Source organism: Alteromonas sp. BZK5 (assembly GCF_014349115.1).
GTDB classification, from domain to species: Bacteria; Pseudomonadota; Gammaproteobacteria; order Enterobacterales; family Alteromonadaceae; genus Alteromonas; species Alteromonas macleodii.
In genome coordinates this window covers 1-45629 of record NZ_JACSOE010000035.1, presented here as the reverse complement: position 1 = coordinate 45629, position 45629 = coordinate 1, and the positions used below count along the sequence as shown (strand labels likewise).

The 45629-nt window shown below is 44.1% G+C and carries 32 protein-coding genes and 2 pseudogenes; 24 read left to right on the top strand and 10 right to left on the bottom strand.

The genetic code is table 11. The annotated features are described in order from the left end of the window. Window positions 1–94: 94 nt before the first annotated feature. Together BIZ39_RS11780 and BIZ39_RS11775 are read left to right on the top strand one after the other, a co-directional pair. Window positions 95–619, top strand: a pseudogene (locus tag BIZ39_RS11780) (TonB-dependent receptor domain-containing protein); the annotation flags it as partial. A gap of 131 nt (window positions 620–750) precedes the next feature. Beyond that, the gene (locus BIZ39_RS11775; protein ID WP_049588837.1) at window positions 751–1887 is read left to right on the top strand and encodes a purine nucleoside permease; all 1137 of its coding nucleotides are present in this window, start codon (window positions 751–753) and stop codon (window positions 1885–1887) included. 14 nt (window positions 1888–1901) lie between these two features. Here BIZ39_RS11775 and BIZ39_RS11770 read toward each other — a convergent pair whose 3' ends face one another. The 3 genes from BIZ39_RS11770 to BIZ39_RS11760 form a co-directional block, all read right to left on the bottom strand. Then, a complete protein-coding gene (locus BIZ39_RS11770; protein ID WP_187447049.1) occupies window positions 1902–3905 on the bottom strand; it encodes an ATP-binding protein in 2004 nt (667 codons plus the stop codon). A gap of 159 nt (window positions 3906–4064) precedes the next feature. Continuing rightward, entirely contained in the window at window positions 4065–4985 is a 921-nt protein-coding gene (locus tag BIZ39_RS11765) for a diguanylate cyclase (protein ID WP_187447048.1), read from the bottom strand. A 222-nt stretch (window positions 4986–5207) separates the two neighbouring features. Beyond that, window positions 5208–7313, bottom strand: a complete 2106-nt coding sequence (locus BIZ39_RS11760) for an EAL domain-containing protein (RefSeq protein ID WP_187447047.1) — start codon at window positions 7311–7313, stop codon at window positions 5208–5210. Window positions 7314–7498: 185 nt separating this feature from the next. On the opposite strand from BIZ39_RS11760, the gene BIZ39_RS11755 reads away from it, so the two are divergent. Then, the gene (locus tag BIZ39_RS11755) at window positions 7499–7861 is read left to right on the top strand and encodes an Hpt domain-containing protein (protein WP_187447046.1); all 363 of its coding nucleotides are present in this window, start codon (window positions 7499–7501) and stop codon (window positions 7859–7861) included. A 65-nt stretch (window positions 7862–7926) separates the two neighbouring features. Here BIZ39_RS11755 and BIZ39_RS11750 read toward each other — a convergent pair whose 3' ends face one another. Continuing rightward, the gene (locus BIZ39_RS11750) at window positions 7927–8925 is read right to left on the bottom strand and encodes an adenosine deaminase (RefSeq protein ID WP_187447045.1); all 999 of its coding nucleotides are present in this window, start codon (window positions 8923–8925) and stop codon (window positions 7927–7929) included. Window positions 8926–9247: 322 nt separating this feature from the next. Between BIZ39_RS11750 and BIZ39_RS11745 the strand changes: the two genes are divergently transcribed. Then, window positions 9248–10579 carry an NCS2 family permease gene (locus BIZ39_RS11745; protein ID WP_187447044.1) on the top strand — a complete coding sequence of 444 codons (1332 nt, stop codon included), beginning with the start codon at window positions 9248–9250 and terminating at the stop codon, window positions 10577–10579. Between the two features lie 139 nt (window positions 10580–10718). On the opposite strand, the gene puuE is transcribed toward BIZ39_RS11745, so the two are convergent. Together puuE and BIZ39_RS11735 are read right to left on the bottom strand one after the other, a co-directional pair. Next, window positions 10719–11648: an allantoinase PuuE gene (gene puuE / locus BIZ39_RS11740; RefSeq protein ID WP_187447043.1), complete on the bottom strand. Its 930-nt coding sequence runs from the start codon at window positions 11646–11648 to the stop codon at window positions 10719–10721. 1 nt (window position 11649) lies between these two features. Continuing rightward, complete coding sequence (locus BIZ39_RS11735) at window positions 11650–12294, bottom strand: TetR/AcrR family transcriptional regulator (protein ID WP_014949073.1); 645 nt, start codon at window positions 12292–12294, stop codon at window positions 11650–11652. A gap of 408 nt (window positions 12295–12702) precedes the next feature. Between BIZ39_RS11735 and xdhA the strand changes: the two genes are divergently transcribed. Genes xdhA through BIZ39_RS11700 form a run of 7 tightly spaced genes read left to right on the top strand, consistent with a single transcriptional unit; the run spans window position 12703 to window position 20886 of the window. Further along, the gene (xdhA, locus tag BIZ39_RS11730; RefSeq protein ID WP_187447042.1) at window positions 12703–14148 is read left to right on the top strand and encodes a xanthine dehydrogenase small subunit; all 1446 of its coding nucleotides are present in this window, start codon (window positions 12703–12705) and stop codon (window positions 14146–14148) included. Then, the gene (gene xdhB, locus BIZ39_RS11725; protein WP_187447041.1) at window positions 14141–16507 is read left to right on the top strand and encodes a xanthine dehydrogenase molybdopterin binding subunit; all 2367 of its coding nucleotides are present in this window, start codon (window positions 14141–14143) and stop codon (window positions 16505–16507) included. Before xdhA ends, xdhB begins: the two co-directional genes overlap by 8 nt. Beyond that, window positions 16504–17403: a xanthine dehydrogenase accessory protein XdhC gene (xdhC, locus tag BIZ39_RS11720; protein ID WP_187447040.1), complete on the top strand. Its 900-nt coding sequence runs from the start codon at window positions 16504–16506 to the stop codon at window positions 17401–17403. The genes xdhB and xdhC overlap by 4 nt, the downstream gene beginning before the upstream one ends. After that, window positions 17393–17896, top strand: coding sequence for a 2-oxo-4-hydroxy-4-carboxy-5-ureidoimidazoline decarboxylase (uraD, locus tag BIZ39_RS11715; RefSeq protein ID WP_187447039.1), 504 nt, complete (start codon window positions 17393–17395; stop codon window positions 17894–17896). The genes xdhC and uraD overlap by 11 nt, the downstream gene beginning before the upstream one ends. 58 nt (window positions 17897–17954) lie before the next feature. After that, the gene (gene uraH, locus BIZ39_RS11710) at window positions 17955–18281 is read left to right on the top strand and encodes a hydroxyisourate hydrolase (protein ID WP_039230148.1); all 327 of its coding nucleotides are present in this window, start codon (window positions 17955–17957) and stop codon (window positions 18279–18281) included. Window positions 18282–18286: 5 nt separating this feature from the next. After that, a complete protein-coding gene (gene guaD / locus BIZ39_RS11705; protein WP_187447038.1) occupies window positions 18287–19579 on the top strand; it encodes a guanine deaminase in 1293 nt (430 codons plus the stop codon). A 47-nt stretch (window positions 19580–19626) separates the two neighbouring features. Beyond that, window positions 19627–20886: a urate hydroxylase PuuD gene (locus BIZ39_RS11700; protein WP_061094737.1), complete on the top strand. Its 1260-nt coding sequence runs from the start codon at window positions 19627–19629 to the stop codon at window positions 20884–20886. A 43-nt stretch (window positions 20887–20929) separates the two neighbouring features. On the opposite strand, the gene BIZ39_RS11695 is transcribed toward BIZ39_RS11700, so the two are convergent. Beyond that, window positions 20930–22207: a diguanylate cyclase gene (locus tag BIZ39_RS11695; protein ID WP_061094736.1), complete on the bottom strand. Its 1278-nt coding sequence runs from the start codon at window positions 22205–22207 to the stop codon at window positions 20930–20932. 293 nt (window positions 22208–22500) lie between these two features. Here BIZ39_RS11695 and BIZ39_RS11690 point away from each other — a divergent pair, with 293 nt between their 5' ends. Then, window positions 22501–22776 carry a putative quinol monooxygenase gene (locus tag BIZ39_RS11690; protein ID WP_014949064.1) on the top strand — a complete coding sequence of 92 codons (276 nt, stop codon included), beginning with the start codon at window positions 22501–22503 and terminating at the stop codon, window positions 22774–22776. Window positions 22777–22825: 49 nt separating this feature from the next. Here the strand turns inward: BIZ39_RS11690 and BIZ39_RS11685 are convergent, their stop codons facing one another. Together BIZ39_RS11685 and BIZ39_RS11680 are read right to left on the bottom strand one after the other, a co-directional pair. Continuing rightward, window positions 22826–23185 carry a winged helix-turn-helix transcriptional regulator gene (locus tag BIZ39_RS11685; protein ID WP_014949063.1) on the bottom strand — a complete coding sequence of 120 codons (360 nt, stop codon included), beginning with the start codon at window positions 23183–23185 and terminating at the stop codon, window positions 22826–22828. 202 nt (window positions 23186–23387) lie between these two features. Next, entirely contained in the window at window positions 23388–23882 is a 495-nt protein-coding gene (locus BIZ39_RS11680; RefSeq protein WP_101564083.1) for an acyloxyacyl hydrolase, read from the bottom strand. 553 nt (window positions 23883–24435) lie between these two features. Here BIZ39_RS11680 and BIZ39_RS11675 point away from each other — a divergent pair. The 6 genes from BIZ39_RS11675 to BIZ39_RS11650 all read left to right on the top strand — a co-directional run bounded on the left by BIZ39_RS11675 (window position 24436) and on the right by BIZ39_RS11650 (window position 34921). Continuing rightward, window positions 24436–25086, top strand: coding sequence for an NAD(P)H-dependent oxidoreductase (locus tag BIZ39_RS11675; RefSeq protein WP_061094732.1), 651 nt, complete (start codon window positions 24436–24438; stop codon window positions 25084–25086). Window position 25087: 1 nt separating this feature from the next. Beyond that, complete coding sequence (locus tag BIZ39_RS11670; RefSeq protein ID WP_187447037.1) at window positions 25088–27025, top strand: monovalent cation:proton antiporter-2 (CPA2) family protein; 1938 nt, start codon at window positions 25088–25090, stop codon at window positions 27023–27025. Between the two features lie 266 nt (window positions 27026–27291). After that, window positions 27292–28425 carry an efflux RND transporter periplasmic adaptor subunit gene (locus BIZ39_RS11665; protein ID WP_061094730.1) on the top strand — a complete coding sequence of 378 codons (1134 nt, stop codon included), beginning with the start codon at window positions 27292–27294 and terminating at the stop codon, window positions 28423–28425. A gap of 3 nt (window positions 28426–28428) precedes the next feature. Further along, window positions 28429–31476 carry an efflux RND transporter permease subunit gene (locus tag BIZ39_RS11660; protein ID WP_187447036.1) on the top strand — a complete coding sequence of 1016 codons (3048 nt, stop codon included), beginning with the start codon at window positions 28429–28431 and terminating at the stop codon, window positions 31474–31476. Between the two features lie 247 nt (window positions 31477–31723). Next, complete coding sequence (locus tag BIZ39_RS11655; protein WP_187447035.1) at window positions 31724–32791, top strand: MBL fold metallo-hydrolase; 1068 nt, start codon at window positions 31724–31726, stop codon at window positions 32789–32791. Between the two features lie 195 nt (window positions 32792–32986). Further along, window positions 32987–34921 (top strand): EAL domain-containing protein, encoded by a 1935-nt coding sequence (locus tag BIZ39_RS11650; protein ID WP_187447034.1) that lies wholly within the window; start codon window positions 32987–32989, stop codon window positions 34919–34921. Window positions 34922–35080: 159 nt separating this feature from the next. On the opposite strand, the gene BIZ39_RS11645 is transcribed toward BIZ39_RS11650, so the two are convergent. Beyond that, window positions 35081–36799: an EAL domain-containing protein gene (locus tag BIZ39_RS11645; protein ID WP_187447033.1), complete on the bottom strand. Its 1719-nt coding sequence runs from the start codon at window positions 36797–36799 to the stop codon at window positions 35081–35083. Between the two features lie 490 nt (window positions 36800–37289). Between BIZ39_RS11645 and BIZ39_RS11640 the strand changes: the two genes are divergently transcribed. The 6 genes and pseudogenes from BIZ39_RS11640 to tnpC all read left to right on the top strand — a co-directional run. Next, a complete protein-coding gene (locus tag BIZ39_RS11640; protein ID WP_222936563.1) occupies window positions 37290–37883 on the top strand; it encodes a hypothetical protein in 594 nt (197 codons plus the stop codon). Then, window positions 37876–40434, top strand: a complete 2559-nt coding sequence (locus BIZ39_RS11635) for a hypothetical protein (protein WP_187447032.1) — start codon at window positions 37876–37878, stop codon at window positions 40432–40434. Before BIZ39_RS11640 ends, BIZ39_RS11635 begins: the two co-directional genes overlap by 8 nt. Window position 40435: 1 nt before the next feature. Further along, window positions 40436–43582, top strand: a complete 3147-nt coding sequence (locus BIZ39_RS11630; protein ID WP_187447031.1) for a hypothetical protein — start codon at window positions 40436–40438, stop codon at window positions 43580–43582. A 256-nt stretch (window positions 43583–43838) separates the two neighbouring features. Continuing rightward, the gene (gene tnpA / locus BIZ39_RS22615) at window positions 43839–43979 is read left to right on the top strand and encodes an IS66 family insertion sequence element accessory protein TnpA (protein WP_410369562.1); all 141 of its coding nucleotides are present in this window, start codon (window positions 43839–43841) and stop codon (window positions 43977–43979) included. Window positions 43980–44151: 172 nt separating this feature from the next. Beyond that, complete coding sequence (gene tnpB, locus BIZ39_RS11625; protein ID WP_187447030.1) at window positions 44152–44502, top strand: IS66 family insertion sequence element accessory protein TnpB; 351 nt, start codon at window positions 44152–44154, stop codon at window positions 44500–44502. Between the two features lie 86 nt (window positions 44503–44588). Beyond that, a pseudogene (gene tnpC, locus BIZ39_RS22270) lies at window positions 44589–45533 on the top strand (IS66 family transposase); the annotation flags it as partial. Window positions 45534–45629 lie beyond the last annotated feature (96 nt).

Sequence of the window (45629 nt, the reverse complement as noted above, 5' to 3'; positions counted from 1 at the left end):
ATTCTTTCGTATACCGCTTTCTTCCGGCCATTTACTTTCTCCAGCTAAAGTTCAATTATATCCTTAACTGGACTGGTCAACTCAATTAAACCACCTCAGTTGGGTAGTCAATGAGAACCTTGTTGTTTCTGCTGGCTATACAAATGTAGAAGTTATTAACTTAACTGCACTTGCCAATGGAAACCAATTTGGATTCTTAGGTGCTGACGATTTAGTTGCTCTTGATGATCCTTCGTTAATTTTTGGCGGGAACGTAGTAGGTCTTAACCTTGTTGGTGAAGGAGAAACAAACTCTGACGGACGAAAGGCCGGTATTCCTGAAAATATTTACACGCTGACAGCAACCTATGACTTCCAAAATGGTTATGCTGCCAACGTGAGTATTGTGGATGTGGATGAGGTCGCGTCTGGCTACTCAGCTGCAGTGACACTTCCAGCCTACACGTTAGTCAATGCTGGCTTGTCATATCAGGCGGAAGATTGGTCGTTAAACTTAACCGTTAAAAACTTAACTGACGAGCGTTATTTCCGCTCTAACTTCCCTGATCTATTTGGTAGTCAAATTGTACTACCTGAACTACCGCGTCACTGGAATGCTAAATTTACTTACTCATTCTAAGTTCGCATACTCTTTGAGCGTGGTCGTGCTTCATGTATAGATTGAACGTTCGACACACGCTCTCAGGCCTGTAAGTTTTTTCGATAAGAAGCCCAGTTTGATTATGCTGGGCTCTTTTTTAGGAGTACTAAATGCATCTTTCTTTTTATCCACTGCTTAAACAAAAACGGTCTGCCTTTTTCAACGCTTTGCTTATTTTGGCTATGTTTTTGGGTTTCTGTAGCAGTAGTTATTCTGCCAATGTTAAAGCCAATGACGCTAAGCCGCCAATGAAAGTGAAGGTTGTTGTAGTAAGTATGTTCGAAATTGGCAACGACGAAGGCGACGCGCCTGGTGAATTTCAATTGTGGAAGGCTCGCCAGAAACTCACAACCCAATACCCTTTGCCTCATGGCTTTCACGATATTTACGCCAATCCTGATACAGGTGTAATCGGTATGGTTACGGGAATGGGCATTGCGCGCGCTTCAGCAGCAATAATGGCACTAGGTCTTGATCCTCGCTTTGATTTATCCCAAGCCTATTGGTTGGTCGCTGGGATCGCGGGAGTCGACCCAGCGGATAACACCATTGGAAGTGCAATTTGGACCGATTATGTAGTCGATGGCGACCTAGCACATCAAATTGACGCTAGAGAAATTCCGTCTCAGTGGAGTACGGGTTATTTCCCCCTCTTCACTCATGCGCCCTTTGAAAACGCTGACGCTGTAGACGTAAACAACAGCCCAAATGGCGAGGTGTACGCGCTGAACTTACCGTTAGCAAAGTGGGCCTATTCGTTGACAAAAGACACCAAGCTTTTAAACAACGAAGCGATGGATGCACTGAGAGCAAAGTACACCAACTCAGCTAGTGCTAAAGCACTTCCAAATGTGTCGATGGGTGCGCATTTATCTGCTTCTACCTTTTGGCATGGCGAAAAACTAAATGCGTGGGCAAACGATTGGGTAGCATACTGGACGCAGGGCAAAGGAAATTTTGTTACCTCGGGCATGGAAGACTCAGCAACACTTCAAAGCTTGAGCTACTTGGACAATGCAGGGGTAGTCAACAAAGACCGCTTACTTATTCTTAGAACAGCGAGCAATTTTACCATGCAGCCACCATCGTTGAGCGCTGCGGAGAACTTAAAGTTAGAGAGTTCTGGCGATGGATATGCAGCAATGGGAGCCGCTATAGAAGCCGCCTATAATGTCGGCTCGCAGGTTACAGACTATATTGTAACGCATTGGGAAACCGTAAAAGATACGCCCCCTTCAGCGGAATAAACACACATTAAACTCTACGCTGTCACTGATTTAGCCTTTAGTGCATGGCGCACCTGAAGGGTAACGTCATTTTGTACCACGGGCTTGGCAAGAAAATCGGCCATGCCCGCATTGCTACAATCAGTTTTATCTTCAGGTGTGGTATTTGCCGTTACAGCCACAATGCGGCCGTGCTTAGGCAATAAGTTTTCTTGAACAATAATCTTAGTCGCACTTACCCCATCGAGCACTGGCATAGCGCAATCCATAAATATAATGTCGTATTTTTTAGCTCGGGCCATTTGAACGGCCACTTCGCCATTTTCGGCTTCATCTGGAAGATAATTAAACTTCTCTAGCATGGATGCGAGCACGAAACGGTTTATATCGTTGTCATCAACAACCAAAACGTTAAGAGGAATGCTAAGCAGGTCTGAAGAGAGGACAACGTCACTCTGCTTTTCTTTATTTAAAACTGCCATTTCTACAGGTATAGCAATATCGAAACAGGAGCCTTTCCCTGCGCTTGACCGCACTTCAAGCTCGCCATCCATTTTGCCAACAAGTTGATTGACGATAGACAACCCTAAACCGTTTCCATTTAACTCTTCAGAGGCACTGGCGGTATCGTTTTGAAATGGTCTAAAAATACGTGACAATATTTCATCACTCATGCCCACCCCAGTGTCTTCAATTGACGCAAGTAAGATAGGCACATCGCCTTGATGCTTTAACGTAACTTGCACCGAAATATACCCTTTCGGTGTAAATTTAACCGCGTTCGATAACAAATTTGTAATGACTTGACTGATTCGGGCGGCATCTCCGTGAACATAAGTGTTTTCGTCAAAAGACAGCACTGCGTAAAGCCTTACGCCTTTCTCTACGCATTTTGTTTTAAATACATCCAGGATATCTTCAATTAACGAACGTGCACAAAAGTCGCTATATTTTAGTGAGAATTCGCCGTTAATGATGGAGGTGTAATCCAAAACATCGTTTATAAGAGACAATAAACGGTCTGCGCTATGAAGCGCCACATCCGCTTTGCGCATTCGTACATTTTCTTTATTTTCGAACTTAATCGCCTGCAACATGCCGGTTATGCCATTGAGCGGCGTCTTTAACTCGTGGCTTATACGAGATAACAATATGCCACGTTCTTTAGACGCAGCTTCGGCTTCTCTTCTTCTCTCTTCCAATTCGAGTCTAAGTTGCACCGATTTGTTAACGTTTTGGCAAGTTCCAAACAAACGAACACACTTTCCGTGCTTCATCTCAGCCATGCCGTGGGTTTCTATCCAAACCGAATTACCTTTGGCGGAGACAAGTTCAAGCGTTGCACTCCACGGTTCACCCGTAGCCACCGCGTGGGAGACAATGCGGTTAATCTCATCCCTATCAAACCCCTCTTTATAGAAGTTGATAGCTGTTTCTAATGTGGGTTCAAAGTCCTCTGAGACTTCGTGAATACGCCGAGTTTGTGAAGACCAGCTAAGTGCATTAGTGGTCAAATCAACTTCCCATGTGCCTATGTTCGCTACACTTTGTAACTTTTCGTACAACGTGTTTTGATTGGTCTCTGCTTTTTCGAGATGAAACTTATTCAACATCACGCTCAGCCAATCGTCTAACAGCGACAGCTTGTCGAGGTTAACCGGCTGTTCCGGGCACGCATTAATAAAGACCAAGCACACTTGGCTTCCATCCAGGGTATGAACACGGCCTCGGATGTACTTTTCGGCATTAAAATAAGTAAAAAACCATTGTTTAAATGCAGTAGAACACTTAGCGCTGTTTACAGGAAAGCAGTTGTCTACAGGTACACAGGTAGAGAAAGAAGGGACCGACTTAAAGTTGGGTGCATACGCCGACGAAGCTTTAACCAATATATTAACTGTCTCTTCGTCCAACTGTAGAAGTAAACCTTGAAACACGCCAAACGAATCACAGCCTCGCTGTACCAAACTGGTTAGCGATGCCTTCAACTGGTGTTCCAGTTTCACATTCAAACTCGATTGTTCGTCAAAATAAACCATGGTTCGCTACCCAAGCGTAAAGACCACAAGATTCTTGCCGCCTTGCTCGATTCATGCATAGCGGCCCCGCATTTATAAAGATAGCTTGGAATTTGAATACGCGATATTAAACAATAGGCTAGAAATTCTATTTTTATGATGGGATATTGGGCGGTGGCCTCAGCCCTTGGCTTGGTTTCGCCCTAATTCTTTTGCTTCAAACAGTGAAATGTCAGCGTCTTCTATAAGCGCAGCCACATCGTCTTCAACCACATCCGTAGCTTTCCAAACTGCAAAGCCTGCACTTATTGATACGCGGTTTTCTATCCCTTTACCATGTGGAATTCTTGCATTGGCGACAGCCTGAACAAGCTGATGTGCCACTAGCTTTGTGCCCTGATGGTCGATATAGGGGAGGACGACTAAAAACTCTTCGCCGCCAAAGCGAATAACGGCATCTTTCGGCCGTTTAACCGTATCCGATACAATTTGCGCCACTTTTTGAAGACAAATATCGCCTTCGAGATGCCCATACGTATCGTTGAAAAGCTTAAAATAATCGATGTCGATCATTATTGCTCCAACCGTACCTTTGTCTCTCGCAACTTGCTTAATGAGTAACGGAATTTCGTTGGTTAAGTACATACGATTGTACAAACCCGTTAGCTGATCGTGAAATGTCATCATTTCAAGGAATTCAGTGCGAAGCTTATTTTGCAGATGTGTTTTGATGCGATGCGTTAACGTAGAAGCGTTAACCGGTTTCATGACAAAGTCTGACGCCCCTACTTCCCAGCACGCATTTTCACTCTCAATATCCATTGTAGATGTAACGAAAATCACAGGGATATGATTCGTTTCAGGCGAGGCCTTCAAGGCTGTGCAAACATCTAAACCATCAATATCTGGCATGTTCATGTCAAGCAGGACTAGGTCAGGAAGGTTTGCCTCGCAGTAAGATATGGCTTCTTCTCCCGACTCGACTGTAGCACAGGTAAACACCGACTCTAGAATGGATTCAAGCAGCATACGACTCATCGGCTCATCGTCCACAATAAGTACGTTACACTCTGCGTAGGGTTTTATTTCTTTTTGATTCATCGGGTACATTTATTGTTACTACATCAAGGTGACCATTCTCGCTTGCGTTGTTTCTGCTTTTACAATATCAAAGTAATAACAACGTTTTACGCAAGTCTACCACCTTACATCCAAATTTGTATCGAAAAGTCAGCTAGTTTGCTTCTAAGTAAGTATGGTTTGAACGACAAGGTTATAAAGAAGAGACTATCGATTAGCACTCTACTCAGCGTCCAGTGAACCTTACGCAACTTGGCAATCATCGATGAACTTTGTGAAAAAATCCGCCATCGCCATGGGACGACACATAAAATAACCCTGCCCTAAGTGACACCCAAGAGCTTTGAGCGCGGCAAAGTGAGATTGGGTCTCTATACCTTCGGCAACAATAGTTAACTCTAAGCTTAATGCTAAATGCACTATTGCCGTTACGATGTCGTGTGCCTGCTGCTCTTTATTCATATCAATAACGAAAGAGCGATCTATCTTAAGCACATTCAATGGGAACTGACGCAAATAAGAGAGACTTGAATAGCCCGTACCAAAATCATCCAACGCAATAGTAACGCCCAATGAAGCCAAGTCGTTCAGGATATCTCTGGTTTGTTCAAAGTCGTGCATTAGGGCTGATTCTGTTACCTCCAATTCTATAGACGACGCGGCGATACCCGCTTCGTTGATAATTTCAGCAACTTCTTTTGCGAAGCCTGGGTTTGAAAGCTGTTTAGCAGCTACGTTTACCGCCACTTTGAAGTCTTGCCCCAATTCGTTGCATTTAGCGACAAACTCACAGCTTTTTTGCAACACTTGCTTTCCTAGCTGATGTATTAGCCCAGTCTCTTCTGCCAGTGGGATAAACTCATCAGGTCCAATAACTTTACCATTTTCGTCGAACATTCTGACTAAGCTTTCCGCACTTAATACTGTGCTATCGTCAAAGTTATATTTTGGCTGTAGATAAATGGCTAGACTGTCGTTCTCTATGGCATTTCTAAGCTTTATCTCCATCTCCACACGATGATGCATGGCATGCTGCAGGTCTTTTGAAAAGAAACTGAAAGTGTCTTTGCCTTTTGATTTAGAGCGGTACATGGCTGAGTCTGCATGGCGCATCATCTCTTCCGCATTAACAGCATCTTGGGGATAAAGGCTAATTCCAATGCTTAAGCTAAGTTGATGGGCCTTACCGTCTATATCAATGGGCTCTCTACCCGCCTGCAAACACGCCATAGCAATACTGTCTGCACTGTAGCCTGAACCAATTTCAGTAAGTAAGCAGGCAAACTCATCGCCACCCACGCGGGCGAGCGTAGCGCTTTCTCCAACAACCTTTGCAAGGCGCTTTGCAATAGACACAATAATATAGTCGCCGACTTGATGCCCAAGGCTGTCATTAAGGTATTTGAAATTATCGATATCGATTAACAGTAACGCTATGCTTTGCTTAGAGGTAAAACAACGAGTGATAGCCTGAACAACTCTATCGTGCAGCAGCACTCGGTTTGGCAAACCCGTGAGCTGATCATGATTGGTTAAATGTGTCATCTTTACTGCCATTTCAATGGTTTCTGACACATCTTGGAAAACGATAACCGCGCCAGAAAGCTGGCCATCCTCATCAATGATGGGCGACGCTGTATCTTCTATCCTGAATACTTGATTGTGTCGGCTTACCAGCGTGGCGTTATAAGACATAGCTACCGGGCGCATCACTTCTAGTGCGTATAGAGCGGGGTTTAAAAGACGCTCATTTGTCGAGGCATCTCTTAAATTCATAACCTCATTGATAGGTTTGCCAAGAGCTTCCGTTTCACTATAACCGGTTAACCTTTGCGCTACTGGGTTAATAAACGTTACATCCCCCGCTGCGTTAATTGAAATAACGCCGTCAGCTATAGATTTGAGAGTAATAGCAAGCTGCTTTTTCTCTGCTTCTAATTCGTGATTAACACAAGCAAGCTTCGTTTTTTGGTCCTGGATAGTGAGATGATTTCTCACTCGCATCTGGCACAACCCAATATCAATGGGCTTGGAAATGAAGTCGATGGCTCCCAGTGATAACGCAATATGCTCATTTTCAGAATCATTATGCGAGGTTGCAAATATAACAGGGATAGCTGAAGTTTCTGGGCAAGCTTTTAATTGCTTGCAGACCTCAAAGCCAGATAGCTCAGGCATGCTTATATCTAGAACAACCAAATCAGGAAGTTGTGCTTTTACCACCGAAAATGCATTCGAGCTTTGCGAGACCGTAACAACCTTTGCTAGTGATTCTACTGCACTTTCCAATAACAAGAGTGTTGTTGGTTCATCGTCAATGATAACTACTTTCTGTGTCTCATTATCCATGAGAAATACCACACTGTGAAACTAATGACAGAATAAGTATTGCCTGAGATACGTAAAAAAATATTAGTCTTTCGTCTAGGTTTTGCCGATTTATGAACCGTTGTTTGCTAAGCGGCTGAACTTGCTGTTTTTTGTTTAGAACATTTATTGTACACTGGTATAACGCTTCAATTACGGTGGCACATATGGACACATCTAACTCAAACGATACGCCCACTCGAGAACAATTATGGAACCGCGATGCCGCAATAAGCAGGCTGGGTGGAAATGAGGGGTTATTGAACCGTATTGTTGAAATGTTCCTAGCGCAAATAGAACAAAAACAACAAGCACTTCAAAGTGCAGCGACCGCATTAGATATTGAAGCCGTTAGATTCAACAGTCATGCTATGAAAGGTGTGTCGGGCGATGTAGGTGCCGATGCCATTCGGGAAAAGGCATCGTCTATTGAAAACAAAGCCAAGCAAGACGATTTAAGCGAAATCGTTCAAGATATCACAGAATTAGACAGTTTGATTAAGCAAACTATTGCAGTCATGAAATCGTAAAATCACATTAGCTCCTCGCATTAATCGCCAGAAGCTAACTCGACTATCATCCACTCCTCGCCTTGCTAGGCTGAAAGAACCTTTTCAACAAACTGGTTTTTCTGCTCCTGCGGTAAAAAACTTGCCTTGAAACTATTTGCTACCAACGTACGAATTGTTTTTTCTTCAATACCCAGCGACTGGTGCAACGCTTCAAAATTGTCATTTAAGAAACCACCAAAATACGTAGGATCATCAGAGTTAACCGTGACCAGAAGCCCAGCATCAAGAAGCTGGACAATATTGTGGTCTTTCATGTCATCAATTACGCAAAGCTTGAGATTGCTCAACGGGCAAACAGTAAGTGGAATTTGTCTTTCTTTCAAGAGGTCCATAAGCGCCTCGTCTTCTTGGCAGCGCACACCGTGATCAATACGATCAACGTCCAATAGCTCGATGGCTTCCCAAATGTAAGATGCCGGTCCTTCTTCTCCAGCATGGGCGACAATTTTAAATCCCAGCGCTTTGGCTTTTTTGAAAACACGTTCGAACTTTGATGGCGGATGGCCAAGTTCGGAGCTGTCTAACCCTACCGCCGTGATGTGCTCGTAGTAGGGCTCTGCTGCAGAAAGCGTATCGAAAGCAGCATCTTCAGGCAAATGACGAAGAAAAGACATGATTAAATAGCTACTGATACCGTATTCATCTTTTGCTTTTTCCATCGCCTTCAAAAAGCCTGGCATGAAAATATCGAAACCTATGTCACGCTCTGTATGGGTTTGCGGATCAAACATAATTTCTGTGTGGACGATATTGTCCTCATGACACCGCGTTAAGTATTCCCACATTAAAGCAAAGAAATCATCCTCATCGCGAAGCACGCCCGCCCCTGCATAATATAAGTCAAGGAAGCTTTGTAGATCTTCAAAGTTATACGCCGCTTCTATCTCTTCCACGCTAACATAAGGAAGTGATACACTGTGCTTTTCAGCTAGGCGCCACATAAGTTCAGGCGTTAAGCTACCTTCTATATGCAGATGCAGTTCGGCCTTTGGAATGTTTTTAATTATTGATGACAGCGACATGGCCCCTCACTTATTTGCACCACAACAATGCAATGGCATTTAATTGGTGCGTAATAGTTTATCTTTAATGCTATCTGTAAACGAGTTCTATTGCTCATTTAGGTTTTGTTTGCGGTTTTTTTGACTTCATCTATGTTGATTACTAACCGTTTGGCTGGCTTTGTGCTGCCTGGCTAGTGACCTTGAGTCACGCAATGGCTATTAATTAGTCATTGTACTGAAAAGTAAGTTAGCACAAAACACACCAACAAGTTGACTAATTGGTCAGTTTATTGCTTTCAACGCACAAAACACACAATGAAATACTAACAGAGAACTCTTGATGTCCAACAACGTAATCGAACGGCTATTTAAGCTGCAGGAACACGGAACAACAGTAAGAACAGAGATCATTGCAGGACTTACTACGTTCGCAGCCATGTCTTATATACTCGTGGTGAACCCAGGTATTCTTGGGTTAAGTGGCATGCCCGTAGAGGGCCTAATTACAGTGACAGCAATAGCGGCGTGTATTGGCACTTTAATGATGGCGCTAATGACTAACTACCCTATTGCGTTGGCACCAGGTATGGGCTTGAACGCCTTTTTCGCGTTTACCATTTGTCTTGGTCGTGAAATTCCATGGGAAGCAGCGCTTGGTATTGTATTCTGGAACGGCATTCTCTTTTTACTCCTTTCTCTCACCGGAGTTCGAACCAAAATAGCCGAGTCTATACCGCCTTCTCTTAAAATCGGCGTGCAGTGTGGCATAGGTTTGTTCATTGCCTTTATCGGCCTTAAAAATGCGGGGCTGATTGTTGATAATCCCGCAACCTTCGTACAGCTTGGCGACCTTTCTGAGCCAGCAGTAATGTTAGCGCTCATCGGCATTATTTTTACTATCGTTTTGATGGTGAAACGCGTTACAGGCGCTATCTTAATCTCTATCATAACACTCACCTTAATTGGTGCTTTTATCCCCACTGAAAACGGTACCTTAACTGCAACGCCTTCTGCTGTAGTTGGCATGCCAGAATCCATTTCAAACACTTTTATGGCAATGGACTTTTGGTACCCAATCGATCACCTTGCTGAAACGTGGGACCTCATTTTCGCACTTATGTTTGTGAACATGTTCGATACCATTGGCACCTTAATCGGCGTATCTCGAAAAGCCAATCTACTTACTCCCGAAGGCAAGCTACCGAAAATTGGCTCAGCAATGACAGCCGATGCATCAGCGAGTATTGCTGGCGCATTAGTAGGTACATCTCCAGTAACTAGCTATGTGGAGTCCGCTACGGGCGTATCGGCGGGCGGCAGAACCGGGCTTACCGCAGTAGTGGTTTCAGTCTGCTTCTTACTCTCGCTATTTTTAACACCGCTAATGAAAGTTATCCCACTGATGGCCACTACGCCAGCGCTATTGATGGTAGGTATTTTAATGATGGAATCGATTCGACAGGTTGATTTCGACGACTTAGGTGCGTTAGCCACTGCTTCTGTTGCACTTATCGCCATGCCGCTCACATTCAGCATTAGCGAAGGCATTGCCCTTGGTTTTATTACTTATGTTGGCATTAAGGTAGGTACGGGAAAATTTAAAGAAGTAACACCGCTCACTTATGCACTGGCGATTGTTTTCTTATTACGATACTTATTGGATTTAAAATAATTCAACGGCGCTTATTGCGTGCCTGTAAGTTAACGCTTTAGATACAAAAAAGGTGGCTTTCAACGCCACCTTTCTTATTAAACTAGGCAAGTGAAAAAGGTATACGTTTACTTCAAATATAGTAGGCGTACTGTAAACGCTACGTACGCGGCTTGTCCCCACCATCTTTAGGATGAAGCTCCAACCAGTGACGGGCAATTTGCTCTCGTGTCGCTAGCCATACTTTATCATGAGACTTAACGTACTCGATAAAGCGCTTAAGTGCGGCGAGTCGAGCAGGCCGTCCTATTATGCGATTATGAAGGCCGATAGATAGCATCTTAGGCGCTTCTTCTCCTTCTTCATACAACACGTCAAACGCATCTTTTAAGTAGGTGAAAAACTGTTCCCCACTGTTGAAGCCCTGAGGCGTGGCAAAGCGCATATCATTGGTGTCTAATGTGTACGGCACCATCAATAACGGCTTGCTGTAATGGCTGTCGTAGTAAGGTAAGTCGTCAGCATATGAATCGGCGCAATATAAGATATCGTCGCGCTCTGCAATCAACTTCAGCGTATTCGGACTCGTTCTTCCTGTATACCAACCTACAGGTTTACTGCCCGTTATCTGCTCATGAAGAATAATCGCCTCATCAATTTGTTTACGCTCTTGCTCTTCGTCCATGTCTTGATAATGCACCCAGCGCATGGCGTGGCTGGCGATTTCCCAACCTGAATCCATCATGGCTTTTACGGCGTCAGGGTGTCGTTGCATAGCCATAGTGACGCCAAACACAGTAACGGGAATGTCGTATTTATTAAGCAAACGGTGTAAACGCCAAAACCCTGCACGACTGCCGTATTCGTAAATAGACTCCATGCTGAGGTGGCGATCTTTATACGCTTGTGCGCCGATAATTTCCGATAGGAATATTTCTGACGCCTCGTCACCATGAAGCACGCAATTTTCGCCACCTTCCTCGTAATTTAATACGAACTGAATCGCGATTTTTGCGTCGCCCGGCCACTTTGCGTGAGGTACATGTTGACCGTAACCAACCAGATCACGAGGGTAAACAGACTCTGTCATGCTACACCTCGAAGTTTTCTGGCACAGATAACCCACAGCCACCGAGCACGAGTTTTACCACTTGTTTTGTAGCGTCTTCAAAATCTGATTTTGTCATCTTTTTACCGCGTAGACGGGTTATTTGCGCAGAGAAGTCAGCATAGTGCTGGGTACTAGCCCAAATAGTGTAAAGCAAATATTCACCTTCAACAGGTGGCAGTTTGCCGGCCTTTACCCATGCATCAATAACCGCAAGTCGCCCTTTCATCCAAAGCGCATGCTCTTCATCAAAGTAGCCACTTAAGTTTTGTGCACCATTGATAATTTCCATCGCAAAGATCTTTGAGGCCATTGGATGCGTTCGCGACACTTCCATTTTCTCGGCGATATAATTGGCGAGTACCTCGGCTGGGTCGTCTTCTACTGTGGCTTTATCAAAACGTGAGTTCCACAGCGAGAGGGTTTCTTCTAGTACCGCTACGTAGAGCTCTTGTTTTGTTTTGAAATAATACAAAACGTTAGTCTTAGGAAGTCCTGCTTCATCAGCAATTTTTTGTACTGCTGTGCCTTTGAAGCCAAACTGTGCAAAACATTTTTCAGCGGCTTGGAGTATTTTTCTTCTGTTCATAGCGCCAACGCCAGCGTCAGCACTTTTTACCTTCATCATTATTATTAAAATTCCTTTGCAATCTACTTTGCAAGCGCACGGGCAGTATAAATGCTGCATGCCTTTTCGATAGGTTAGCATTTATTGCCGACGAGTTGCTATGCTCTTATAGATCATACATACCCTATGCAGGGAGTGTTAACCATACTAAAACACGAATTACGCGAATAGTTCAAAACCTTGCACGAATCTTGCCTTATTCTTCATTAACAAATCGACGTAGTGCTTAGCAAAAGAAAAATAGAAAGGTATCACTTCTTTTTTTCCAATCAAATTTGCGCAAAATCATGGCCTTTTAGAACTCGGCCTTTTTTTATAAGCAATAAATTGACCAAATGGTCTACTTTTATTGAAAAAATACAGCTATATTAATGAATACAAGAATGAATATAACAAGAAGGTGTGAGTATGATTCGCTTTCTAATAAATAACGATGTCGTTGAATTAAATGAAGCGCGGGCCGACCTCACCCTTCTACAATTTATTCGCGAACATCGCAAAAAAACAGGCACAAAAGAAGGCTGTGCAGCAGGAGACTGTGGTGCATGTACCGTAGTACTTGTGGAACCAGCCTCTTCAAATAGCGCTGCAGAACTTAATTATCGAACGGTGAATAGCTGTATCACGCTAATGAGTGCAGTTCATGGGAAGCAGCTTTTATTTGTTGAGCATTTAAACGATGGTAAACACTTACACCCCGTACAGCAGGCGTTAGTTGATCACCATGGTTCTCAGTGTGGCTTTTGCACGCCTGGGTTTATTATGTCGATGTTTGCTTTGTATCACAGCAATACAAAGCCAAATCGCGACGATGTGCTACACGCCTTATCAGGCAACTTGTGTCGCTGTACAGGCTACCGCCCCATTATCGACGCTACATTGGCGGTATGCGAGCAAACACCTGATGATCAGTTCACTGCACGCCAAGCTGCCACCCTTTCTACTTTGCTATCATTATCAGGTGAGAAGCCTACTGGTACGGGCAATATCCATACACCAACGTCTCGCGAAGAACTGAAGACCCTGATTCAAGCGCATCCAACTGCACAGCTAGTCGCTGGCAGCACGGATTTAAGCCTTCAGTTCACGCAACAGCTAAAAGATGTAGAAACGCTTATCAGTGTTACGCATATTGATGCACTAAAACAATGCACCAAAAGCGAGCATTCTCTTATTCTTGGTGCAGCTGTACCGCTAAACGATGCGGCACCTTTATTACTAAATGCATTTCCGCAAGTGGCTGAGCTTGTTACCCGATTTGCCTCGTTGCCTATCCGCAATCAGGCTACCATTGGCGGTAACGTGGCTAACGCTTCCCCTATTGGTGATATGCCGCCGTTATTACTCGCATTGAATGCCATACTGCATTTAGATAACGGCGAGAGCGTTCGTATGATCCCAATTAGCACATTCTTCACAGGCTATCGCGAGACCATGCTGGCGAAAGATGAATGGATAAGTGCTATAGAAATACCATTGAAACAGTCCAATCAAGCATTAGCTTCATATAAAATATCGAAACGATTTGAAGATGATATTTCAGCAGTATGCGCCGTATTTAATGTCACACTCGACAACGGCAAGGTAGAAGCCATTAGCAGTGGCTTTGGTGGCGTAGCAGCAGTTCCGTCAACCTGCAATGCGTTAGAAAACGTTTTGAAAGGTAAGCAGTTCGCTAGCAACGAATGTTTAACGTTGGGCAAACAAGTCTTATTCGATGCATTTTCACCTATCGATGATGTGCGCGCTACAGCCCAATACCGTAAAACTGTTTTAGCTAACCTGTGGCATCGCTTCTGGTTAGAGAACCAAACAGCAAACCAAATTGAAACACGGGTGGTGCAGCATGCGTAAGTTAATTGATGCCCCTAATCCACTGCAACAAAACGACAAGCAAAGTGTCGTTCACGTATCTAAAAAGCACGAGAGCGCAACACGCCAAGTACAGGGCAGCGCCAACTATGTTGACGATGTTATTGAACCTCAAGGCACTCTTTATGCTGCAGTTGGTGTAAGCCAATGCGCAAAAGGTACGATTAACTCGATAAATCTTGACGCTGTTCGCCAAAGTGAAGGCGTTGTAGATGTGGTTACGATTGACGACGTGCCTGGCCATAAAGATATTGGACCTGTATTCGAAGGCGATCCGTTACTTGCTAATGGCGAAATCAAATTCTTCGGTCAGCCTGTATTTGCAGTACTTGCCACTTCGATAAACCTTGCCCGACAAGCTGCGCTAAAAGGGAGAGTAGAGGTGAGTGAAGCCAAACCTATACTTAGTGCCGAAGCTGCCCACCAGCAGCAAACGTTTGTGCGTCCCCTACATCGGTTTGGCCAACACACTGACCGCGTTGAAAGTACATTTGAAAAAGCGATCCACCAAGCACATGGCACGCTCAGTATTGGTGGACAGGAACATATGTACTTAGAAGGACAAGTGAGCCTTGCGATCCCTGATGAAGAAGATCGCATGAAAATCTATACGTCTAGTCAACATCCCAGTGAGGTACAAAAACTCGTTGCCGAAGTGCTAGATGTAAAATTGCACCGTGTAATGGTAGACATGCGACGTATGGGCGGCGGCTTTGGCGGAAAAGAAACGCAAGCCGCGCAATGGGCCTGTATAGCGGCTTTACTGGCATCGCGCAATCAATGTGCGGTTAAGCTTCGCTTACCACGCTTCACCGATATGCATGTTACTGGCAAACGTCACCCGTTCGAAAACGAGTTCGACGTGGCCTTTGACGAGACAGGTAAAATTGAAGCCACCCGCATGACAATCAATGGTATTTGTGGGCACTCGCCTGATTTATCTGACGCCATTGTCGATAGAGCCATGTTCCATGCGGACAACGGTTATTTCTTAGGTGATAGCGACATTGTTGGCCACAGATTGCAAACCAATATGGTATCGCACACCGCTTATCGAGGTTTTGGCGGACCGCAAGGTATGATTATGGCTGAAGCCATGATTGATAAAATTGCCCGTGCTATTGGCAGCGACCCCCTATCGGTAAGAAAACGTAATTTATACGGCCCCACGACAGGTAGTTTTACCCCCTACGGAATGAAGGTAGAACATAACCTTCTGCCCGATATGATTGCCGAGCTAGAAGAAACCGCTCAGTATTGGAAGCGCCGTGAAGCTATTGCAGCGTTTAACCGCGAAAGCCCAGTGATTAAGAAAGGTTTAGCGCTAACGCCTGTTAAGTTTGGCATTTCATTTACCGCGAAGCATTTAAACCAAGCTGGCGCTTTAGTGCACATTTATACTGATGGTAGTATTCAGGTGAACCATGGTGGTACTGAAATGGGCCAAGGGCTTCACACCAAAATAGGCCAAATTGCAGCCAATGAATTTGGACTAGATTTGGATATGATTGAAGTCACTGCAACACGCACTGACAAAGTACCTAACACTTCACCAACAGCAGCTTCAAGCGGCACTGACTTAAACGGAAAAGCCGTACAAAATGCGTGTATTACGCTAAAAGCCCGTTTGGCCGAGTGCTTTGCTAAAAGCTTAGGTCTAGAGGGCCGCGCTAGCGACGTGCTGTTCATTAATGAGCACGTGGTATTGGATGAGCACAAAATTACCTTTACCGAGCTTGTGCAGCAAGCATATTTTGCTCGTGTATCTTTGTCTTCAAGCGGTTTCTACAAAACCCCAAAATTACAGTATAACCGCGACACCGGTGAAGGCCGTCCGTTTTTCTACTTTGCCTATGGCGTCTCAATGAGCGAAGTCTCTGTCGACACACTTACTGGTGAATATACGGTAGATAAAGTTAACGTGCTCCACGATGTTGGCAACAGTCTTAACCCTGCCATTGATATTGGCCAAATAGAAGGCGCGTTTATTCAAGGTATGGGCTGGCTTACCACAGAAGACCTTAAATGGAATGAAACGGGTAAGCTGATAAGTGAAAATATGGCGACCTATAAAATTCCAGCCATTGGCGATACGCCAAAAGAGTTTAATGTGAAGCTGTTTGGTAGAAAGAACGCTGAAGACAGCATTTACCACTCAAAAGCCGTGGGTGAGCCACCGTTTATGCTGGCTATTTCAGTATGGTGCGCCCTTAAAGACGCCATATCTAGCCTATCTGGCTACACGGTTGATCCGCAACTAGATACACCAGCCACACCAGAACGGGTGTTAAATGCAGTAAGTGCTATGCAGCATTCTTCCAGTCGAGGCGGTGTTTTATGACACTCACGGCAGCAAAATCATCTCGCGCGCCCCAATCATTTCGTGCAACAAACTGGCATGAGGGAATAGCCGAATGCCAAATGCGCAATGAAGGCTACGTGCTTGTGACTGTGGTTGGCACTGCAGGCTCTACGCCTCGTGAACCCGGTAGTAAAATGGTAGTTACCGCTTCACAGAGCATCGATACCATTGGCGGCGGGCACCTTGAGTTTGATGCCATTGCCCGCGCACGAGAGTACCTTGCAAAAGGCGAAGCATGCACTGAACTTCACAGCTACCCGTTAAGCAGTTCTTTAGGACAGTGCTGCGGCGGCGCGGTAAAGGTGCTATTTGACGTGTGTAACCTTCATCAGCAGCACATCGCCATTTTTGGTGCAGGCCATGTTGCAAAAGCACTGGTGCCTATTTTGGCTCAATTGCCTGTACGCATTTCGTGGATAGACAGTCGCGAGGAACTGTTTCCATCGTCTTTGCCAGCCAACGTGCACAAAGTCGTGGAAGAAGTACCAGAGAGCGAAGTTAGACACCTTGATGAGAACAGTTGGCTGATTATACTCACCCACGATCATCAATTGGATTATCGCATTACAGAGCAGGCGTTAAAGCAACCTTCCCTCCCCTTTGTTGGGTTAATTGGTTCAGACACCAAAGCAAAGCGCTTTATTACCAAGCTGACTCAGCGTGGGTTTGACGACAACGCGCTGGCAAGGCTATTTACGCCAATAGGTAACCGAGATATTCCTGGCAAGCAACCAATTGAAGTTGCCGTTTCTATATCTGCGCAAATTATCGAGCGTCTTCATGAAAAAGAAGTAACGGCGGGCAACAGTAGCAAAGACAGTGAGAAACCCGCTACAGCGTTTCACAAAGAAAAGGACACCACCAGTGACACTTAAAGAATTAAATACGCTAAGCGCTGAAGAGGCGTCTTCTTGGTTTGAGCAATGCTGCGCGGCGAAAACCTGGGTTTATCAAATGGTAAAAGCACGCCCTTACAGCGACAAGAATGCACTTGTTAATCAAGCGAAGAGCGCGTGGGCCAAATGCAGTGATGACGACTACCTTGAAGCTTTTACGGCACACCCCATGATTGGTGACGTTGATTCGTTGCGCAAAAAGTTTGCAAATACCAAAGCCATTGCTGCGGGCGAGCAGTCGGGTACAGCCAGCGCGTCCGAGGCCGTTTTACACCAGTTAAAAGAAGCCAATCACGCCTATTTAGACAAGCACGGGTTTATCTTTATTATTTGTGCCACCGGTCTTTCTGCGCAGACTATGTTACAAGCATTACAAGCTAGGCTACCCAATACCACACAGCAAGAGATTACCAATGCTGCTGCAGAGCAAATAAAGATAACCCTATTGCGTATTAACAAAGCGCTGGATTAACCCCCGTATTTTCAAAAATATGGTCAATACGCATTGAATAGTTTTTAAGGAAAACAGTATGAATACGCTTTCTAGCCACGTACTCGACACTACATTAGGTAAGCCAGCACAAGGCATTGCCCTTACACTTACACTACCTGACGGTAGCACCCTTTCGGGTGAAACGGATAATGACGGGCGTTTTAACAACTGGGGCGTTGAAGACGGTTTTGCCGCAGGCGTTTATACCCTGCGCTTTCACTGCAAGCCTTACCTTGTAGAAACGCATGGCAATAGTTTCTACCCACACATTGATATTACATTTGAACTTGATGAGAATGGCGGCCATTATCATGTGCCACTTCTCATCTCTCCATTCGGTTTCAGCAGCTACAGGGGCAGCTAACAAACATGCAGCTTTTTCGTGCAAGCATTGCGTACTTTCCTAACCAAACTACACAGTTCGATAATGACATCGCTATATTCAAAGACGGTGGTTTGTTAGTAGACAATAAAGAAATAAAAGACATTGGCACATTTGAAGAGATAGCAAAGCGCTACCCTGCTGCCACTGTGACAGATTTTTCAGGCAAGTGGATTTTGCCAGGTTTAATAGACAGCCACCTGCATTATCCGCAAACACAGAGCATAGCTCATTATGGCGAACAGCTGTTGAGCTGGCTTGAAAACTATACGTTTCCCACAGAAATGCAGTTTGCTGACAGTGAACACGCTAAAACCATTGCTAACGTATTTTTGCGCCAATTGCTAAAGAACGGTACTACCACAGGTTTTGTTTTTACTACGGTTCATAAAAGCAGTAGCCACGCATTATTTAGTGCAGCAAGCGAAATTGATATGGCAATTGTGGCCGGTAAAGTATGTATGGACAGGAATTGCCCTAGTGCGCTTAATGACTGCGCCGACACAGCACAAGCTGACAGTGCAGAATTAATCGAAGCTTGGCATAACAAGGGCCGCAACCGCTATGCGCTAACGCCCCGTTTTGCCCCAACCAGTACTGAAGCTCAGCTTGCTGCATTAGGGGAACTTGCCAAGCAGTATCCCGACGTTTTCATTCAAACACACTTGTCTGAAAACTTAGACGAGATTGCATGGGTGAAGAGTTTATTCCCTAAAGCGGACGGCTATTTAGATGTATATGACACCTACAACCTTGTGCGTGAACGTGCGGTGTTTGGCCACGGCATTCATCTTACGCCTAATGAATGGGCGCGCTTAGGCGAAAGCGGCGCTACGGTGGCCTTCTGTCCCACATCTAATCTGTTTTTAGGCAGTGGCCTTTTTGATATGACCGCTGCGCGCGCTAACAGGGTTCATGTGGCTATGGCCACCGATGTGGGTGCAGGCACTACGTTTAACATGTTTAAAACCTACGGCGATGCGTACAAGGTCAGTCAATTGCGCAGCGAGCCCATCAGTCCGTTAGAAGGCTTTTATCTTATGACCCAAGGCGCGGCGGTAGCTCATGCGCTTGATCATGAAATAGGCAACTTAAACCCGGGCACAACAGCTGACTTTATCGTTGTTGAGCCTAGGTTTGACGAATTGACACAATTGAGAATAAAAGAAGACGCGGACTTTGACGATGTGTTTTTTGCCTTGAGTATTTTAGGTGATGACCGCGCCATCGACCAAACGTGGATAAGCGGCACCTGCCGTTATAAAAAAGAACAACATTAATAACAGGCTGCTGTAGGGCCTTTTGGCCCTGAATAAGGAGAACAATAATGCCGTGGCTAGATTGGATAAGTTTATTTGTACGTTGGTTCCACGTTGTAGCGGGTGTAGCGTGGATTGGCGCGTCGTTTTACTTCATTTGGTTGGATAACAATCTACGCACGCCACCTAAATGGAAGCAGGACAAAGGTATCAAAGGCGACTTATGGGCTATTCACGGTGGCGGTTTTTATGAGGTTGCCAAATACGCCTATGGCCCAGAGAAAATGCCAGAAACACTGCACTGGTTTAAGTGGGAAGCCTATACCACGTGGTTATCGGGCTTCGCACTACTCATAATTGTTTATTACTTTGGTGCTAGCGCTTATCTTATCGACCCTTCGGTAAACGCCATGTCACCGACCACAGCAATATCTTTAGGTTTAGGGTTAATCTTTGGCGGACTAGCCTTATACGAATTTGCTTGTCGTAGCCCATTGGCAAAATATCCACTCGCCTTCGGTATTGGATTAGTCGCGCTTGTTTGTATTGTTAGCTACCTTTCTACCCAGTGGTTTAGCGGTCGCGGTGCCTATATTCACGTTGGCGCGCTTATTGGCACTATCATGGCGGGGAATGTGTTTTTCAACATCATGCCGAACCAGCGCAAAATGGTAGCAGCTGTAGCCGATAAGAAAGATATCGATCCTAATTGGGGGGCGAGCGCTAAATTGCGTTCGGTACACAATAACTACTTTACGCTGCCACTGCTGTTTATCATGATTTCAAATCATTACCCCATGACGTATCAACACCCGCAAAATTGGCTGATACTCATTGCGATAATGGCCGCTGCCGCTTGGATACGTCATTTCTTTAACTTGCGTCATGTGGGCACCACTAAACCTGGTATTTTAGTGTCTGGCGCAGTCGCCATGCTAGCAATCGCCCTATGGGTGTCATGGCCACAGTCGCCATCACATACATCGAATGAAGGACATGAAGATGTGAGCCTTGTCGATGAAATAGGTAAAAAAGTAACAGCTAACAATGCAGTCGCTCAAGCGAGTTCTGAAGTAAGCAATGAGCGCGTAGTACGCTTAATTACAACCCATTGTGTGGGCTGCCACTCGCGCACGCCAACCGACGATATCTTTAAAGTCGCGCCTTTAGGCGTAGTATTAGATACATGGGAAGATATTGAAAGGTTTGCGCCACAAGTGGTTCGAAGAACCTCTGTGACCAAAGACATGCCATTTTTAAATAAGACAAAAATGACAGACGAAGAGCGTCAGGAAATAGCGCGCTGGTTCGCTCAAAGGGAAAGATAAAATGGCGAAAGCGGTGTAGATATCGAGTCTCAGGAATAGCTGTCTACATCGCTTTATCAATCGCGGTTAAAACTTGCTGATAACGCTTTTTTCCGTACATTACCTCGTCGGCCTTATCTAGCCACTCCTGCACAGTTTCAATGCCTTCGCTCCACTCAACCCAGCCAGCACTGAAGCCAATTGGTACTACCTTATTGCCATCTACATTAACTTCAAAGTCGCTTTGGGCAACCCGATTGAAAAAAACTTCGGTCTCTTTTTCATTGGTTCCATACAGCAAGATCACAAATTCATCGCCACCAATACGACCGAATCTATCACTATCACGCAGCAAACCACTCATTCTTTCAGAGAACTTAACAAGCGCCTTGTCTCCTACATTGTGACCGTATTTATCGTTAATTTCTTTGAATTTGTTTAAGTCTATATAAACGAGCGTTGACGTTTGTTGGCCACGACCCATACGAGAAATTTCGTCGCTTAACTGGCTAAATATCTCTCTCCTATTTGCAAGTCCAGTGAGCGAGTCGGTTTTCGACAGGTGCTCTAATTTAGTGACGGCGCTCAACAAAGCTTGCTGCTGCGTTTTCTCTCTTGTTATATCGTCGGCTGTGCCTAAAATAAGCGACTGCATTTCACGGTCGTCAAATATCAAGCTTCCGCGATCGTGAAGGTACTTAACTTCGCCTTTCGAGTCGTTTATACGATATTGAATATCCCAATTCTGCAAAGGGCGTTGACTGAACAGTTTTAACACCCGTGCTTTATCATCTTCATGTACATGATCAATAAAGCTCATAGGGTTACAGTAAAGTTCGTACTCGCTGCGACCGAATATGTTTGAATAGCCATCGTTAACGTATTGCAGTTTAGACAAGTCTGGCGTCGCCACCCATATAAACGTTCTATCAGAAAATGCGCTAACAATTTTGCTAAACAAGGCATCAACTTGAAAGAGCTCAGACTGGATGCGCTTTTTCTCATCGATATCTTCCACAATAGAAATAAAATAGTCTGGGTTGCCGCGCTGATCTCTTACTAAAGACACTGTTAACTTCGCCCAAACTTGCTCGCCATCGCGCCTTACATATCGCTTTTCAATCGCATAGTCATCGATATCACCTGCCATCAGGCGCTCTAAGTAACTTAGATCTTCATCAAGATAATCTGGCGCAGTTAATTCTTGAAAGGTTAACGTCGTTAGTTCTTCATCAGAATATCCTAAAAAATCACACAGTCGCTTATTTACACGTATAAAGCTTCCATCCACGCTTATGTGAGCGAGCCCAACAGGACAAAAGTGAAAAGTTTTTTCAAACATAGGGCATCGCCCCGTTCGGTAATTGCATTCCATCGCCTCAAGAGGTGGCACTCAAAGGATAATGAGCACCCTTTTATACTTTAGTATAAGTCATTATAGATTAATTTTTTTCATTCGCTAAAAAATGCATCTAAGAAAAAGGCTTAGATAGCATCTAACTGCGGCATGGCGGTAAAAGGCATTTGATGGTGGAGATTGCTTTTCACCTGAAAAAAGTTGCTAGTCAGCTTTAACCGCTAACCATTACTCCTTTAGTTGCCTATGTTAGCGTTTTTTCTCAATAGGACAGTAAAATGATCGAGTTTTCAGTCGTAATCTATTCTCAACCAAACCAACAAGATGCACTTTTAGACGCATTGTTACCCTTGGTTAAATCAAGCCGAGAAGAAGTCGGCGCAGTGATGTATGACCTACATGCAAGTGAAGAGGGTGTGTTTGTTATTACGGAGAAATGGCAATCTCAGGATGCCCTTGATGCTCATGAAGCTACTGAACACTTTGTTGGTTTCCAAGAAAAAGCCGGAGAGCTTGTTGAAAAAGTACTTCGATTACCGCTAGTGTCGGTCTAGCTCTTTATAAAGCAAATGCGGTGAGATAAATGCTCACCGCTAGCGGTATTTAATCATTCGTGTGGTTTTCAGACCAGACTCTTAGCTGTTCAAGAATATCTAGCGCTGAGCGCCCAAACTCGGTGAGACTATAAGCAACCGCAATTGGACGAGAGTCGATAACGTTGCGGATCACCATACCGTTGTTTTCCAGCTCTTTAAGGCGCTGATCGACCATCTTCCGGCTGGCGCCGCCAAGCATTCTACACAGGTCGTTAAATCTAACAGGCTCATCTTTGAGATGATAAATAATAGAACCCGTCCACTTTCCACCAATTAGGCGCATTCCACGCTCTATAGCACAAGGCTCTGTGCACGTATTTAGAACGGTTTTTCTACCCTTAGCGTCTGTTTTTATTTCACTTTCCATCTATTTTCCTAAAAAAGCCACCTAGTTACTAAAAGTATACTAATTGTTTGTTTGAACAAGGTAACTAAAATAGACCACATAAGCAAGTTTGGCCTCTAGTATACCTTTAGTTAATTAGTCTAACTCCAATTCGAAAGGTTCACGGCTATCTCTGAGAATTAGGTAGAGCACTAGGCGCCAATCAAGCAACTAATGCATACCATTAGAAATGGTAGTGAGCGCTCAATACAAACGATTCTGAACCAGGGTTCGTGTCCCCTAGCCCGCCGTTAGAAATGTGGCCAATTTCAGCTTCTAGCGAAAATGATTCAGAAAAATTGTAGAGTCCGGAAAGTGATGAATAGAATTCAATGGTGTCGCCTAAATTTTCAGATTCATCAACAATGCCCGCGTGAAAGGCAACGCGTACTGAAAAGTCATTGTATTTGTAGACATCTTTTGCCAAACCCGCTGCGAAGTAATGTTGGCCTTGGTCCGCATTAACCAGAAGTACGGTAGGTCGTAAACCGTAAAACGAGTCCAGCGGTTTATGAATGTAGGCGACGTGCAATGCGTAACGGTCTGCGTCATCAAACAAGTTCCATACCGCAGCCCCAGCTTTAAGCTCACTTCCTTGCGGCAGGGCTTGAGTAGAAAGAGAAACAAGGGGAGAAAGTAAAGATAATGCAAGTGCGAGTGTTTTTACTGGTGTTTTCATGTTTATACTGTCCTAGGGCCTGCTGACCTTTGCTGTACAATTTTGCAGCGGTCTGTGTGCCATCTAGACAAGACGAATGTTTGACGGTCTAGTGGTTCTAAATCGAAAACAATCAACGCAGTATAGGTGGCACACAGGCGCTGCCCAAAGGGGTCGTCATGGAAGCCTTTTACTCTTTGTTACAGTCCTTTAACTTAGCCCACTAGGCTTGCAGGACTGTTTCGCGATTAAAAGGCTTCTATCTAGACCAAAATTTGTACATCAAAGGTCAACAGGCCCTAATCAAAAGTTAAAAATAGTGTTCCGTCGACGCTTCTGTTCGAAGCTGTTTTTATACGTGAGTACATAATGGTAATCAGGTTACTTTTTTCAACCTAATAAATATTAGTAACCTTATAACTTTGAGGAAAAACACATTCTTATTTGCTCTAAACGTACAGATTGAATTAATGAATAACCTAGGGTCTTTTGACCTTTGCCGTGTTTTGCACATCAACAATCAACGGCTCCTTATCGCTCAACGAGAGCTGGCTGTAGCACTGAGTAGAAATGTATGACTGACGAGAACATCATTGAAAGCAATGTAGAGAGCGCTAAGAAAAGTAAGAAAGTACTGGTTCTCTTTGCCCACCCCGCGCAAACCCGTTCAGAAGTAAATGTGCCGCTTTTTCACGAAGCAAAAATGAATAAACACGTTACTGCTGTTGACTTGTATGCAGAGTATCCAGATTTCAATATTGATATTGAACGGGAGCAGCAGCGTTTAATCGATCACGATGTCGTTGTTTTTCTGTTTCCACTTTACTGGTATTCCACACCTTCAATCTTAAAAGAATGGCAAGATTTAGTGTTGGAATATGGTTTTGCCTATGGGCATGAAGGCACTGCACTTAAAGATAAATTATTTCTTTGCGCATTAAGTGCAGGCGGTAAGGAAGAAGCCTATCAAACTGATGGCTTTAATCATTACACCATCAGGCAACTGCTCCAGCCTTTAGAGCAAATGGCTCAGATCACGCACATGACCTACATTGCTCCTTTTGCGATCTTTGGCTCTCGTACTGCGCGAGAAGAGCATCGCGTTGCTGAACATAGAGGCAAGTGGACAACCTTGCTAAACAAATTGACCACTAACACCCTGAATCTAGAAAAAGCAAAGCACATCGAGAATCTCGCAGACCTTTGTACATCGCAAGGAGAGTAACGTGACTGGCTATTTCTTATATGCATTTATCTATCTGGTCGCCGCCGTAATTGCAGTGCCCATTGCGAAGCGTCTTGGATTAGGGTCTGTACTAGGCTATTTAATAGCAGGGCTAGTGATTGGCCCGATATTTGGCCTTGTTGGTGACGAAACTGTTGCCATTCAACATTTTGCTGAATTCGGTGTAGTCATGATGCTGTTTTTGGTTGGGCTAGAACTAGAGCCTCGCTCGCTGTGGGCGATGAAGTCAAAACTAATGGGATTGGGCGGCCTTCAGTTAGCGTTAACCACCGCCCTTATCACAGGCGTAGCCATATTGCTTGCTCAGCCTTTTAGCATTGCCCTTACAATAGGCCTTATATTCGCCCTTTCTTCAACCGCCATTGTTTTACAAACGTTGCAAGAAAAAGGGCTGCAAAAAACGGAAGGAGGCAAAAGCGCTTTTTCTGTACTGCTGTTTCAGGATATCGCGGTTATTCCCATGCTTGCGCTTATCCCCCTCCTTGCCATACCAGAACTGGTCGAAGCAGGAAATGCACATGGCGGCGATACAGGGTCACACGATAGCTTTAATTTAGTTGAAGGGCTTGCCCCTTGGGCTTCAGGTCTCGTGATCATTAGCTCAATTGCCTTTTTAACCATCGGAGGACACTACTTAAGTCGCCCCTTATTTAAGTTTGTTGCTGCGTCGGGTTTACGGGAAATTTTTACCGCCACTGCGCTCATGCTCATTATAGGAATTGCAGCACTAATGGGACTTGTAGGTCTCTCTCCCGCCCTTGGTGCATTCTTGGCTGGTGTAGTTTTGGCAAACAGTGAATTCAGACATGAACTTGAAGCTAATATCGAGCCGTTTAAAGGCTTATTGTTAGGCCTCTTTTTTATTACGGTAGGCGCTGGCATTAACTTCTCTGTAATTAGTGAGAGCCCAATGCTAATAGCAGGGCTAACCGTAGCTGTTATGCTTGTGAAAGCCATTGTGCTGTTTATCATCGCCTTAATTTTTAAAATAAAAGGCACTAACAAATGGCTGTTCACACTAAGCCTTGCTCAGGCGGGTGAATTTGGCTTTGTGCTATTAAGTTTTGCCTCGCAAAACTATGTGCTTCCTAGCGACATTATTTCTGTTCTCTCGCTTGTTGTTGCCATTTCAATGTTCCTAACGCCAGGACTTTTTATTCTTTTCGACAAGGCCATCATTCCTCGCTACAAAAACGCGAAATCACAGCGAGCTGAAGATGAGATTGACGAGAAAGGCACAGTAGTTATTGCTGGAATTGGGCGCTTTGGACAAATCATTAACCGTCTTTTAGTAGCCAACGGTGTTAATACCGATGTGCTTGATATTCGCTCTGAGCAAATAGACCTTATCAGACGGATTGGCACCAAAGCCTATTTTGGCGATGCATCCAAACCAGACATTTTGCATACTGCTGGCGCCCATGAAGCATCGTTACTAGTTATTGCTATAGACGATAAAGAAACCGCTGCCGAAATGGTGAAATACGCCAAGCACGCCTTTCCTAATATTAAAGTGCTTGCGCGTGCCTTTGACCGCGGCCATGGGTATCGCTTGCGTCAGTTGGGCGCAGATTTTGTGGTATCTGAAACGTACCACAGCGCTCTTGAGATGGGCGCAGAGGCACTTCGCTCACTCAATATTCACCCTTTCCAAGTTGAGCGACAAAAAATGGCGTATAAAAATATTGAGGCTCAGCAAAACGATGTGCTGTATCACGCGTGGGCAGTTGAGGCCAGAGGAGAACGAGTAGACAATAATTATCTAAAACTCTTTATTGAACTTGAGTCGCTAATCGAAAATGCGCTAAAAGCAGATTTACACGACAAGCATTCGAAAATGCGTGGCTGGACGCCACCACCGAAAGGCTATGCTGAAATACTCGCGCCCGATGAGAAACCTGATAAGGGTGAATTGTGAGCTAGCCAACGGCATTTCGAGAGGGTAATTGTCTTATAGTGACCGGACACCCACGAATGTTCATGGGCGATAGCGTACTATCGCCTTGTAAAAATAAACAAAAAGATGATCGAAAAGAGAAAAAAGCACTATAACCTGTATGTATATCAAACTTGTCGTATATTGGCTTTTTATCTTTCACGTTCAGAAGTTGACACGCGCCTTGTACAAGATAACCCATTGCCTTAGTGGGAATAAAAAGTGGTCTATTTAAATGGAGAGTTACCATGTTGTCTGAAAAAAGTCTCATTCACAGCTTAGCCCTGCGCACTGTGATGGTATTTACTGCACTCGCTGGGTTAAGTGCATGTGAAGAAGCCCCCACGCCTCCCAAAGCAGTCTCATCAACACCGGTAACGCTTTACAAAGTGCAGCACTCAGACGAAACCATCGCTAAATTCCCGGGGCAAGTGGAAGCGGCTGAGTATTCAAACCTTTCGTTTCGCATTGGCGGCAAACTCCAAGAACTCAAAGTAAAAGCGGGTGAAGAAGTTAAAGAGAACCAGCTTATCGCTAGACTTGATGATAGAGACGCGAAAGCACAGTTAGCCACTGCCCAGTCTCAGTTTGACGTGTCATCGGCTATGTTTGAACGCATGGAGGCTTCCGTTGAAAAAGGCGCGGTAAGCCGCTCTACGTTTGATGAAGCGAAAGCCAATTTTTTAGCCGCTAAAGCCAGTCTGACCAACGCCCAGGATCAACTAAGCTATACGGAGCTTCGCGCACCGTTTGCGGGGCTTATTGCGTCTGTTCCTGTTGAAAATTACCAAGTCATTGTGCCTCAGCAGACCATTGCCGAGCTTCATATGCCGGGCGCTATCGACGTTACGTTTCAATTGCCAGAGCAAAAAATGCGCATGATTGATCGCTCACGAGCCCGTGAAAACCGTACATCTGAAATGGCATGGGTCAGCTTTTCAGGTATGCCAGACAAGCGTTACGCGGCCATGTATAAGGATCACGAAAGCACCACGCGACAAGGCGAACTTAGCTATGAGGTAACAATTACTCTGCCAGAACCAGACGACATCAATGTTCTAGCGGGCATGAGCGCCACCGTATTACTTGATATGTCGAAACTCATTGAGTCTAACGCGAAGCTTTGGCTAGTACCTTTTGGTGCGGTGGTTACTGACAATGCAGATCCAGACAAAGCAATTGTATGGCGTTTTAAGCCAAGTGATAGCGACGCGACGAAGGGCACTGTAGAAGCAGTAGAAGTGATGATTACGCGCGGTATTTCCAACGGTCTGTTAGTTGAAGGCCCGCTAAACGACGATGATAAAATCGTTGCTGCTGGAGCTCATCTTGTAAAAGAAGGCCAAGCTGTTACGGAGTGGACGAAAGAAGGGGGCCTATAAGCCATGGTCGAGTATTTTTTTCGTCAAAAAGTAATTAGCTTGATGGTCGCCATCATCTTGGGTGTTGGCGGCATTGTGACTTTTCTTGGCTTAGGTCAGCTAGAGTTTCCCGAATTCACCATTAGAAATGCTCTGGTTATTACTCAATACCCAGGGGCAACGCCTGAGCAAGTTGAGGAAGAAGTTACGCTGCAGCTTGAAAAGGCGATTCAGCGTATACCCAACGTAAAACGAATCAGCTCAGTAAACATGGTTGGGCTATCGCAAATTACTGTTGAGCTTAAAAGTAGTGTCCAGGCCAAGGACCTAGAGCAATACTGGGACAACTTGCGTCGTAAAGTGGGCGATGCACAAGCATCACTGCCACCTGGTACCAGCACCTCGATTGTAAATGATGACTTTGGTGACGTATTTGGCCTGCTGCTTACTCTTAAAAGCGAAGACTACTCCCTTAAGCAAATGGAAGACTTTGCAGATTTAATGCAGCGAGAGATCCAGCTTGTTGACGGTGTAAAAAAGGTGTCGATTGCCGGTACCGTTAATGAACAAATTATTGTGTCGTTAGATCACGATAAAATGAAAACCCTAAATGTTTCTGCAGAATCCATTGCAGGCCTTTTAACCGCGCAGAATGTAGTGGGCAACGCGGGTTCGATCAAGGTTCAAGGCAAACGCCTGTCCATACAGCCCACTGGCGAATTTGATAACCTAGAGGCGTTAGGTCAGGTGGTAATTGGCTCACCTGCAAGCGGCCTTATTCGCTTAACAGATATCGCAACTATTGAGCGCAAGCTTAACGATACCCCTTCAATCCTTTATCACAGTTCTGGCACGCCGGCCCTGTCAATTGGTGTATCGTTCGCGTCGGCGGTAAATGTAGTTGATGTAGGTAAACGACTTGATAGCAAAATTGCCGAGCTAGAGCAGCGTATGCCCCTGGGTATGACGCTAAATACCGTTTACAACCAGCCCACAGTGGTCGACGATTCTGTAACTGGCTTTCTTATCAACCTTGTTGAAGCCGTGGCCATCGTTATTTTCGTGCTGCTACTTTTCATGGGCTGGCGCAGTGGCGTTCTGATGGGGCTCATTCTTGTGCTTACCATTCTTGGCACTTTTATATTGATGTCGGTAAAAGGCATTGAGTTGCAAAAAATCTCCTTGGGTGCGCTTATTATTGCTCTTGGCATGTTGGTCGACAACGCCATCGTGGTAACCGAAGGCATGTTGATTGGTGTGAGAAAAGGACAAACCAAGCTTCAGGCGGCAAAAGACGTGGTATCGCAAAATGGGTTGCCGCTGCTTGGCGCGACTGTGATTGCCATTACCGCTTTTGCGCCAATTGGTCTATCGCCAGATGCCACAGGTGAATTCGTCGGCTCCCTCTTCTGGGTACTTTGCTTTTCGCTTTTCTTAAGTTGGATCACCGCACTTACCATTACCCCCTTCTTTTTCGACTTACTGTTTAAAACTGAAAAAGAGCGCGGTGCTAATGACGAAGATGACGACCCATATAAGGGCATTATTTTTACGGTATACAAGCGTGTGCTTACTGCTGCTATCAATCATCGTTACGTGACAATTGTACTGGTACTTGTTGCATTAGTAGGCAGCATGGCGTCAGGTAAATTCGTAAAAAATGCATTTTTCCCAGATTCATCCACACCGCTGTTTTTCGTCGATTTGTGGTTGCCTGAAGGTAGCGACATCTTAACCACCGAGCAGTCTATTCGTCGCTTAGAAGACAACGTGTTAGGCATGGAGAATATTGCCAACGTAACAAGCGTTATTGGCGGTGGAGCACAGCGCCTTACCCTCACCTATGCGCCAGAAGACAGATACGCCAGTTATGGTCAGCTTATCGTTGAAACTGATACGGTTGAGTCTCGTGATGCTCGTATGCGAGAAATTATCGAGCTGGTGCGAGAAGACTTCCCTAATGTGCAATACAAGGTAAAAGCACTTCAAGTAGGCCCTTCTGCAAAAGCGGCAATTGAAGCGAGAATCTACGGACCAGAGCCTGAAGTTTTGCGTGAGATAAGCAGCGACATTGAAGCGATATTTCAAGCAGAGAAAACCATGGACAGCGTTCGCTTGTCGTGGAGCAACAAAGTCCCATTTGTTGAACCTGTGTTTCTGGAAGAACAAGCCAGGCGTATCGGCGTAACGCGAGATGCCGTTCACACCGCATTTTTACTGAACAATGAAGGTGAGACTGTGGGCCTTTACCGCGAAGGTAGCGATTTAATACCTATTGTCATGCGCAACGATCCAAACCAGCGCTATGACATAGATAACCTCGCCTCACTCAACGTATGGAGCCAAGAGCAAGGTAAATATATAAGCATGGCTGATGTTATCAGCAATGTGGATGTATCGCTTGATAACCCTATCATCAAACGCCGCAACCGGGTGCGGATGCTGGCGGTTTATGCAGAGCCCATGCCTTTATCCGGTGAGACGGCTGCGAGCGTGCAAGCTAAAGTTCGCCCTCTTGTAGAAGAGCTTCAACTGCCTGATGGCTACCATATTGAATGGGGCGGCGAATACGAGACCTCAACAGACGCGCAAAGCGCACTATTTGCAAGTATGCCTATTGGTATATTAGGTATGTTCATTATCACCGTTTTGCTGTTTGGCAAGCTTCGTCAGGCGTTAGCGATATGGGGCGTAATTCCACTCACCACTATCGGCATTATTGGCGGGTTGGTGCTAGTTGGTGCACCCTTTACGTTCATGGCGCTGCTCGGCAGCTTAAGCCTTATTGGTATGGTGCTTAAAAACGGAATCGTATTAATGGAAGAAATAAACGTACAGGCAAAGGGTAACAGTGGCGCATTCGATGCCGTAGTAGCCGCGTCAGTATCTCGTGTACGTCCCGTTTCAATGGCAGCCATCACCACCATACTGGGTATGATCCCGCTGTTTTCTGATGCGTTCTTCGCGTCAATGGCAGTTGTTATTGTATTTGGTCTGACCGTTGCCACCGTACTTACACTGCTCATATTGCCTGTGCTGCACTGTACGTTCCACGGTATAAAGTCAGAATAAAAAGTACGCACTACAAATTCAATTAGTTGTGCGCTAGTTCGTGTAGGTAGCGCAAAAACGGTGCGGACCTAATATTGTTAACAGCCAGCATGAGGAGAGTCTACTCATGCTGGCTGCATACTATCGCTTAGCTGCAATCTATCCTTCTCAACAAAAACTACACCCACCAGTTTACTTTTAACAAAATTAGTTTATTATGGGTAAACTACACTGTGCAGTATACTTTTTTTTTATTTAAGGTGAGAGCATGCCCGTTTTTAATCGCACACGCTTTCTTGTTGGAGTTTTATTTATGACATCTTTCTGTGGTTCTTCAAACACCCTTGCTGCAAGCGCGCCGCAACCTGAAAAATTCACTAATACTCATATTGAATATAAAACGACGTGGCGAGACATGTGGAAAGTCACCAAAGCGTATTTTCGTGACAATAGAGATGCTGCAACGCCAACGTTTGACATACCCGTGTCGGCACTTACACCACAAATGCTTGACGCAGTTGCAGAAGACAGCGTGATAAAGCTGGGCCACTCTACTACCCTATTGAAACTCGCCGAGCGTTATATATTGATCGATCCGGTCTTTAGTGAGCGTGCTTCTCCCGTCCAATGGATGGGACCCAAGCGTTTCCACCAAGCGCCAATTTCACTGGAAGACTTGCCTAAATTAGATGCCGTTATCATAAGTCACGATCATTACGACCATTTAGATAAGGGCAGTATTGAAATACTGAAAAACAAAGTCGACGTGTTTATTACACCGCTAAAAGTAGGCAATCATTTACGTGACTGGGGTGTGGATGCAAATAAAGTTGTTGAGCTAAATTGGTGGCAAAGTACAAAGCTGAGCGACATTGAAATAGTGGCCACACCGTCTCAGCATTTCTCAGGGCGAGGTTTATTTGATAGAGACGAAACTCTTTGGGCAAGTTGGGTTATCAAATCTGCAAATACCAACATCTTTTACAGCGGTGACTCGGGCTATTTTGACGGATTTAAAGCTATTGGTGAAAAGTACGGTCCGTTTGATTTATCGATGATTGAAACCGGCGCATATAACGAGCTATGGTCTGACATTCACATGCTGCCTGAAGAGAGCTTGCAAGCCCATATTGATATTCAAGCGAGTGTCATGATGCCTGTGCACAACAGTACCTTTGATTTAGCACTACATAATTGGAATGAGCCTTTAATAAAAATCACAGACCTTGCTGGTACTAAGGGTGTTCCCACCAGTATTCCTATCTTTGGCGAAGTTGTTCCGGTTAAGGGTGCAGGCGAAGCTCCGAACAAAACCTGGTGGTTAGACGAAAGGTGAGTAGCTAATAAACAGCGCTTGCTTCATTATTCTGGGCTTTTAATTGCTCGCTTAACTCTATGTTTTGCAGTACATTTATTATTCGCCGCTTAGGCACTATTGGCGGGTATAACAAAAGCCTCAATCAAAGTGATAGCACTCGATTTGGTTGAGGCGAATAATAAATTTCTCAGTTAAAGGAGCTAACTGCTAGCAATGAAGCTGTCTAGTCAAATTAATTTGGGCGTTTTTGCCCTTATGCTTTTAGCATTTACGGTGTTGTCGAGTATTGAGCTAAGCGAAATAAAATCTCGCACTTCAGTGTCAATCGAGCAAGAAGCTGAAGAAGCACGGCTGCGTTACGAAACAACCGTCTTACAAACCTCTGCCTTGTCTTCTCAGTCGAAGCAATCAGTGATTGATGCCATGCTTCGTCAAATGGTATTGCAGCCGTTTTTATCTGCAGCCAAAGTCATTGATGTCGAAGGAAATGTGTTTGCGAAGTACGAGCGCTCGCCTAACACTATTGTTCCTAATTGGTACTTACAGCTGGACTCCGCACCTGCCGTTAACAAGAAAATTCCTTTTTCGAACAATGATGGTTATTTGTTAGTTACGTCAGACACGTCTTATATTTACACTGAAATCACCGCTATTCTCATCAAAAATGCTGTTATCTTTTGTGGGCTATTTTTCGCCCTCGCGCTATATATCGTCACGGTAACCAAATTTGCTAGGCGCCCCATTGCCAACACCATTAAGAAGCTTAATGAGATAAATAGCCACGACTTCACCCCCTCGCAGGTAAATGCGTTTACAACAGATTACCGCCAACTTACCAGCACAGTGAACACTCTAACCACGTCGTTAGCATCAAAATTTAATGACATTGCTCAGCAATCTGAGCGATTCAAAACAGAAGCCAATAAAGATACATTGACGAAGTTGTCGAACCGCAGTGCATTCGAGCGACACACTCGCGCGCTGTTGTCTGACACGTCTAATTTCCAGGAAAAAGAGCTGATTCTCATCAGGCTCGCTCAACTTACCACTATTAATACAAAGTTGGGCATGTTGGCTGGTGACAATTATGTAAAATCTATCGCGGACTTTCTTGTGCATGAGGCGAAGCACAGTTGCAAAAGTGGCTTTGTATTTCGGTTATCAGGCGGAGATTTCGCCTTGATAAGTGAAATTATGGGGCGGGACGAACGGGATTTGATGTTAGAAAATATGTCGAAGCAGTTTGCAAACGCCACGCCACTTCGAGATGGAAGCAAAGCAACGTGGATGGGCGTAACACGTTTTTCTAGCCAAATGTCGTTACAGCAGGTAATGGAAAGTGCTGACTGTGCGTTGATGGCGGCCATGAAAACGCAAAAAGGATGGCAGTTTTCTTCAGAGGTGTCTCAGGTTCATAGCAATACAAAATGGCGTGAGCGCCTCAATTACATCGTGTCGCAGCAATATGCCGATATTCTCATTCAACCCGTGATGAATGTAGAGCGAAACACACCTGCATATTACGAAACGTTCGCTCGATTTAAAGACAAAGACACCAATGATGTTATACCCATGGCACAACTTATCCCCGCATCGGAGCGATTGGACCTTATTCCTCAAGTCGACAAGTTGGTTGCAGGCATTGTATTTAAAAAACTAACGGTAACGTCTCATCAGGTTGCTATAAATATTAGTAACGCCTCAGTTGCCAACGGCGAGTTTAGAAAATGGTTAATTGAAGAGCTTCGAACCCGGGAAACGCTATGCCCAAGACTTATTTTTGAAGTCGAAGATGCAGCGCTTATTCACCATCGAGAAGTAGCCGAGAACTTTTGCCGTCAACTCATACAGCTGGGCTGTAGAATTACCATAGAGCACTTTGGCGATAACTTTGCCTCGCTTGCGGGTTTAAGGGCAATTCAGCCTCAATTCGTTAAGCTTTCGGGACGGCTAACCCAGGGAATTCATACCAACAAAGATAATCAGTTATTTGTCTCTAGCCTTATCAATATTGCGAAAGGCCTTAATATCCATGTTATTGCGGAAATGGTAGAAAACGAGGCTGAGTTTGTTGCACTGAGCAAACTAGACGTTGAACACCAACAAGGCTATTACTTTTCTAAACCCTCACTTTGGACAATGTACTAAGTGTAAGCTCGCTGGTCTGAGGCACTGAACGTCAGAATAAGTATTGACGCTTTATGTGAGACCTCGCGCTTTATACGACTTAATTGTGCGTCGATTTAATGAAACGTTTAAGGCGGTGTTGTGAAAATCTCTTTCATATACACCTCCTTTTAACCGCATTTACTGTTCGTTAAGCAGCTTTATAATGGCGTCAGAGCTAATGGGTTTTGAATACAGAAAGCCTTGCACATATTCAACGTTAAGAGACTTACAGTAGTTCGATTGATTTTGAGTTTCCACGCCTTCAACAACAATGTTTAAATCGAGTTTGTGACCAACATTCACGATAGCCTCCATTAGCGCGCTATCGTAGGCATTTTCCGGTGCACCTCTTAAAAATGAACGATCTATTTTTAAGTGGCTAACGGGAAACTGTTTTAAATAACTAAGCGAAGAATAACCCGTACCAAAGTCGTCAATCGATATTTCAACGCCCTGGTCGCGTTGCGCTCTCAAATTCTCTAAAATCGTATTGTCAGACTTAATAAGCACATTTTCGGTAAGCTCTAACCCAATATCTTTAGGCATTAAACCGTGCCGCTCTCGACACTCCCTTAGGCGTTCGAAATAAGCATTCTGCTCTAACTCTTTTCCTGAAACATTGATATCAACGCGAATATCAATGCCTTGCTCTTTCCATAGCTGTGCCTGTTTGCACGCCTTTTCTAACACCCAATTTCCGATATGAACAATTAACTCACTGCGCTCAGCGATGGGGATGAAGATATTGGGTGGAACAGTCCTATCCTCATCTTTAGGACGCCACCTTAACAGCGCTTCACACGATGCCACTTTTCCAGTGAGCAAATCGATTTGAGGTTGATACAAGAGTTCAAACTCATCGTTAACCAAAGACTCATAGAGATAAGCTGCGATACTTCGCTGTTGTCGAACTTTCTGACTTAAAGCGTGGGTGAAAAAATGAAAACGGTTTCGGCCTTCAGCTTTCGCCTGATACATTGCGACGTCTGCATTTTTCAGAAGATCATCAATCTCACTTCCGTCTTTAGGGTACATACTAATACCGATACTTGAAGTGATATGCACGTTTTCAGTGCTAAGTGCGAAGCTCTGCTTGAAACACTCAGTAAGTTTCTTAGCAATGTCAGCACTTTCATTTTCAGAAGTCACTTGTGTGGCGACAAAAACAAATTCGTCTCCACCAAACCGAGCCAGTAAGCCTCGTTCGCTTAGACAATCTGACAGCCGCTTAGAAACAGAGCGCAGTAATTCATCACCCCAGGTATGCCCAAGCGTGTCATTAACTTCTTTAAACATATCTAAGTCAATGAAAAACAAAGCGAAGCCAGACTCATTGCGCGACGCATCCTCAATAGACGACGTCAAAAACTGCTCTAACAGGCGTCGATTAGGCAACTCGGTTAACAAATCTGTGGATGCCATTCGCTCAAGTTCTTGCCTGATGTTGTGCTGCTCACTCAGGTCAATATCCACACAATACATTTCGGGTGAATCTGTGCCTTCTTTCAGCATGACGTGAGATGAGAAAACATGGATAGGCTCGCCACTTTTCTTCTCAAGCACGAGTTCGTCTGAAGGAATTGCCTCACCGTAATCTATCCATCGCTGATGTAGCTTTATCACTTCACTTTTCATGAACGAGGGAATGATGAGATCTTCAAGTTTTTGACCTAGTGCTTCGCACTCACGAAAGCCATACATGTCTTCACTTGATTTATTCCAGTAGATAACTTTTCGGTGCTTGTCATAACCTTGCACCGATACCTTTGGCAAGGCACTAATAAGCTGAAGGAACCGCCTTTCAGCCGAACCATGCTGTTCAAATAACGGGGGCTCTTGGTATTTCTGTAAGCTCATCGTACTCCCGCGAGTGCTAAATTGTTAAATAGCAAAAATATAAAAACGGCCACCATTCTTTTAGTGTAGTCCAAATCATACAGACCACCCGACATTAAAAAGTTAAATTGCTCGTGAATATCGCTAAATAAAGAAAAGGGTAACAGTGCGTGTTGCGCAGAACTTGGGTAAATAAAAGATGAAATTAAATCGTAAGATGGTGCGTCTACCCTGATTCGAACAGGGGACCTCTACCATGTCAAGACATATATCAACACTTACCCCACCCTCCGCAAAACCATAGAAAACATATAACACATTTATAATTCGATAATTATTCTGACCCTATGACCTTTACTTTAACACTTTTTGGTTGATTTTCACTCTATATTTGGTCACAATTCAGTCACAGATAAAAGTACTTAAAACGCAGTTTAATTTAGCTATTTTTCAGGCTCGTTTTAGTTTCATCTTGGTATTGCAAGAGGTTGGTATTTTAGCGAGTGGAATAATGAACGAATTGGAAAAAGAACTAGCTAAGTTTGACAGCAATTTGTATGACAAAAGTGAATTGGTAGAAGTAAAACTAAATAGACTCTCTCCGGACAGTATTATGTCCGCAATGACCAAAAATGCTAACCCGTTTAGCGCCGTTAGAACCGCGAAAGAAACCTACGAACAAACCTCACCTTTTTTAAATTTACTCTCACTTCACTCCCCTATTATCTGTTATCAAGCTAGAGGGTATTACTACGTAGTGTCAGGTTTTTTTACCTTCTTAGCATTCCAAAGATACGCTGCGCAATATCAAACGGCTTCAGAGAGAATCATAAGAGTTTTCCTGTTAGGTAAAACACCGCCAAAGTCACTGAGGCGGTCCATCATATTGCACTCACTGAGTACAGATTTACTTTCAAAGTGCTTTATCGCAGACACAAAAAAAATAAGCTTTTATCTTCGCACTTGGTTTAATCACGACCCTGGCAAACGAAGCATTTTTCAATCTCAAGAATGGCTATCGCTTTTCCCTAACCTTAATTCAATTGAAAAAGTTGCTGAGTACTTATCAGTATCAAAAACAGAATTGAGTCGCAGTAGTGATTAATATAGAAACCCCAACACGTGAACAAATAATCGACTTTTTCGGAAGCGATGTCGTCAACGTCGAGGAGGTAGAGATATTCCTAGAGCAAATTGAGTGCCCTATTGATTTTCGCGGTTTAGGGTTTGTTTTTGGAATCCTTGATTATGTTAGAGGAATTTCAGGACAAAGGTGGCTCAAACTTCTTGAAATTGAGCTAAGCACTTTCGATTCACTACAACAAAAAATTGTACAGACCCCAACTGCTAAACAACAAATCTTATACAATAAAACAAAGGCGAAAGGCTGGTTAAGCCTCCGACCAATATATTCATTACTGTTTATATTTTATGATTATCAAGACGATAAAATGGCGTCTGCTTTACTTTCATTTCTCAGTCACTATTTTAATAATGAGATTGAGATTAAACGCAATCGTAGAGTAGAGGAAGCGGCAAGAGCATTCCGACTATCATATACCGATCCGGACGTAGCTTATCATTTGAGAACATCAGGTTCACCAGATGCACTGGCTATCAGTGCAGCTCATGCTCGAGAGAGCATCAAAGCGTTGAATCCAAGTAATCAGAATCCTTCAAGCTTGACATACCTTTATAGCCTTGAACATTTTTATCGCTTAAATTGGACCACGCGAGTGAGACAATCCCGCGACTCGCCCTCAAAAACACGTTCTTATTTTCAAAGAACAAAGCTAGTAAGACTTCCAGGTTCCGGAAACCTTTTGACTGCATCTCTTAAAGCAAAATACTTATCGAATGATAAAACGGAGGATCCCTCTGCATGCTTGAGCGAGGACTACCCGAGTGTGACTATCGTACAAATTAACGAGGCGGGTGAAAGTAAAGATAAGCATGAGCGCCCTGATACAGCTGTTATCAAAGATGAATACAAAATTGAGAAAATACGAAGACAAATCACTCGAGACGTTAGGCGCAGTCACAACCTACTACCGACAGACCGTGCAATTCTTCAACCTCATGAACTTCAATTGCTGTGGCATGAGTTAACATCATCATCAAGCAGTACATACAGTGGATTACCAGCAAGCTACATTCAAAGCCTAATATGTCTAATTTGGTTCCTAGGTAAAGAATTAGACGAACTCCTCAACATTCCTGTGCATCTAAATCAAAACCATCATGAGCCAGGCCTTCATGTCACCGATACATCAACAAGTTTGATTGTCGCTCCATCTCCAACTACGAAGAGCTCTCTTTCGCATAGAAGAGACTTACTCAGAGTAGGTTCCACCGTAAAGCTCTTTCTGCCTGCGTTTATACGCGACAAAATAGTAGCTGCAGATATACTCAAGCACGAGACTATTGGCTGCACTTACAGATTGAACACAATAAAAAATGCAGTCGATGGTTTCCTTAAGGTCATAAATCATCGCAACCACAGTCAGATAGGTGTTACGAGGGTTGAATGCTTTCTTCAGAATTTCCTAGTTGCTCAAGAACTACACGATCCCGTTATTCTAGAAATTTTATCAGGCAAAATATCGTACTACACAAGAGCGCCGAGGCACTATGCCTGGTACAGCGAGAGGGAAATCAATGCCCGCATTCATTCCATTTGGCAGGATGTATTAAAACAAGTGATGCTTTTTGATCCTAATTTTAAACCACCAGAGCTCATGCCGTCAGTTAATACCAATAACGACGTCGAGAATGAAAGCGGTATCGAACAACATATTGGAGTGGGTTCATGTTTTACGCCAACGAAAATTGCATTGCAGACTTGGATTTCAACTACTGCAGCACACCTAAAAACTCATTTCCAATCTAGACAAATTACGAGGCAAATAGAAAGCCTCATTGAATATCATAATGCTTATACAATCTACACGCTTGGGATGCTTCTGAGCGGAACAGGATACCGCGCCGTATGTAACCCCCTGCCCTCCTTGAGTCTAATCTTTCCAGAAAGAAATACGTTATGTATTTCGGACAAAGACTCAACAAAGACCTTCTCACATATGCGCGTTATAGTGTGTGCAAGACTATTGCGCCAGCAACTTCAATTCTATCAAGTACATATAAATACTATGGCGAACCTTCTCAGTATGGTAGAGCCTTTGCTCGCTAGACACCTATTTTCCCAACTTTCTCCTACAAATTACGTTCATTTGCAAGGTAAAAGCGAGCGACTCGATCATTTTATCACTATCAGAAATTCCGCAACTCAACTTGGCGTCTTTTTCTTGTTTAGTACACATGGCAATGAAACAGAAGGCGAACGAATTAAAGCGGAAAATGCGGAACAATCCATTATACCGACTACTGTCACCCCCAAAAAATTACGCGCGGAAATACATTTACCGATAAATTTTGGAAGACATTACATGCGAAGATATCTTCAAACTCAAGGCGTGCACCAAGAGCTGGTTAAGTTTCAGCTGGGTCACTTCGTTTCTGGTGAGAACCCTTTGGAAAAGTTTTCATCATCAAGCTATCCAACGACCGTCTCATCGCTACAGCCATTACTTGATGAGATGCTGGAAGATCTGGGTTGGACAGCGCTGCCGTCATTACTCACTAGGCTCCGGTCTTAATATGCCTAAACAAGCGCAGATATCACTGTCGACTGATGTCAAGCAACACTATGCGAGTTCAGCGCAAACGAATATCTCGCAGTATGTGAAACTTTCTAAGATTAGTCACTTTGATAGTGCAGATGTCGACAAAACAATAAAGAACGTAATCGAAAAATTTCAACGTCATGTTCGCTATGACAACCAAAAATACTTAGCGCAATCTATAAAAAATTTCACGAATTCGCTAAGCAAAGGATTCGAGTTACATTTGGTTGAGTTACGTCTTGCAGAACTACTATTTTGTATCTTAGAAAAAGAGTCTGGAATCAAAACCCCAAAGCTCTCCTTTCCTGTTCAAATCAGACAAGACATTCCTCTTATTCAACCCGACGACATGATACTGTCTACGTTGCAACGAAGAATTTACAGGTTTATTGAAGCACCCGACACATTGTCTATTTATATGAATAACACTTACGATCAAGTGGGTATTCTCATTGCTTGGCTAATACTTAAAGAGGGCGTATCACAGCCTCAAAATGTCAGAAGCCTTTTAAATAGAGAGGTAGACATTTTTTACATCGGAGAAGAGTGCTTTTTTGAAACCGAGTATCAGCGGTTTTGGTTATCCGAGACGGCGGTCATGCTGCTCAAGCTGAACTGGAACGTACGACAGCGCAGCCCTGCAAACATAGTCAACGCAATCAACAAAACGTTACATACATTTCAGATCGTGCCCACTGAATACAAAATCAGCGCAATAATGTTTCGAAGTATGCTGCGTACTGAATTGGCATTATCATTAAGTGCAGCTGAGTCGGCTATTAGACTAAGAATATTCCCTACCACTCCACTTAAGAGACATACGCTATTTAGATTATTGAAAGGCACCGCAGTAGAGATACAACAAGATTTCATCGTTGACAGGACTGTTTCACATCGTCAACGCAAAGCATGGTCAGATGCTAACCGTCCAAGCAGCGATAATAGAAAATACGCTAAGAGTATATTTCCTCTAGAACAAACCACTACCGAACAATATACAGAAGTAACCTCGTTTATTCGCCCATTGAAGATAAACACGACTCAAAAGAAGAGCGGTGAGATTACTACTCCACTTAAAGGCAAACTACGAACGTGGCTAGAGCAAACAGAGCATGCTATACAAAAGCCTCTTATATGGTTATTACTCGCATGGGCATATCATCTACTTGATGAAGGAGGCAAAAAAAAGGACCGACTAAGACTTAAAACCATATATGACTACGTAGATTATGTTGCCAAACCTTTTATCCAAGAGTTTGCAGGTTGCAATATGCAAACCCTATCACCAGATATTTGGGTGACTAAATTAAACGACGTCATCGATGAAATCATATCTAGCAAGAAACAGTTTGTACTTTACTTCGCCGATTTTTTAGTTACTAAGAACTTCGTTAGGGAAATGGATGTTTCTGATATCGATGTCCCATGCAACAAGACTGGGGTGAATGCCAACATCATTACCCATCATGAAGCGGACAGGATATGCCAATTATGCGACCTGTTGAACACACCACTAGCAACCCTTGCCAAACTTTATTTTTGTTTTGGGTTCTATAGTGGATTACGACGCAACGAAATTTCAGGCTTACAATTTGCGGACCTTAAAATAGGGGGGCTACACTATGTTAGTCTGCAAGTACGGCCTAATAGGTTTCGCGATTTAAAGTCAGCAAAGAGTTCTCGTAACCTACCACTTGATTGCCTTTGGCCTGAGGACAAGCTAGAGGAGCTTATTGACTATTTAGATGGTCGAAGAGGGCTTCATGTCAATATAAACACCAAAATAGTGCCAGATATCAATGAAGCTAACCAAGCATTCAATCTACTTAGTTATATACTACGCTCAGTAACTGGCGACCAAAACTTGGTCTTTCATCACTGTCGCCACTCATTTTGCAATTGGCTGATGTTGCTATTAAATAGTGAGTTCCTGAAGAAATTTAGAACTTATCAATTTTGCGACCATCCCTATTTCAATGATGCAAATTATAAAAAAGTAGCATCTCGACTAGCTTTGACACCATGGTCTAGGAAAAGACTGTGGGCAGTATCATCATTAATGGGACACGCAACACCTGAGGTGACGCTTTCATCCTATTACCACCTGTCCGAATTTGTGCAGCATGTTGCCTTCTCTGACAATAAACTCAGTAAACCTTCGCTTAAAGAATTCTGGGGGCTTCAAGATGAAGATTTGAACTCGCGTGCGAAACTATTAAACCCAGCACATGAAGTAGATTTTCTGCGTCCAAGACATATGACTATTTGCGAACCAAAAGAGATATCAGCCGACAATGAAACGCTACTAGCGCAGATCCAAAATGCGTTTTCGATGACCAATAACAAAAAACTCTCGTTACTGGATCTTTGGGAAGTGATGTTAATGCTAGCAAACAGAAAATCCAACATTCAGATTATGCAGTCTATCCAAGTTGATGATGGGCTAATCAACAAAATTATCAACATAGATGACAACCTATCTAGACGACCAGGTAAAAGAGCAAAGAATAAGCTTCCTCGCTATGCGAATGCCGCAATGCTCAAGAAAAGCGAAATTGCTAATGTGGAAAAGTTATTAACTACATTTAATGACCGGTGTAGAGCAACAGAGGACGGTAATCATGCACTTTGGTCGGGGATGCACGATTTAATGAGGAATCGAGTTGCTTCAAAAGACTCTTTGATAAGATCGCACAACGTAGAAGCGATACGCACGCTACTCGACCTTTTTGAAGGACTAAAGAGCGAGAGTTGGCAACTTTCATTCACTTGGTATTTCCCCTCTGAACAACAATTTGACAAAGACTTGATCAGTCAATATCGAAAAGATTTAAAATTTTGGCTTGATGAAATAGAGAGTCGTTTTGACAATGAAGTCGTTACCAAAATTGTCATACCACATCGGTTTGTCGAATACTTAAGGTCGAACGAGCAATCAAAGGTTAAGGTCACAATCAGCGATGAGGGACGGTTCCTCAGCTACTTACAGAAGGGTACCGTTAGTTTGCACTTTTTAAAACCGAAAGCAGACTCAAATAGCACGCCAAGACGAAACAAGGCGTTTATTAGTTTTTTGTGCGTTTTGGCTGTGTTTGGTAAGTTGCTTCATATGGACGTTTAGATGTACTAGTGTGATTATCAAGGGATACTGACGGTATAAGTACCAAGCGATTTTGACGTAATCACACTATCAATGTTGCCGCGCTTCAGCAAGCTTTGCCAGCCGTAATGCAGTGATATTCATGTTTTTCCCTCAGCCATATATTGCGAACGTCGCTAGCATGTATGTCGACGTTTGCAAGCGTCCGGTAAACAGCACATTCAGTGGTTGAAGAAATCTCAGTAAGCTGACTCCAAAATTCAAAACGGAGTGAGCAATGAGAAAATTTCGAAGCCGGGACCAATGGCGGCAGATTCTGGAAGACCAGCAGCAAAGCGGTTTAACCATTTCAGAATTTTGTCGCCAGCATAAGATTTCAACCAGTGGCTTTTCACTCAGCGGAAGAAGCATGGATTAGTTAATGCCACGACATCCGCTTTTGTCAGCACAAAAGTTACCAAACATACTGCGACAGAAGTCCATCGAGATATTAAGCAACCGATTGTGCTCGAACTTTCAGCCTCTAGGTTATCGCTGCCAGCAGAAACACCGGCAGATTACCTGCTCACTTTGCTCAATGGCCTGCCGGCATGAAGCTTTTTGTTGATCCACCCCGAGTATATTTGCACCGTGATTTTGTCGACTTCAAAAAGTCCATCAATGGCCTTGCGGCCATCGTCGAAACCGACATGGCTTTGCCGACGATGTCAGGCGCCTTGTTCGTGTTCTTTAACAAGGGCAAAGACAAACTGAAAATCCTGTACTGGGACCGCACCGGCTTTGCCCTGTGGTACAAGCGTCTGGAAAAGGACAAATTCAAGTGGCCAGGTAAGCTCAGTACGCCAACGTATTCACTGACTGAACAGCAACTGGAGTGGTTGCTAAGTGGGTATGATGTTATCGGTCATCAACCCATGACCTTCCAGTCGGTGGCCTTATAACCTGTGATCATACAAGGGATTTAACGATCACGAATTAGTCTGAATAAAAACAACAGGTTACTGGGCTTTATTGGTAAAATGACACCATGATTGACGAACTGACAAAGCTTCGAAAATTGCTTGCAGAGCAAGCAGAATTAATGGCTGAGAAGGATGCCAGAATAGCCTATTTAAAAGAGCAGTTCCGCTTGGCTCAACAAAAGCAGTTTGGAGCTAGCAGTGAAAGCCATCCAGGCCAGGGTGAGTTGTTTAACGAAGCTGAGTCAGAGGCTGACCACGTTGAAGAGGAAGACCAGACACAGGCCATCAGCTATACCCACAAAACACCGAAACGCCAGTCACTGCCTAAAGACTTACCGCGTGAAACGGTTGTTCATGACATTAGCGATGAAGACAAGGTCTGTGATTGCTGTGGCGGTGAGCTGCATCAGATGGGCGAAGCACGCAGTGAAAAGTTGGAATTCATCCCCGCCCAGGTCAAAGTGGTAGAGCATGTCAGGCCCAAATACAGTTGCCGCATGTGTGAGCAGCAAGGTATTGAGGTTAAGGTTAACATTGCGCCTCTACCGGCCAGCCCTATTCCTAAGGGGATAGCTACGTCATCATTATTAAGCCAAATCATCACCAGTAAATAACAATATGGACTGCCGCTGTATCGCCAGGAAAGCTTGTTCAAACAATATGGTATCGAATTAAGTCGCCGTACCATGGCCGACTGGATGATAAAGTGCAGCACATTGTTTAAACCCTTAGTTGAACGGCTCAAGACCATCCAACTGGAACAACCCGTCATTCAGGCAGATGAAACCACACTGAAGGTCATCAGTGAAGACAAATCTACCTGTTATATGTGGTTGTATTGCACCGGCAGTGATTCGCCCAATGAAAACCCGATACCCAATATCGTGCTGTATGACTACCAGAACAATCGCTCAGGGCGTTGTGCGGTAGAGTATCTGGGATATTACTCAGGCTATTTGCAAGTGGATGGCTATCAGGGCTATGAACAAACCAAGGCCACATTAGCGGGTTTCCGAGTAGATGAGGACATTACTGCCCTCACCCCTCACAGACCCGGACGAGCGCAATTAACGCATCCGGTTCTTCATAACAGTTTATTCGCTGCG

Excerpts from the sequence above, each read along its gene's own strand:
- BIZ39_RS11775 (WP_049588837.1), top strand. The coding sequence starts at position 751 with ATGCATCTTTCTTTTTATCCACTGCTTAAACAAAAACGGTCTGCCTTT.
- BIZ39_RS11770 (WP_187447049.1), bottom strand. The coding sequence starts at position 3,905 with ATGGTTTATTTTGACGAACAATCGAGTTTGAATGTGAAACTGGAACAC.
- BIZ39_RS11765 (WP_187447048.1), bottom strand. The coding sequence starts at position 4,985 with ATGAATCAAAAAGAAATAAAACCCTACGCAGAGTGTAACGTACTTATT.
- BIZ39_RS11760 (WP_187447047.1), bottom strand. The coding sequence starts at position 7,313 with ATGGATAATGAGACACAGAAAGTAGTTATCATTGACGATGAACCAACA.
- BIZ39_RS11755 (WP_187447046.1), top strand. The coding sequence starts at position 7,499 with ATGGACACATCTAACTCAAACGATACGCCCACTCGAGAACAATTATGG.
- BIZ39_RS11750 (WP_187447045.1), bottom strand. The coding sequence starts at position 8,925 with ATGTCGCTGTCATCAATAATTAAAAACATTCCAAAGGCCGAACTGCAT.
- BIZ39_RS11745 (WP_187447044.1), top strand. The coding sequence starts at position 9,248 with ATGTCCAACAACGTAATCGAACGGCTATTTAAGCTGCAGGAACACGGA.
- puuE (WP_187447043.1), bottom strand. The coding sequence starts at position 11,648 with ATGACAGAGTCTGTTTACCCTCGTGATCTGGTTGGTTACGGTCAACAT.
- BIZ39_RS11735 (WP_014949073.1), bottom strand. The coding sequence starts at position 12,294 with ATGATGAAGGTAAAAAGTGCTGACGCTGGCGTTGGCGCTATGAACAGA.
- xdhA (WP_187447042.1), top strand. The coding sequence starts at position 12,703 with ATGATTCGCTTTCTAATAAATAACGATGTCGTTGAATTAAATGAAGCG.
- xdhB (WP_187447041.1), top strand. The coding sequence starts at position 14,141 with ATGCGTAAGTTAATTGATGCCCCTAATCCACTGCAACAAAACGACAAG.
- xdhC (WP_187447040.1), top strand. The coding sequence starts at position 16,504 with ATGACACTCACGGCAGCAAAATCATCTCGCGCGCCCCAATCATTTCGT.
- uraH (WP_039230148.1), top strand. The coding sequence starts at position 17,955 with ATGAATACGCTTTCTAGCCACGTACTCGACACTACATTAGGTAAGCCA.
- guaD (WP_187447038.1), top strand. The coding sequence starts at position 18,287 with ATGCAGCTTTTTCGTGCAAGCATTGCGTACTTTCCTAACCAAACTACA.
- BIZ39_RS11700 (WP_061094737.1), top strand. The coding sequence starts at position 19,627 with ATGCCGTGGCTAGATTGGATAAGTTTATTTGTACGTTGGTTCCACGTT.
- BIZ39_RS11695 (WP_061094736.1), bottom strand. The coding sequence starts at position 22,207 with ATGTTTGAAAAAACTTTTCACTTTTGTCCTGTTGGGCTCGCTCACATA.
- BIZ39_RS11690 (WP_014949064.1), top strand. The coding sequence starts at position 22,501 with ATGATCGAGTTTTCAGTCGTAATCTATTCTCAACCAAACCAACAAGAT.
- BIZ39_RS11685 (WP_014949063.1), bottom strand. The coding sequence starts at position 23,185 with ATGGAAAGTGAAATAAAAACAGACGCTAAGGGTAGAAAAACCGTTCTA.
- BIZ39_RS11680 (WP_101564083.1), bottom strand. The coding sequence starts at position 23,882 with ATGAAAACACCAGTAAAAACACTCGCACTTGCATTATCTTTACTTTCT.
- BIZ39_RS11675 (WP_061094732.1), top strand. The coding sequence starts at position 24,436 with ATGACTGACGAGAACATCATTGAAAGCAATGTAGAGAGCGCTAAGAAA.
- BIZ39_RS11665 (WP_061094730.1), top strand. The coding sequence starts at position 27,292 with ATGTTGTCTGAAAAAAGTCTCATTCACAGCTTAGCCCTGCGCACTGTG.
- BIZ39_RS11660 (WP_187447036.1), top strand. The coding sequence starts at position 28,429 with ATGGTCGAGTATTTTTTTCGTCAAAAAGTAATTAGCTTGATGGTCGCC.
- BIZ39_RS11655 (WP_187447035.1), top strand. The coding sequence starts at position 31,724 with ATGCCCGTTTTTAATCGCACACGCTTTCTTGTTGGAGTTTTATTTATG.
- BIZ39_RS11650 (WP_187447034.1), top strand. The coding sequence starts at position 32,987 with ATGAAGCTGTCTAGTCAAATTAATTTGGGCGTTTTTGCCCTTATGCTT.
- BIZ39_RS11645 (WP_187447033.1), bottom strand. The coding sequence starts at position 36,799 with ATGAGCTTACAGAAATACCAAGAGCCCCCGTTATTTGAACAGCATGGT.
- BIZ39_RS11640 (WP_222936563.1), top strand. The coding sequence starts at position 37,290 with ATGAACGAATTGGAAAAAGAACTAGCTAAGTTTGACAGCAATTTGTAT.
- BIZ39_RS11630 (WP_187447031.1), top strand. The coding sequence starts at position 40,436 with ATGCCTAAACAAGCGCAGATATCACTGTCGACTGATGTCAAGCAACAC.
- tnpA (WP_410369562.1), top strand. The coding sequence starts at position 43,839 with ATGAGAAAATTTCGAAGCCGGGACCAATGGCGGCAGATTCTGGAAGAC.
- tnpB (WP_187447030.1), top strand. The coding sequence starts at position 44,152 with ATGAAGCTTTTTGTTGATCCACCCCGAGTATATTTGCACCGTGATTTT.